At 53.6% G+C, this 57,671-nt stretch carries 35 protein-coding genes (2 of these 35 only partly in view); 16 read left to right on the forward strand and 19 right to left on the reverse strand.

Features of this window, described 5'->3' with window-relative positions; translation table 11 throughout:
• A protein-coding gene (locus tag GSQ94_RS01645; RefSeq protein WP_158941561.1) for an AsmA family protein crosses the window boundary here: on the forward strand, positions 1 to 158 show its 3' end. 1,534 nt of this gene lie to the left of the window's left edge; only the last 158 of its 1,692 coding nucleotides appear in the window; the start codon falls outside the window, past its left edge; it ends in the stop codon at positions 156 to 158.
• 88 nt (positions 159 to 246) lie between these two features.
• Here the strand turns inward: GSQ94_RS01645 and GSQ94_RS01650 are convergent, their stop codons facing one another.
• Positions 247 to 2,106: a M1 family aminopeptidase gene (locus GSQ94_RS01650; RefSeq protein ID WP_158941562.1), complete on the reverse strand. Its 1,860-nt coding sequence runs from the start codon at positions 2,104 to 2,106 to the stop codon at positions 247 to 249.
• Positions 2,107 to 2,171: 65 nt separating this feature from the next.
• Positions 2,172 to 2,960 (reverse strand): 23S rRNA (guanosine(2251)-2'-O)-methyltransferase RlmB, encoded by a 789-nt coding sequence (gene rlmB, locus GSQ94_RS01655; RefSeq protein WP_158941563.1) that lies wholly within the window; start codon positions 2,958 to 2,960, stop codon positions 2,172 to 2,174.
• A 177-nt stretch (positions 2,961 to 3,137) separates the two neighbouring features.
• Here rlmB and GSQ94_RS01660 point away from each other — a divergent pair, with 177 nt between their 5' ends.
• Genes GSQ94_RS01660 through GSQ94_RS01675 form a run of 4 tightly spaced genes read left to right on the forward strand, consistent with a single transcriptional unit; the run spans position 3,138 to position 5,492 of the window.
• Positions 3,138 to 3,770, forward strand: coding sequence for an RNA polymerase sigma factor (locus tag GSQ94_RS01660; protein ID WP_158941564.1), 633 nt, complete (start codon positions 3,138 to 3,140; stop codon positions 3,768 to 3,770).
• The gene (locus GSQ94_RS01665) at positions 3,767 to 4,150 is read left to right on the forward strand and encodes a hypothetical protein (RefSeq protein WP_216842982.1); all 384 of its coding nucleotides are present in this window, start codon (positions 3,767 to 3,769) and stop codon (positions 4,148 to 4,150) included. The genes GSQ94_RS01660 and GSQ94_RS01665 overlap by 4 nt, the downstream gene beginning before the upstream one ends.
• Positions 4,147 to 4,695, forward strand: coding sequence for a zinc ribbon domain-containing protein (locus GSQ94_RS01670; RefSeq protein ID WP_158941565.1), 549 nt, complete (start codon positions 4,147 to 4,149; stop codon positions 4,693 to 4,695). The genes GSQ94_RS01665 and GSQ94_RS01670 overlap by 4 nt, the downstream gene beginning before the upstream one ends.
• An 8-nt stretch (positions 4,696 to 4,703) precedes the next feature.
• Positions 4,704 to 5,492, forward strand: a complete 789-nt coding sequence (locus GSQ94_RS01675; protein ID WP_158941566.1) for a LytTR family DNA-binding domain-containing protein — start codon at positions 4,704 to 4,706, stop codon at positions 5,490 to 5,492.
• 95 nt (positions 5,493 to 5,587) lie between these two features.
• Here the strand turns inward: GSQ94_RS01675 and GSQ94_RS01680 are convergent, their stop codons facing one another.
• The 3 genes from GSQ94_RS01680 to GSQ94_RS01695 form a co-directional block, all read right to left on the reverse strand.
• A complete protein-coding gene (locus GSQ94_RS01680; RefSeq protein WP_158941567.1) occupies positions 5,588 to 6,256 on the reverse strand; it encodes a BON domain-containing protein in 669 nt (222 codons plus the stop codon).
• 107 nt (positions 6,257 to 6,363) lie between these two features.
• The gene (locus GSQ94_RS01685) at positions 6,364 to 6,966 is read right to left on the reverse strand and encodes a hypothetical protein (RefSeq protein WP_158941568.1); all 603 of its coding nucleotides are present in this window, start codon (positions 6,964 to 6,966) and stop codon (positions 6,364 to 6,366) included.
• Between the two features lie 592 nt (positions 6,967 to 7,558).
• The gene (locus GSQ94_RS01695) at positions 7,559 to 8,050 is read right to left on the reverse strand and encodes a hypothetical protein (RefSeq protein ID WP_158941570.1); all 492 of its coding nucleotides are present in this window, start codon (positions 8,048 to 8,050) and stop codon (positions 7,559 to 7,561) included.
• A gap of 99 nt (positions 8,051 to 8,149) precedes the next feature.
• Between GSQ94_RS01695 and GSQ94_RS01700 the strand changes: the two genes are divergently transcribed.
• The 3 genes from GSQ94_RS01700 to GSQ94_RS01710 all read left to right on the forward strand — a co-directional run bounded on the left by GSQ94_RS01700 (position 8,150) and on the right by GSQ94_RS01710 (position 16,505).
• A complete protein-coding gene (locus GSQ94_RS01700; protein ID WP_216842983.1) occupies positions 8,150 to 8,500 on the forward strand; it encodes an Mpo1-like protein in 351 nt (116 codons plus the stop codon).
• A gap of 974 nt (positions 8,501 to 9,474) precedes the next feature.
• Positions 9,475 to 15,936 carry an Ig-like domain repeat protein gene (locus GSQ94_RS01705; protein WP_158941571.1) on the forward strand — a complete coding sequence of 2,154 codons (6,462 nt, stop codon included), beginning with the start codon at positions 9,475 to 9,477 and terminating at the stop codon, positions 15,934 to 15,936.
• A 44-nt stretch (positions 15,937 to 15,980) separates the two neighbouring features.
• On the forward strand, positions 15,981 to 16,505 hold the full coding sequence (locus tag GSQ94_RS01710; RefSeq protein WP_158941572.1) for a hypothetical protein: 525 nt from the start codon (positions 15,981 to 15,983) through the stop codon (positions 16,503 to 16,505).
• Between the two features lie 76 nt (positions 16,506 to 16,581).
• Here GSQ94_RS01710 and GSQ94_RS01715 read toward each other — a convergent pair whose 3' ends face one another.
• The 8 genes from GSQ94_RS01715 to GSQ94_RS01750 form a co-directional block, all read right to left on the reverse strand.
• Entirely contained in the window at positions 16,582 to 17,697 is a 1,116-nt protein-coding gene (locus tag GSQ94_RS01715; protein ID WP_158941573.1) for a glycoside hydrolase family 130 protein, read from the reverse strand.
• A gap of 628 nt (positions 17,698 to 18,325) precedes the next feature.
• Positions 18,326 to 18,952, reverse strand: a complete 627-nt coding sequence (locus GSQ94_RS01720) for a response regulator transcription factor (protein WP_158941574.1) — start codon at positions 18,950 to 18,952, stop codon at positions 18,326 to 18,328.
• Positions 18,945 to 21,893, reverse strand: a complete 2,949-nt coding sequence (locus GSQ94_RS01725) for a two-component regulator propeller domain-containing protein (protein ID WP_158941575.1) — start codon at positions 21,891 to 21,893, stop codon at positions 18,945 to 18,947. Before GSQ94_RS01725 ends, GSQ94_RS01720 begins: the two co-directional genes overlap by 8 nt.
• An 81-nt stretch (positions 21,894 to 21,974) precedes the next feature.
• Positions 21,975 to 22,289 (reverse strand): cytochrome c, encoded by a 315-nt coding sequence (locus tag GSQ94_RS21755; RefSeq protein WP_371417417.1) that lies wholly within the window; start codon positions 22,287 to 22,289, stop codon positions 21,975 to 21,977.
• Between the two features lie 180 nt (positions 22,290 to 22,469).
• Positions 22,470 to 24,188, reverse strand: coding sequence for a CRTAC1 family protein (locus GSQ94_RS01735; protein WP_158941647.1), 1,719 nt, complete (start codon positions 24,186 to 24,188; stop codon positions 22,470 to 22,472).
• Between the two features lie 380 nt (positions 24,189 to 24,568).
• Positions 24,569 to 26,290: a CRTAC1 family protein gene (locus GSQ94_RS01740; protein WP_158941577.1), complete on the reverse strand. Its 1,722-nt coding sequence runs from the start codon at positions 26,288 to 26,290 to the stop codon at positions 24,569 to 24,571.
• Complete coding sequence (locus GSQ94_RS01745; RefSeq protein ID WP_158941578.1) at positions 26,287 to 28,176, reverse strand: CRTAC1 family protein; 1,890 nt, start codon at positions 28,174 to 28,176, stop codon at positions 26,287 to 26,289. The genes GSQ94_RS01740 and GSQ94_RS01745 overlap by 4 nt, the downstream gene beginning before the upstream one ends.
• A gap of 169 nt (positions 28,177 to 28,345) precedes the next feature.
• On the reverse strand, positions 28,346 to 29,863 hold the full coding sequence (locus tag GSQ94_RS01750; protein ID WP_216842984.1) for a tetratricopeptide repeat protein: 1,518 nt from the start codon (positions 29,861 to 29,863) through the stop codon (positions 28,346 to 28,348).
• A gap of 983 nt (positions 29,864 to 30,846) precedes the next feature.
• Here GSQ94_RS01750 and GSQ94_RS01755 point away from each other — a divergent pair.
• Positions 30,847 to 33,366 carry an amylo-alpha-1,6-glucosidase gene (locus tag GSQ94_RS01755; RefSeq protein WP_158941580.1) on the forward strand — a complete coding sequence of 840 codons (2,520 nt, stop codon included), beginning with the start codon at positions 30,847 to 30,849 and terminating at the stop codon, positions 33,364 to 33,366.
• Between the two features lie 242 nt (positions 33,367 to 33,608).
• On the opposite strand, the gene GSQ94_RS01760 is transcribed toward GSQ94_RS01755, so the two are convergent.
• From GSQ94_RS01760 to GSQ94_RS01775, 4 genes are all read right to left on the reverse strand, one after another.
• A complete protein-coding gene (locus GSQ94_RS01760; protein ID WP_158941581.1) occupies positions 33,609 to 34,553 on the reverse strand; it encodes an aldo/keto reductase in 945 nt (314 codons plus the stop codon).
• A 161-nt stretch (positions 34,554 to 34,714) separates the two neighbouring features.
• The gene (locus GSQ94_RS01765) at positions 34,715 to 36,511 is read right to left on the reverse strand and encodes an alpha-amylase family glycosyl hydrolase (RefSeq protein WP_254063532.1); all 1,797 of its coding nucleotides are present in this window, start codon (positions 36,509 to 36,511) and stop codon (positions 34,715 to 34,717) included.
• A 26-nt stretch (positions 36,512 to 36,537) separates the two neighbouring features.
• On the reverse strand, positions 36,538 to 38,370 hold the full coding sequence (locus GSQ94_RS01770; RefSeq protein WP_254063533.1) for an alpha-glucosidase: 1,833 nt from the start codon (positions 38,368 to 38,370) through the stop codon (positions 36,538 to 36,540).
• A 145-nt stretch (positions 38,371 to 38,515) separates the two neighbouring features.
• Positions 38,516 to 39,721 (reverse strand): substrate-binding domain-containing protein, encoded by a 1,206-nt coding sequence (locus GSQ94_RS01775; RefSeq protein WP_158941583.1) that lies wholly within the window; start codon positions 39,719 to 39,721, stop codon positions 38,516 to 38,518.
• A 510-nt stretch (positions 39,722 to 40,231) separates the two neighbouring features.
• Here GSQ94_RS01775 and GSQ94_RS01780 point away from each other — a divergent pair.
• The 7 genes from GSQ94_RS01780 (at position 40,232) to GSQ94_RS01810 (ending at position 53,784) form a co-directional block, all read left to right on the forward strand.
• A complete protein-coding gene (locus tag GSQ94_RS01780) occupies positions 40,232 to 43,951 on the forward strand; it encodes a TonB-dependent receptor (RefSeq protein ID WP_158941584.1) in 3,720 nt (1,239 codons plus the stop codon).
• 74 nt (positions 43,952 to 44,025) lie between these two features.
• Positions 44,026 to 45,129 (forward strand): tetratricopeptide repeat protein, encoded by a 1,104-nt coding sequence (locus GSQ94_RS01785; RefSeq protein WP_158941585.1) that lies wholly within the window; start codon positions 44,026 to 44,028, stop codon positions 45,127 to 45,129.
• 309 nt (positions 45,130 to 45,438) lie between these two features.
• The gene (locus GSQ94_RS01790) at positions 45,439 to 46,959 is read left to right on the forward strand and encodes a M48 family metallopeptidase (protein ID WP_216842985.1); all 1,521 of its coding nucleotides are present in this window, start codon (positions 45,439 to 45,441) and stop codon (positions 46,957 to 46,959) included.
• 66 nt (positions 46,960 to 47,025) lie between these two features.
• Entirely contained in the window at positions 47,026 to 47,625 is a 600-nt protein-coding gene (locus GSQ94_RS01795; protein ID WP_158941587.1) for a redoxin domain-containing protein, read from the forward strand.
• Positions 47,622 to 49,835, forward strand: a complete 2,214-nt coding sequence (locus GSQ94_RS01800; RefSeq protein ID WP_158941588.1) for a lipopolysaccharide assembly protein LapB — start codon at positions 47,622 to 47,624, stop codon at positions 49,833 to 49,835. The genes GSQ94_RS01795 and GSQ94_RS01800 overlap by 4 nt, the downstream gene beginning before the upstream one ends.
• Positions 49,836 to 50,032: 197 nt before the next feature.
• Entirely contained in the window at positions 50,033 to 51,709 is a 1,677-nt protein-coding gene (locus tag GSQ94_RS01805; protein WP_158941589.1) for a tetratricopeptide repeat protein, read from the forward strand.
• A gap of 179 nt (positions 51,710 to 51,888) precedes the next feature.
• Positions 51,889 to 53,784 carry a CRTAC1 family protein gene (locus GSQ94_RS01810; protein WP_254063534.1) on the forward strand — a complete coding sequence of 632 codons (1,896 nt, stop codon included), beginning with the start codon at positions 51,889 to 51,891 and terminating at the stop codon, positions 53,782 to 53,784.
• Between the two features lie 75 nt (positions 53,785 to 53,859).
• On the opposite strand, the gene GSQ94_RS01815 is transcribed toward GSQ94_RS01810, so the two are convergent.
• Positions 53,860 to 56,565 (reverse strand): sugar-binding domain-containing protein, encoded by a 2,706-nt coding sequence (locus GSQ94_RS01815; protein ID WP_158941590.1) that lies wholly within the window; start codon positions 56,563 to 56,565, stop codon positions 53,860 to 53,862.
• A gap of 254 nt (positions 56,566 to 56,819) precedes the next feature.
• A protein-coding gene (locus GSQ94_RS01820; RefSeq protein WP_158941591.1) for a LacI family DNA-binding transcriptional regulator crosses the window boundary here: on the reverse strand, positions 56,820 to 57,671 show its 3' portion. It continues 228 nt past the right edge of the window; the window shows 852 of its 1,080 coding nt (coding positions 229–1,080); the start codon falls outside the window, past its right edge; it ends in the stop codon at positions 56,820 to 56,822.

Consider the following 57,671-nt stretch of genomic DNA (forward strand, 5'->3'; position numbering starts at 1 on the left):
CGCTCCCCCAACTAGGCGACGGCCTCGCTGAGGTGCTACCCACCAATCGCGCCTCCGGCCCCTACCGTATCGACCTGACTTCTACGCGCCCCTGGGGCCAGCCTCAAATCTGGACCGATACCTCGGCTCATCTTTCAATCGCACATACGCATCGCTAACAGGCACAATAGACCAGCTTGAAGCACACTCCGCACTTGAAGCACCTGCGCCAATCTGACGGAAAGTACTCCTGAGCAGAAGCCAGTTCTAATGTGCCTGGATTTGTCGTGTATGAACCGACGCCGCAATCTCTGGCACACTTCCGTCATTCACTAGCACCTCATCCGGCGTACCCTCAAATACGATCCGAGTGGAAGCGCTTGAACGCCCTGCGATCCGCAGCCGCTGCGTCGCTGTCAGCGTGCCGGATCGCACGGTCACTGGTACTTCAGCTGCAGCATCTCCATCGTTTTTCACCTCTACAGACACCAGGAACCCGTGGCCCTTGTCGCCTATCTTTTCGAGAGCTCTCGGAGTTACATTGGCGATACTAAGGTCGGGCAATCCCCGGTCGCGATATATCCAGTCGTCGAAGAACCACGCCAAATCTCGCTTCGAACTCTTCTCCAGAACTCGCTGGAACTCCTTCGGGTCGCTGTCCAGTTTGTCACTTCGGTAAGCCTGCAGAGCACGCTTCAACGCATCATCGCCTACAAGCGATCGCAGCATCCACAGCACAGCCGCAGCCTTGGTCCGGTAGTAAACATCGTCACTCGCAAGGATCAAGCTCTGGCCAGAATCGGCCGTTACTGCTGCGCTCGAGGGATTGGCAGTCGGAGCAGGCTCTACCAAGGCCAGCGTGTTCGCGTCTTTTTGCAGGTACTGTATGGCGACCTCGCGCCCCTGCCCCTGCTCGATCCAAAGCAGAGAAAGAAACTGCGCCATCCCCTCATCCAGCCACACATGTGACGAGCTGAACCATGCGTGGCTTAGCGAGTGCACCAGCGAAGGGGCCAAAACATCAGGCGTCGCGGCACGCATCGGTACGACCAGCAAAGCATCATCCTCAAAGGGCTGACCCTCATGGTCGAGGATGTTGAGCACTCTCAATGGGCCGGCACCCAGCCACTCCGTTAGCAACGGTTGTACCTTCATTGACGCCGCGTCATAACCCGGCAGAGCGTCGTAGTGGTCGGTCACCGCGGAGATCAGGCTATTGTCAGTCACGGTGCCTGCCCGGTCGGTGATAAAAAGACTTGGCACGCAGAACCCCAGGAGGCGTTCGGAGAATTCAGCCGTAGCCACGCCGGGAGACTCAGCCACAGGCAGATTCTGGTTCTCACTCACCTTCACCAATTGCTCGCGACGTCCGCAAAAGAACACAGCATCCGGTGCATCGCCAACATACTCCACTGTCAGTCGCAGGTGAACTGTTGCAGAAGCCTGCCGCAGCTTGGTAAGCCCTACAGTCTGGAAGAGTTTCGCTCCATCACCCAGAAATACCGGTGCGGACGCCGTCGGATACCAAAGAACATCTCCGAATCCGCGCAGTGCCGTCCGTTCGGCGCTGATCTCATCCCAGTCTGCGTGAGCTGCCTGGTCGAGAGGAGCGCCTATCCGCTCCAACCGTTCAGCCGATTGAACCACTTCTCCAGAGTAGAAACCGGTCAACTCGAAAGTCGTGCCCGGCTGTATCGGCTGAGGTAAAGAAACTACGGCCTCCGTCGCCTTCCCGGTGTGATCCGCGTCCGTATCGATTACATGTTGGGTAAAAGTCAACGGTCCGACCCGACCCGCGCTCTGCTGGGAAAAACTCTCCCAGGTCAGCGCGGAAGATATTTGAAACGCAAGCCTCGTCAGAGGCTGCTTCCCGGTGTTTGTCACCCTAAATCTGGCATGTACTGCTAACTTCGACTGCGCCGGCGTGAGATGAACGTCGAGGTCATACGAGGTGAAAGTGAGAGAGTTGCGTTCTTCGTTGCTCACCTCGGCTATCACCTCATTCACCGGCGGCGTCGGTTTTTTTTCTATCTCTGGAGAATCCTGGTTTCGATTGAACAGAACCTTGCCATGGGGGGCAGCAGGATCGCTTGCAGGGGGAGCCTCTTGAGCCTTAGCGTAAGTCAACCCAATTCCAAACATAGTCGCCAGAACTACCCAACGGCCTCCGGCCGATACAACAGCAAAACTCTTCAAGATCCCAGTCCCTTACGTTCCTTCACAGGTTTTTTTGCAGCCGCCGGGGCTACAAGTTGACGCCGTTGCCGCATCGCCTCGTACATTACAATCGCTCCTGCAACCGACACATTGAGCGACGAAACCTGCCCTGCCATCGGGATCCGCAGCAGATGATCGCAGGTCTTCTTGACCAGATCGTGTAGCCCGGCACCTTCGCGTCCGAGCACCAGAACGCAATCACCCTTGAAGTCATACTCGGTGTAGTCTGGCGTTCCGCGCTCGTCGAGTCCAAGAACCCAGACGTGTCTCTGCTTCATCTGCTCCAAAGCACGAACCAGGTTCGTAACACGGGCGATCCGCACATGTTCGGAAGCTCCCGCCGAGGTTTTGGCGACTGTCGCAGTCACGGGGGCAGAACGCCGCTCAGGCAGAATGACTCCATCGACACCCGCGCCATCTGCTGTTCGCAACAGTGCCCCCAGATTGTGCGGATCCTCGACGCCGTCGAGAGCGAGGAAGAACCGGTGTTTCCCCTCTTCCTTTGTGGCCAAGAGATCTTCAATTCCCAGGAATTTACGCTCCCGAACAACCGCCAACACGCCCTGATGAGCATCCGTCCGAGCCAGCCGGGTAAGCTGGTCCCGCGACTCCATCGACACTCGAACTCCAGCTGTTCGGCAGAGTTCGACCAGCCGTTCCAGACGCTCATCCCGGCGCTCCCGGGCGACACTGACATGATCGAGCTGCCGCCCCCCGGATCGGATCGCCTCCTCCACGGGATGCACCCCATATAGAACTTCCATCTCTCAAGTCTACCGCCCGGATTCACCGGTCCGACCAAAAGAAGAGAGAAGTTTTAGAATGGAGAGAGTAAAGGTCGGTTTCGCAGAACTCTGGCACCCTGGAAGGGGATTACTCTTTTTATGGACCGTACTGGCAAAAAGCGAGTCTTCTTGGACCGAAAGATCGTCTCAAGAGATATGCCGATTGCTTCCATCTCGCTGGCAGTTTCTGCTGCTCAGGCATCAAGCGAAAACGCGGCGATCGCCCAGGGCTTGAAGAAGCAGAGCGCGGAGCTTCTGGATGAGCTGATTGAGCTTTATCAGCACCGGCTTCTGAGATATCTACTTTTTCTTACCGGAAAACGCGAGGTTGCGGAAGACCTCTTCCAGGAGACGTGGATGCGTGTCCTGCTCCGAGGAGCTCAGTACAACGGGAAAGCGCGCTTCGACACGTGGCTCTTTACTATTGCGAGAAATCTGGTGATTGACCTCTCTCGAAAGCGCGTGATGGCGAGTCTGGACGAGATGAGTGAGGGAAAAGAGGATGATCGCCCCTTTGAGGTTGCGATCTCCGGGCCCTCACCATTGGAGCAATTTCAATCTCGAGAGAACTGTGCTGAGGTCAGCGAGGTCTTGCTGAAGCTGGAACCTAATTACAGAGAGGTCCTGGTTCTTCGTTTCTATGAAGAACTCTCATTGGATGAGATCGCCACGTTGACGCGGGCGCCTTTATCTACAGTGAAGTCAAGGTTATACCGCGGATTGGCTGCGTTGAAGCCGGAGATGGAGCAGCTTCGCTCCTCTCGCCCCCTTCCGGAGGTCCGGGCATGAGGGATGCTCACGATAAGCCGTTTTTGCTGGATGCTTCTGGATCGTTCCCACGTGAAGAATTGAGAGATCTTAATGTGGGCGCTCGTGCCTCTGTGGTCAATCGAACTCATCGTGTGGTGCGGGAGCGAGCTAAGACGTTGGCTGCCCGGCGTAGCCGCATTCGAAGCATTTCAATTCCTGTTGCCGTTTGTTCCTCTCTTTTCGTCATTATCTGCACGGCGGTCTGGAGTGCTCTGGATGCTTACGACGTAACTCCGAATGGCGTTCCAGATGCAAGCAATCAGTTCTTGGTTCTCTGTCTGTGGTTTTTTCCGGTGTCGATGGCTTTGCTCGCTTTGGTGCTGTTTCGCCGTGCTAGTAAGCGTGAGGTAGCTGGATGATGAGATTTTGGACTCAGGGACCGGATCGGTCGCAGGTTTCGGTGGTGGCGGGAGAGGATGAGTTGAGCATGATTCCGACCTGGTCGGTTCTGCTTGCGATCCTGGTGTTTGGAGCAGTGCAGTACCTGTTTCATGGCGTGCTACCGCACCACAAACATGAGCTGCTACCGATGCGGTTGTTGATGGGTTACTCGTGGGGAACGGCGTTTGCGAGCTATGTTCTGTTGGTGGGATATGTAAGCCGCGACGTGCGTCGGCGGCGAATGCCGGCCGGATTGTGGATGCTCATTGTGGTAGTACTACCAGGTGGAATTGGGGCAGTCGTGTACTTCCTGCTACGTCAGCCCATGCTGATGCCTTGTCCACATTGCAGTACAGAGATCACCTCCAGCGTGCACTTCTGCCCACAATGTCAATTTCAACTTGCTCCTGTGTGTGGACGATGCTTTCGCGGAGTCCAGATTACGGATGTGTACTGCACGCAATGTGGACATGATCTTGCCGAGGACCATGCGCCAGCTCGCCTGCGCGTATATAGTGACTAGTTGCGAGCATGTCACTGACAGCCCTTATCATCGACGACGAGCCATTGGCCCGGCAAGAGCTTCAATACCTCTTGGAGCGTACGGGGGGGGTCGAGGTTCTGGCGCAAGGTACTAATGGGATTGAGGCCGTGGAGCTGATACGGACGCATAAGCCTGATCTTGTATTCCTGGACGTACAGATGCCGGGACTGGATGGTTTTGGCGTCCTGAAGAAGTTGCTGGACCGCAAGGTTCCGATGCCACAGGTGGTTTTTGCTACTGCGTTCAATCAGTATGCGGTCCGAGCCTTCGAGGTGAATGCAATTGATTACCTGCTCAAGCCTTTTGATCGGAAGCGGGTGATGCAAACGATTGAAAAGGCCCAGGCCCGGTTAGTGACTCCCGCGGAGTCGGCAAGTGATGCCAAACTGGATGCGCTGCTACGGCTGGTAGAAGAGCAGACGCAGGTTCCGAAGGCGAGCTCGGGCAAGGTAATCGTTCGGGCGCAGAGCCGATTATTGCTGGTGGATCAGCGCGAGATCTGCTTCGCTTCGATCGAAGAGGGCACAATCAGTGTTGTCACGCGGACGGTTGAGGGCCACTCGAACTGCCGTACGCTGGAAGAGCTGATGGATCAGCTAGATCCTGAAACATTCTGGCGGGCGCATCGATCCTATGTGGTGAATATTCAACATATACGGGAAGTCGTGCCATGGTTCAAATCCAGCTATCAGCTGCGGATGGATGACGCTCAGAAGACCGAGATCCCTGTGAGCCGCGCCCAGACCAAACGTCTGAGAGAGCTGTTTAATCTGTGAATCCGCTCACTTATCTGTAAGCCTATTATTTGAAATGATTTAGGGACGTGGGTTTGGGGGCCGGCGTGGGTGGCCAGCCGGCCCCTAGAGTAAAACTACTTTTCTTTTGGTTTTGACGCGGAGCCTTGGACGATTAGATCGTTATCGACGCTGAAGGCCCCGGGAGCTGTGTTTGCCTGCACTCCCGCAATCGAGGAGTCCATCTGATTGAGAACGACACCGTAGAGGGTCACATTCCCGTTCTTTACGATGATATGTATAGCGTGATACCCAATCGGTGGTGTGTTGGTGATGCCACCTGCTGCGAGTGCGATGCCAGCGCCAGGTCCGATGGCACGACCAAGGGAGCCTTGGTTGGCGTTGTATTTCCTTAATGTCGGTTGAGTGTAGATGCGGTTGTAGACAGAGGCGCGAACACGATCATCTGCGGGGGAGTAGGGAAGAACCTCGATCTGATTGTCGACGGATTCGATTCCCTGGATACCTTTAATCGCGTTTTCGGCGTCACTCTTCAGAGTAGGGCGAGAGGCATAACCCTTGAGGACGAGAGTTTTGCCGTGGATGCCGAAGGTGATCCAGTCGAAGACTCCATAGGTGGAGAGGTTGCGGAGCTTTTTCTGAACCTCTTGTACGATGCGAAGCGTATCTTCCTGTGACCAGGTCGGGCCGGCGGCGGCGTCTTGAGCGATAAGGGCCGGCGCAGAAAGAGTGAAGACGAGCGATGCAGCCAGGGCCGGTAATACTCGACGAAACAAGCGAGACATAGTTCTCTCCGGTTGCTAGATTTTGGCTTCCGGCAGAAAGATACGCTATGAAAGGAGTTGAGTCCAGAGTTTGATGCTGATTATCCGTTCTGTGCCACGTTAGGCGACTACCAATCGTGCCAACGCCTGTGATTGAAGTCGATCGTGTAAACGGCTCCCAAGGTGGTTGACTTCGGATTGATGCTGCCTGATGGAACGGCAGGTGTGTCCCAGTGCTGATGTTGAAAATCGACTTTTACAGCCAAATTGCGTCCGAGACGGTAGTCCAATCCAACCCCGGGTGAGAGAACGAGGGTATTTGAGGTGATGTAACGAATGTCTCCGAAAGCATAGCCGCCTTCGAGATAGTCGATTGCGCCACGACCTATCAAGAAGTTCGCGTAAGGGCGGAGACGACCCAGCGAATACCCGATCTTTGGGCCGAGGAGGAAGCTCTTCTGGCTGCTGATGGTTCCTTCCTGCGCAGGATATGATCCGCGGATTTCGAAAGCTGGTCTGGCGAATCGGTACGTGAGGAGGGCTACGTCAACTCCTGCGGTGACGTCAAGATTTTCCCCTCTCTCTAGATCGGTAAAGGTGGCTGTCCCGCCGGTGAAGGCCAGGAGTTGCAGTGATTGTGTTGCAGTAGGAGTTGTTTGTGCGATCGCGTGATCGATTAGGCAGACTGCCATGAGTAGGGTCAATATTGTCATCATTTGTTTAGCCTTCATTCCGAACGCCTGACTCTTCTTCTGCGAAGAAACCGCGAGAGCGTGTCTTCTCGGCAGTATTGGCTGCGCGGAAAGAAGCAATTCCTCGATTAAGCACAAAGCTTTGATCTCACGAGTCAGCACGGTAAATAGCGTTCAAGACGCTTGCTCTCAAGAGAGTTATCGGCGTGTTTGCGACAATACTTATCGCTCTCTATCAAAGAGCCAGGCTGGACGACCCGATACGCACGATGCTTCTGCGTACTGACGCATGGCAGTAGGGTTGATGGGGAACGCCAAGGGACAATGATGTGAAATACTTTGGCTGATGAAACTCTGGGTAGGACGACTGCTTCGACTCTTGGTGATACTGACGGGGGCGGCTGGAGCGTTATGGCTTGTGGATTGGGCGGCGATTAGCGTTCGCGTATCGCATGGTACGGCTTACCGGGTGGTGCAGGTTAATCAGTTTCTAGCTACTCCATTGAAGGGGAATAAGGTGGAGTATGACTTCATGGGTATGGTGCCAGTCTCCTGTAGTCGGTCTATTTTCCCGCAGGAGGGGAACTCCGCGTGCTGGTGGCTCGAGCGTCATAGTACCCAATGGGAGTAATTAGACTTCAAAGAGCAAGTGAACGATTTTTCTGGCAAGCTCCTCGGGCTGGTAAAAACGTTTGGGGCTGCCTCCGAATGATTCTTGAACGAAAAGAGTGTCGTCGTCCGTGACTTGAAAGGTGAAGTGATGTGGCTTGCGGTCAGTAGTCGTACCGGTGGCGATTCCAAGCCCTTTAGCATAATCGAGAACGATACTAGAGTTCTGGTGAGTGATATGCGCGTCGAACCACGGAAAACGGCTGCGGACGAGTGTGACTTCAGCAGGGCCTTTGGTTTGAATGGTGGTGTCGGATGCAGTCACGTCACCTTGAAGTTGACGCTTGATTTCGTTGATGTCTTCTTCCAGGCACAGCACGAAGCTAGTGAAAAACGGCTTGCCCTGAGCAGCGATTACTCCAGCCTGATGCTGAGATCTGCCATACTCTTCTGCGGCTTCGTGAGATTTTTGCTTGATGTCCTGTGCGAGATTGGCGATCCACTCCTTAGCCATGCTAGTGACTGCTCCTTTATCTGTTTCGCCTGAAAGGCCTGCCAAGTTTCGTTATTGATTAGATGGCGAAGGCGTGCGAAAGGCAGTCTGATGGGTGTTGTGACAATTTTGGTTGCCGCGACGAAGATGCGAGAGTATGGTTTCGCCATGGTCGGCGGACGAAGTTGGGAGAGTTGGATAGCGGAGTACTCGGAGAGCCATCAGCATCCGCTGAACCGACTGACTCATACCTTTGGGATACCGATTATTATGCTGTCGTTGCCGCTGCTGGTAGCGGCGATTGTGTGGCATAAGCTGTTGTGGGTGGCGGTGGCACTCTTTTGTTTCGGGTGGCTGCTGCAGTTCATAGGCCATGCGATCGAAGGCAAGCCGCCGGAGTTCTTTAAAGACTGGCGTTTCTTGCTGGTGGGGTCTCGCTGGTGGGTTGCGAAGATGCGAGGGAAGCTTTAGGCACTTTGTGTAATCCATCGGAGCGCCGTGTGGGGTGGATGAGGTGGAACCTCGATCATCAAAGTCTTAGGTGCAACTGCGACTGAAATGTTTCCCCCTTGTCTCAAACGCCTATATTTAGCTGTAGATGGCTGATCTTCTCTATGTGGGTTTCAATACTGATTTCGGGCTTGTCTAATCACTTATTTGGGCAACAGGACGGATCGAATGCTCCCTCGTCTCTTCTCAGCACAGAGGACCAACCTTTTTGCAAGAAAGTACGAGGTAATTGTTTGACGTTCGTAGGCGCCGGTCGCCTAATACCTACAACTTCTGTTGAACAGTCTGTAGAAACCCTTGCGCGATGGTTTGGCCTTTCCGACAGACAGGCAAACAAGTGTTTCCAAACTTCGTTACCTTTGGTTCAATCTCATACCTCACGAGCTAAGGGGTTTTGGCTTCAAGCACAGACAAAGCAGTGACTAAAGCAAACGACTACTCATAGTTCATAGTGCATTGCTTGTACTGTCGTCGATGTAAGCCGGGGAAGCGGATTTTCTATGCTTGTTATCGATGCTTTCCATTCCAACAAAATGCAGGGTCTGATGAAGGCGGCGAACCTCTGTCGCAGAACCCGTGCAACTTAAGGGTAATGTCCCGCTCAATAAAACTTACCTAAAGTCATGGTTACCAACGGGTCACCTTCCCGTGTGTGATCTCTGGCGTCTCTCCCGATTCTGAGCTACGTCGCGACTTCCATCTCCTTTGTTGAGCCTCTGAGGTGAACCATGCTCGCACTTGTTCGATTTGCTAAGCTTTTCTGCCTGAACCTTGAACTAGCATTATTAACCGGCTTTCGCCGCGGCCTTCATGAGTCATCTGAGCGATGGTCTCAAGTGCGACTCCGTAGTCTATTTGCTCTCATGATATGTGCTCTTGCGACGTATGCTTATGCATCGCCAGTAACGTTGCCGGGTGTTACGGCTGTGGGAGGTGTGTCTGCTGTCCAGACGGTATCTGTCGTTGTTACGGTTGGCGGTCAGTTGGGCAAGATAAGCGCCCTTACGGGCGGGGTCGCGAATCTGGATTTTGCTCTGTCGGGTACCGGCACCTGCTTGACCGGAGGTGCGCTTGTTGTAGGTCAGATCTGCAGCTTTCCGGTAACGTTCAGTCCGAAGTATCCCGGTCAACACATTGGAGCGGTTGTTTTGTTTGACGCTTCAGGAATGCCGCTCGGAAATACGTGGCTTGTAGCGACGGCAAGTGGTCCGCTTGCGTTGTTTGTTCCTGGAATTATCAATACGGTTGCTGGAGACGAATCATGGATCTATCGCGGAGACGGGCTGCCTGCTACCGCTTCGCCGATCTTTCTGCCGTTTGGTGTCGCAGTAGATCCGGCTGGGAATCTATTTATCGCGGATTCCAGCAATAATCGAATTCGACGGGTCGATGCCGCTTCGCAACTAATGTCTACCTTTGCCGGGAATGGTAACGCTGGAAATAGTGGCGACGGCGGACTCGCTACCCTAGCTTCGCTCAGTCTGCCGACCTCGGTTGCTCTTGACGGTGCGGGCAATCTGTACTTCGCCGATAGTAATAACCACGCGATTCGCATGGTTACTGCTGTTACGGGGATCATAACTACAGTTGCAGGCGTGCTTGGATCACAGGGTTATTCGGGTGACGGAGGCAGTGCGATCCATGCTCATCTGGACACGCCCGATTCCGTTGCTATCGATCCGGTGAATGGTTATCTCTACATTGCGGATAGTGGAAACAACGTGATCCGTCGCGTCAATCTTGCTACTGGGATTATCTCGGCTTTTGCAGGCAATCATACGGCAGCCTATACAGGAGATGGTGGGCCGGCTATCAACGCGAGTCTCAATGGACCCTGGAGTGCGACCGTGGGTCCTGATGGACAGATTTATATAGCCGATCAGAATAATCACTGCGTTCGGAAGGTTGCGCTCAACGGCACGATAAGTACGATTGCGGGCAGCGGAGCTTCTGGTTTTTCTGGCGATGGTGGACCGGCGAGCGGCGCAGTATTGGACAGCCCAGCGGCAACGACGATCGACACAGCAGGAAATATTTATATTGCTGACTCGGGTAATAACCGGGTTCGCAAAGTGAATGCAGCGACCGGAGAGATTGATACGGTTGTCGGCAGTGACCTGGAATCCTTCAGTGGCGATGGCGGGGCTGCAAATGGAGCGGGCATGTACGGGCCCTATGGAATGGCTCTTGATGGATCAGGGAATCTTTATGTCAGTGATGTGTTTCACAATCGAATACGTCTGGTACAAAGCATCAATGCAGTGTTGAATTTTCCAACTATCCGTGTTCAGCGCGTTTCAGGTACGCAGGATGAAGAGCTCGAGAATGATGGCAATGCGCAGCTCAATATCTCTGCTCTGAACTCTGGTGTAAACACGCAACTGGATCCTGTGGCCACCACCTGTTCTACTAGCGTGCCGATGGCCTCCGCTCTTAATTGCATTATCGGGGCGCAGTTTGCGCCAACGATCATTGGCAACACTGTAACGGGGGTCATCACCGTTACATCGGATTCGCCGAACAGTCCGCAGACACTTACCCTGAGTGGCAAAGTGCTGACTCTGGATCCGTCCACGATAACTCTCAACACCAGTGGATCTCCTTCCGCGACAGGTTCCCTTGTTACGTTCACTGTCGCAGTGACGAGCACCGGAGTGACACCGACCGGCATCGTCACTTTTCTTGATGGATCCGTGACGATTGGGACAGCTACCCTAAACAGCGCCGGCGTAGCACTTTTCCCGACGCAGTCACTGGCGAGCGGGACGCACGTCATTACAGCCAGCTATGCGGGCGACTCGAACACGGCGCCGGGAACTTCTTCCGCTGTAACGCAGATTGTGAAGGACGGTACCTCGGTCTCTTTGTCTTCAAGTCCGAATCCTTCTACCCCGCTGGCCAGCGTGACCTTCTCTGCGCTCGTTGTTGGAACATCGGGAATTCCCACCGGAAGCGTCTCGTTTCTGGATGGAGGAGTCCGCCTTGGAACCGTCAACTTAGATGCCACAGGTGCAGCTAGTTTCAGTACGTCGGCTCTTATTGTGGGAACACACCACATAACAGCGAGTTACAGCGGAGACGCCAATTCCATTGCAAGTACATCGTCGCAACTCAACCAGACCGTTGTTGCGTCCATAACTACGACAACGCTGATTACAAGCAACTCGGACATACCTTTCGGAACGTCCATTACGTTTACGGCGAACGTGGTCGGGACCGGTTCCGTAACGCCCACGGGAACCATCTCGTTTCTGGATGGCACCACGACTCTTGGAACACTGACATTGGATAGTCATGGGTCAGCAGCTCTTGTCATCTCATCTTTGTCGGTCGGGCCACACTCAATTCACGCAGCATATCAAGGCGACGCGAACAACGGTGCCAGCACCTCTCCCGCGGTACAGCAGACTATTGAACTAATTCCAACGACGACGTCAGTTGCATCAAATGCGAGCAATGCTCCGGCAGGGTCAAGCATTCAATTGACTGCAACCATTGTGCCTGCGTCCTCGGTTCCTTCAAGCCCCATCACTGGAACTGTAACGTTTATGGATGGAGCAACCACACTCGGTGCCGGAACGGTGAGTGGTGGTTCCGTTACGATCACTCTTAGCTCACTCGCAGTGGGACAGCACACTATTCTCGCGATCTACGGAGGATCCGCAATCTACGCGGGTAGCATATCTTCTACTATCACGCAGAAGGTGCAGCAAGCGGTTACTTCAGGGACGCTGATAGCTTCCGCTAACCCTTCTATTGCCGGAAAGAGTGACACACTCACTGTTTCGATCATGAGCAACGGAGGAGTACCGACCGGCATCGTGACCTTTATGGATGGCACAACGGTTCTCGGTACAGCGGCGCTAAATCCTCAAGGGGTTGCAAGCTTCACAGTGCCTTCTTTCTCTACTGGAACTCACACGATCACTGCCGTGTACGGTGGGGATAATAACAATCTAGGAACCACGCCGACCTTAACTTTGATGGTTCAACAAGCTACCACGGGTATAGTACTTGCTACTTCGGGAAGCCCATCTACGGCCGGATTGCCGATCACTCTAAGCGCAACGGTTACTGGCAATGGGTCTGCCCCCACAGGCTCAGTCACCTTTTATGATGGTTCGGTTGCTCTCGGTTCGAGCCCAATCAATGCAGCCGGGCTTGGTACGCTCTCGGTTTCATCTCTGACGGTAGGATCACATTCGTTGACTGGCGCTTACTCCGGAGATGCTTATAATGGCGCGAGTGTTTCACCATCCATCACACAGGTTGTTGTGAAGGCAACGACAACCATCTCTCTGACTGCCAGCGCTTCGACCACGCCAGTTGGGGCTCCTGTCCAGTTCACCGCTACGGTGACCGGAACTTCAGGAGCGTTGACCGGCACGGTTCAGTTTATGGATGGATCGACAGTAATCGGCAGTCCTTCTCTAGCTAATGGAACAGCGGTCTTCAGTACATCGAGTCTCATCGTTGGAGAACACATCATCACTGCCGTTTACCTTGGCGATACCGATGATAGAACTAGTACGTCGGCCGGTCTGACGCATATTGTTTCCCCGGTCACCACGATTGCTCTCGCAACGAGCCAGAATCCTATCAGTGCCGGAGCCAATGTGACATTCACTGCGGCAGTTGGCGGATCAAACCCCGTGCCAACCGGAATAGTCACCTTCCACGATGGCGCTTCAACTTTGGCAGCGGTAACTCTTAATGCAGCCGGAGTTGCCGTCTTCAACACAACCAGCTTGGCTATTGGTACCCACTTGATTACAGCTTCATATGGTGGAGATTCTAATAATAACGCGGCGCTCTCTTCGACTGTAAGCCAGTCGGTGCAACGCGCAACGACCCAAACTGCAATGGCAGTCAGCGCTGTTACTTCAATCCTCAACTCTGCCGAAACATTGACGGTTACCGTCACTGGATCAGGAGGTATTCCGGGTGGATTAGTTACGTTCCTCGATGGGACATCTGTTCTCGGTACCGCAAGCCTCAGTGCCAACGGCTCCGCCAGTCTTACCGTTTCGAGTCTTTCTCTTGGGCAGCATACTTTATCGGCCAGCTACGCCGGGGATACCAACGACAATCCATCTTCGTCGCTGGCTCAAACCATCACAGTCAACAAAAGTGCGCCAAGCCTGACGTTGGTCTCCAGCAGCAATCCCTCGGTTGCGGGACTCCAGGTTGTCTTCACCTCCAACCTTAGCGGTACGACTGTTGCTCCGACTGGCAACATCTCCTTCACTGATGGCACAACAGTCCTTGGATCTTCGCCAATTGCAGCGAATGGAATCGCTACTTTCGCTACGTCGACGCTTTCTGTTGGCCAGCACACAATCGTAGCGACCTATATCGGAGACGCCAATAATGGCGCTGCAACTTCGGTCGGAGTTCCACAGGTGATTCAGCAGTCCACGAGTGCCGTCACACTCAGCTCCAATAAAAATCCTGCACTCCTTGGAGAGGTCGTAACGTTTGCTATGACAGTAAGCGGGACGGGCTCCCAACCTACCGGTACAGTGGTGCTTCGTGATGGGGCAAATAGTATCGGTACCGTTGGGATCGATGTGAACGGTCTGGCTACTATCTCGCTCTCCAGCTTATCGATTGGAGCACACACGCTTATTGCGACCTATAACGGAGACTCAAGTCATCCTGGCAGCGTATCGGTGACGGTTTTGGAAACAGTCTTGCAGCAAACAGCCACGTCTCTTGCCTCCAGCGCCAATCCATCGTTATCGGGAACTTCGTTGACCTTTACGGCAGTCGTATCAGGCATCGGAGGTTCTCCTGTAACTGGAACAGTTGCATTTAGGGATGGAAGCAGCGTGATTGGCACGAGTATCGTGGGAACGGCGGGCGTATCGACGTACACCACAAATGCATTGAGCGCCGGACAACATTCAATTGTTGCTACTTATAGCGGGGACAGCGTCAGCCAAATCAGCAGTAGTTCTGTTTTGGTGCAGACGGTGCAAAATAGCAATACAACAACTGTTCTCAGTACGTCGGGTACACCCTCCGTCGCTGGCACCCCGTTGACTCTTACCGCTCAAGTAACAGGCAAGGGAACAGCTCCATCTGGGCCTGTGAACTTCGAGGACGGAACGACAATCATTGGAACAGCATCAGTTGGGGTCAATGGTATCGCGACTCTCACAACATCTTCACTCTCAGCTGGGCAGCATATTCTCCTCGCAATTTATCAAGGGGATGGCAATACGCTTACTAGTACTTCCAACCCTGTTTTGCAAAATATTGAACAGCGCACCACTGTAACACTCACTGCGATCAGCAGTTTGGGCACAGTCACCGGTACAAGCACAGGGCCCTCTCTTGTCGGGAGTCCGATCACGTTTACGGCTGTAGTGACAGGCCGCAACGCTACGAGCCTGCCGACAGGGTCGGTTTCGTTATCTGACGGCTCTTCAGCCTTGGCTACTTCCAGTGTGAATAGTGCCGGTATCGCAACGTTCACTGTCTCGACTCTGGTTCTCGGGTCGCATACCCTGACCGCTAGCTACGGAGGCGATACCCAAAACTTTCCTGGAACTTCAGCTGCACTGACTGAGGTTATACAGCTTCATGCTTCGACGAATACGTTAACTATTGGTTCGGGCACTGTCATAGAAAACAAACCATTTACTCTCGTGGCGACATTGCAAGGAGATGCGGCGGTCCCCCCGTCGGGCACGGTGGTCTTCAGTACTGGAGGTACCACGCTTGGCAGCGCAACGCTAAATGCATCCGGCATTGCTACTCTTACAACAAGTTTGGCGTTAGGCACTTATAGTCCAATCGCTACCTATCAAGGAGACAACTTGTATTCGGGTTCTGTGTCGAATGTGACCTCTCTGACAGTAATTCGGGCGACCAACTTCACCATTGCTTTGAATCCGCCAACGATGCAGATGAAGACTACACAGCACAACACAGTTCAACTTACGCTCACTTCGATTCAGAACTTTACCGACTTGCTATCTCTTGGATGTGTCGGTCTGCCACGAGCAGCTACATGCACTTTTGCCTCAGATCAGGTATCACTCGACGCGAACGGCCACCAAACAATTAGTCTGACGATCGATACGGGATCTCCACTGACCGCAGGAAGCATCGCAAAAACTGATGAGCCATCGGCCAGTAGAGTCGTACTTTCCTTTTTGCCAGGAGGACTCATTCTCGCCTTGTCGCTGTTGCGATCGCGGCGAGCGAATCGTCTGCTTAGCGGTCTTTTGCTAGCTATGCTCTTCACTGGAGCTATGGTGATTACGGGTTGCGGCGGACTCGATGTCCACGGCACGCCCGCTGGTACCTACACCTTCAACGTGACCGCTATCGGAAGCAAGACAGCGGCAACCCAGTCTGCTCCGATGACCTTGACGGTGAGTCAGTGATGATTCAACTTAATGGCTCACGGTCTCATTGGAGATTGGCTCGAGTGTTTGTTACTGTGTTGCTTTTCACCGCCGGGGCAACTCTAATTAAAGCTCAGGCAATAGCAACCGCTACGGGGCCCGGGCCGAGGTGGTTGGTCGGCGGGACCTACTCTTTTTTTGCAGCTGACTACGGCAAACGCGATCTTGGAGGCGGGTCTGGTTTCGTGGACTACACTCGTTCGGAGAAAGTCAGCTATGAAGCAGAGGTTCGTTTTCTTACTATTAACGAGGAAGTTGGCACGCATCAATCAACTTACCTCATCGGAGGAAAATTTCCTTATCGCAAACGCTGGGCGACCGCATACGGTAAAGTTCTTATCGGAGACGGTCGTTTTCACTTTCCTTACGATTACGCGGATGGAAGTTATTTTGTGCTCGCCCCTGGCGGGGGGGTCGATCTGGCGCTAGGAAGAAGCCGTTACAGTGTTCGATTGATTGATTTTGAATATCAATGGTGGCTTAATTTTCCGTTTGGAACGTTGCGGCCATATGGAGCAAGCACTGGCTTCGCAGTTCACTTTCATTAGACATCGTGTGTTGATAAGCCGCTTGTCAAGGCAGGAAAATTTGCATTGCTTGTACTTGACTTACGAAATTGAAGAGTCATTTATTCGATGCCGGAGCAGTGACCACAGCTACGAGTGAGTCAGCACAGCCGTAGTAGAGAAACCATTCATTATGAAAGTAAACTAGACCCTCGGCAAAGGTTGTCCCGGCGGGGTATTGTCCAGTTTTTTCATAGCTCTTAGTCGGTTTCAGAACAGGATGCTCGGTCTGTTTGATAAGTCGGGCGGGATCATGACTATCGAAAAGAGCTTCTCCGGCTGCGTAAGCGTTAGGCCCCATATCTGGATCACCGCCGGTTGCAGCATTCTTCCCGTTATAGAGAACAACAATTCCGGCGGAGGTGAGTATCGGTGGAGGACCTGTTTCTGGAAATGTGCTATCGAAATGCTGCGGGCGCGGGCGCAGTACTTCAATGAGATCTGCTTGTTTATTTTCTAGTGGACTCCAATGAATGAGGTCTTTTGAAGTCGCAAGATGAATAGCTCCTTCGCCCCAATACATCCAGTATTTGCCTTTGATTTTGACAGCGATGAGGCGGCTATTGTTTAACTGTGTCACAATTCCTGCCGACTTATATTTGAGCTGAATATACTTACCGTCCGATGCACTTGCGAATGCAGGGCCAAATTTTTTCCAGTGAATCAGATCGGATGAGGTCGCAATTCCCACAGAATAAGTGTTGCGGTTCCATTGAGTGTAGGTCAAAACATAAACTCCCGTACTTGTTTCGACTATGCGTGGATCTTCGACACCTCCCGGCCATTCACGAGATTGTTGATTGTCTTTTGCGGGATAGAAAACAGGCTGGTCACGTCTTATGAAATGAATACCGTCATCGCTCTCAGCTAAGCCGAGCCGCGAAGTATGTTCGCCTATCTGCATGGTGCCAGAGGCATCTTCTGCACGGTACAGTACGTAAATTTTTCCGTCTCTGACGATAGCGGCGGGATTGAAGGTATGGAGAGTCTCCCAGTGAACTGGGGCCTCAAGAACGGGATCAAAGAAAAATGTGCTGGGGTCAGGAGTGATGACAGGATTTCCGTTTGCTGGACGACTGAAGGGCCCCATCTCCCATGGCACTGCACTTTGTCCAGAGAGAGGACTCGCGATGAACCATGTCCCAACTAACACCAACAAGTCGATTATCTTCATAACTACAAAGTATAGGCCAGTAGAGTTTGAGCTTTTGAAGCGCCGGTTCACACGCTAAATATGGAGTTAGGCGAATCGTCACAACGTTCAGACCGTTATCTAGATGCCTGTTTTATGGTGTATGGAACTGAAAAGCGGCCAATCTGCAGGATAGAGTTACTCGAAGGAGGCCATATGCGAAAAGATTCAACGCGTGAACCGTTTGCTAAGTGATGAGCCACAGTGATCCCACGTGGGTCCCCGCTTAAGGCGTCATAAAATTTGACAAGAAGTGTATCTTCACTTCGCTGCCAGCCGATGACATAGTTACCGATCGGTAAGGTTACGTCTCCAAAGGTTATGGGGGACTGCACTAAAAGGTAGTGAGAATACTTACCATCGGCCGAATAGCCAGCTGTGATCAGAACAACTCCGGCGATAATATTCCCATGTGAGTCAGTGATGCCCGATGCAGTACGCATCTCCGTTTCGATTCGTTCTTTTTCTACCGACGCACGAGCTGGCAAAGCGTTCTGCAACTCCGCGGGAGTAGCGACGCGCCAGGAAGACTGCGGTTGAGCCAAGATAAAAGGCGATAGCAAAAAGTTCAGAAACAAAACTAAGAGAGACGATCGCATTGGATATGATCTCATTTGAGGTGAACTATGCCGCGCTGAAGAGCGACAGTTGCGGCATGAGTGCGATCGCTGACACCGAGTTTGCCGAGCAGGCTATTGATATGAGACTTGACGGTCGCTTCGGTGATATGAAGATCGAAGGCTATGTCCTTATTTGCACGGCCTGCCACTATGCGTTCCAGAACTCTCAGCTCACGGTTAGTCAGGGCCTGCGTGCTCATGCGTTCAGCCAGTTTTTCTGCGATGGCTGGCGAGATCAAGGTTTTTCCGCTATGCACAGCCTGAATGGTCGAGATGAGTTCTTCGACGGTCATGCCCTTAAGAAGATAGGCTTTCGCGCCAGCTTGGAGAGAACGGAAGATGTCTTCGTCTCCGTCGAATGTGGTAAGCACAATAAATCTTGCGCTTGGGTCGTCGGTACGAATCTTCAGGATAGAATCAACCCCCCCGAGATTCGGAAGCTGCAAATCCATCAGCGTGACATCCGGCCGCAAGTTTCGATAAAGTTCGACAGCCTGGAGACCGTCGCTGGCTTCTCCCACAACCTCTATGCCGGGCATGATATTGAGTAATGCGACGAGGCCCTGACGAACGACGTGATGGTCATCTACTATAAGAATGCGAATCCGTTCAGCCATTAGATGTGGCCCCTTTTTCTTCAGCGATCGGTACTTCCAACATAACTTTGGTCCCAGTTCCGGAGACGCCTTCTACTATAAGTTGGGCGTGAATCTGAGCTGCTCGCTCGCGCATACCTTGAAGGCCGAAGTGTCCATTCTTCGAAACGGCTTTCTCAACCAAATTGAAACCGCAGCCGTCGTCAGAGATGACTAATATCAATCGTTTTGGATCGTAACGAAGATCTATCAATACTTGGGTGGCGCTCGCGTGGCGCGAAACATTTTCCAGGGATTCCTGTGCTATACGAAAAACCTCATCTTCTAATGAGCGTACCAAAGGCCGATACGAGCCGGTGATGTTGAGGTGGGCATTCAGCCCTTTTTTATTCCACTGTTCGACGAGGCTTGTGAAACGTGTAGGTAAACTCTCTTGCGTAACTACAGCTCGAAGATTCCAGATGCTTCGACGCGCTTCTGCAAGTCCCTCGCGTACATAAACTCGAGTTCGGTCGATCTGCTGACTGGCGGCGGAGATCTTGGATTGAGCGAGAAGTTGACCGGCAATTTCGAGTTGAACCGAGACGCCAACGAAGCTTTGGGCCAATGTATCGTGGATTTCCCTAGCCATGCGGTTTCGCTCGGCCAGGACCGCCTGAAACCGTGATTGAAGACCTCGAACACGGATGCGGTACAAGAAAAACGTGAGGGCCGCGACTGCAACGAGGATCAAAAGTAGAAACCAAAAGCGGCGGTAGAACGGAGGTTGTACGTAGAAAGAAATCTGCGCTCCTATCTCATTCCATACACCATCGTTATTTGCTGCTTGCACGCGAAATCGATATCGGCGCGGCGGCAGGTTAGTGTAGTAAGCAATACGGCGTGAACCCACTTCGTTCCATTCCTTATCAAAGCCCTCAAGAATGTAACGGTAGTGAACTTTAGCTGGAGCTGTGTAGCTAAGGCCGGCGTATTCAACTACAAAGTTGATGTGACCTGATGTAACGTTTTGTTCTGCGCGTGTTATCGGTAGGTCGACCCCATCTGTGGTGAATCTTTCGATGACGACTGGTGGAGGAACAGCGTTTTTTACCGAATGTTTGGGATCTGTGATAGCAACACCCCTTCTGGTTGCAAACCAGAGTAGTCCGTCTTTTGCCCTATAAGCAGATGGATGGCCAACTGCGATAGATTCTTCGGTAGGCATGCCATCAGCGCGTCCATAGGTCACTGGATGGGGATTACAGGTAGAAGAGGAGCCGCATTTGATAAGCAGAGAAGCAGAAACTTTAGTGATACCGCGGTCGGAGCTAAGCCAAAGATTGCCAAGGTCGTCTTCGATGATCGAGTCTATAGTTTGCGGTAAATCCTTTCGATGTAAAGAGGTGAAGCCGATTCCCGATAAGACGTTGAGGCCCTCTCCTTTTGTTCCAATCCATAACATTCCGTTCGGACCTTCCGCAAGAGAAGTAATGGTATCGCCGGAGAGTCCACTGATTTTTGTAAATGTCGCTATTTCGCTGTTTTGAATGCGCGAAAGGCCATTGAGCGTACCGATCCACAAAGTGTGAGAGTTGGAGGCATGGGACAGAAGAAGGGCACCAACAAGATCGCTTCCGAGACCGTCGGCCCGTGTAAGGGTGACGAACCGACCGTTCTGCCAGTGCGCAAGGCCACGACGTGTTCCAACCCAGAGAGAGCCGTCATCATCCATGAGAATCGATCGGATCAAGTCGTCGGGTAGTCCGTCAGCAGAGGTGTAGTTCTGAACCTTTGTACCGTGGATGTGATTTAAGCCGTCAGGGGTCCCTACCCAAACGCTGCCGTCCGCTCCTGCCGCTAATGACAGAATGGTTTCACTAAGAAGACCGGTTTGAGTAGAAAAGTGGTGAACGATACCAGCGTGCCAGCTATCGAGTCCATTGCTACTAGTCCCGACCCATATTGAACCATCGGTTGTCTGTGTGATCGCTGTGATTGCATGATCAGAGATCCGCTCGATAGTGCGAAAATTTTGCTGACGCAAGATGTTAAGGCCGCCTGTTTCTGTTCCTACCCAAAGGTTTCCCTCCTTGTCCTGCATGAGAGAAAGAATACTGCTGCCACCAAGGGCTGAGATGGCTCGCGGGCTCTTCGTACCGTCGAGTACGAAGAGCCCTTTGTCAGTACCTATCCATAATTCTCCTTGTGAACCGGCGAGTACAGATTGGATGTGTGAGTTCGGAAGTTTACTATCTCGAAGCAGGGGGGAGCTCTGACCATTTTGCAACAGGAGGAGGCTCTTCTTAGTCTGGTACCAGAGACTGTGGTCGGGCATAAGACCGATGCCTATGATCTTCGTCTCTTCAGAGGCGTGCAAAAGCGATTGGGGAATGACGCGGCTATTTTGGTATTGAAAGATACTGGAACCGGATGCGATTCGAACGATGCCGTCGTCAGCACGGACCATCGCGGAGGGGATGGCTGAGGATGGAAATAATAAGGGGGAGGACTGCTTGCCGTCGAAGCGACTGATGCCATTGGTTGTAAGCACTAAAAGAAAACCGTCGTCTGATATAGCAAGGTTAGTTATGCGACCAGAGGGCAATCCATCCCCTGCAAAATAACGGCGGAATCTTCCCCCGATGTATTGAATGAGACCATCGGCAGTTCCGATCCAAAGAGCTCCAGAATGATCTTGAGCAAAACAGCAGGTGTCATCACTTGTAAATGCAGGCGTGTTCTCTAGATTGAATATCTTGAAGTCAATACCATTGAAGCGAGCTATACCACCCTCGGTTGCAATCCAGATGTAACCGTCGGAGGCTTGAAAGATCTGATGGACACTGTTTTGAGGAAGACCGTTTTCCGTTGACCAGGATTGATGGCCTAGGTTCTCTTCCTGACAGGGAGACGGAGTTCCAAGCAAAATCCACAGAGTGGCAAAGCTCGATACGAAATGGAGATACTGACGTAGATTCATGCGGAGGTTCAATGCATGCGAAGAGTGAGAACATCATTGCTTCAGTCTGAATAATAATCACTGACCTAAGAACATGTACTGCTATTTCGGCTTGTCATGACAGGAGCGGAGATAGTAGACAAGGTCGTCCACTTCAGATTTTTTCAGAATCTTGGCGAAAGATGGCATCTCGCTCCCTCCTTGAAGTATTTGGCCGCGAATCTTTGAGGATTTCAATGTGAGTCCTACTCCGGATAGATCTGGCCCCTTTGTACCGCCTTGTCCCCGAATAGTGTGGCAATGCTGACATCCGTTATCTACGAAGATTGCTGCTCCGCGTTGTTCGGCTGCAGATGACGCAAACGCTGGAACGCAAGCCATTGCTATTAGTGTTAGCACGATACCAAGCGAATTCATTGAGGAGAAGTTTCTATTAGGGCAATGGCATTCGAGGTTGGCCTCGTGAATGTGTTTCAAGATACCATCTCCAATGGACTTAGTTGTTTGCGAAAATCTTGAATTGCTTTGAAAACTAGATGCACGCGACCGGTCATCGACGATCAATCGATGATTATGATTCGAGCTACGGATTTCGAGCTATATCCTTCCCCCTTTACCTTCCGTCAGTGTAAGGATCTGGTCTACTTTTGTGACTGTAAATTTTTCTTTTGCCCCGCTGGGCCAGTGAACTTCAATCGATTCGATAGTGGAGGCTTCGCCTAAACCGAAGTGAACACGCGGGTCATGCGTGGAGGCAAAGCTCCCCCCAGAGATCACGTCGCCGCGCTGTGTCTTACCACCTGCGCGGAGATAGACCGTTGAGCCGGTAGCATCTCTAGGGCTCTTTGGTCCGCCCACTAATTTGAGTTCTATCCAGTGATGATTATCCGTTGAAACATTGCGGAGCAATCCGGGATGACCGTCTAAGGCATTGATGACCACATCCAGTTTGCCGTCATTAAAAAGGTCTCCGATAGCCAAGCCCCGGCCAACGTAAAGAGTCGCCAACGCGGTATCTTCGACTGCAGGCTCAAGGTCAAACTTTTTCCCTGCAACATTTCGGAATAGCAACGGGCGTTGCGCCCAGGTAGTGCCCCACGTTGTATGGTCGACCTCTGGATAAACGTGGCCATTGGCTATGATCAGATCTTTCCAGCCGTCATTGTCGAAATCTAGAAAGGCTGTTCCCCAACCGAGAAATGGAATTGTAGGCTCTGCGATGCCCAATTGGTAGCTAACATCGGTGAAGTTTGCATCTCCATCATTCCGATAGAGCGGGTTGTAGTCGTCGGAAAAAGTGGTGTTGTAAAGATCGAGGAGGCCATTGTTCTTATAGTCTCCAAACGCGATTCCCATCGATGCGGTTTCGCGGCCATTTTCATTAAGAGCATATCCAGAGGCGTAGCTGGCATCCTCGAATGTTCCATTACCCTTGTTGAGGTAAAGATAGTTTGGCGTTGAATCGTTTGCGACAAGAAGATCTGGTTTCCCGTCGTTATTGACATCAACGAAGGCAGAAGCTAGTCCGTAGTAACCATTCTTGTCAGAGACCCCCGCTTTTTCGCTAACATCAGTAAAGGTGCCGTCGCCGTTGTTATGAAATAGATGGTCTGGTTCGCCCTTGAGACCTCGCGGACCGCACATAACTCTTTCGCCGCGAAACTGGCAAAAGTTAGTAGAGACACCTTTGCTGTCGGCCCCTGGCTCATTTGTGATGTCATAGTGGACGTACCCAGGAACGAAGAGATCAAGTCGGCCATCGCCATCGTAGTCTCCCCAGGTAGCTCCGGTTGACCAGTTTCCAAGAGTCACTCCGGCTTTCTCCGCAACATCAGTAAAAGTTCCGTCATGGTTGTTGTGATACAGCCGATTTTTGCCGAAGTTTGAGACGAAGATGTCCGGCCACCCATCATTGTCATAGTCAGCCACAGCCGCTCCGATGCCCCAGCGGTCGTTGGTAACGTGAGCTTTCTCTGCAACATCGGTGAAGGTGCCGTCGTGGTTATTGTGAAACAGGGCGGCATGAGGTGGCGTTTTCTTACCACTCATGGCGTCATAGGTTGAGCCGTTGACGAGATAAATGTCCAGCCAGCCATCGTTGTCGTAATCGATGAGTCCTACCCCTGAGCCGTTTGTTTCGATGATGAATTTTTTTTCAGGAGTTCCCATAGTGTGAGTCCAAGAGGTCAGGCCGGCTTTCTTGGCGATGTCTAGAAAGAAGGCCGGTCCGTTCTTAACGAAACCGCCAGCGGTAATGGCTCTTTTCTCTTCATCTAGAACTGCGGCATGAGCACCACCAGTGTTTGTTCCTCCCATGCCTGTTTCCTGGCTGCTCTGGGAGGTGGGGACGACCTGTGAACCTTTGAATCGGGAGGTCAGCACGCTGGATTGCGCGAAGGATTCCTTTCCGTGCAAAGAAATTGTCGTACAGAGAGCAAGAATGATGAAAGGTAAACTCTCATGCAAACGATGATGAATAGTCACAAGCATCTATTTATGTTCCCCAGCTTCCATTGATCAGGTACAACAAATCCTAACCCTATCCATAGATTTGATCGATAGGTGCAGGAGATACCCTGCTTCCCCTATAAAGTAAATTTCTAAACTAACAGCATGGTAGCAATTGGCAGGCTAGTACCTGTCTTGCTCCGATGCTGTTGGAAATAATCCGTACAAGCGTGAAACTCAGCGGCTAGTCAATTGTGTCCTGTTCCCTCGGTGAACTCTATAATGCGATCGATTTGAGCAGGGGGATCGAAGAGTTCCGTCTGACCATTCGGCCAACGTATCTGGATGCTTGTAACGTGCGTCTCCTGGCCAAGACCGAAGTGCAGACGAAGATCACTGGAAGAGTTATAGCTTGAGCCGCCGCGGACCTCATCAACCCAGAGGCGTTTTGCCGATTTCAAGATGACGCGAGCGCCGATCGCATCGTGGTTGGAGGAAGTGCCGGTGAGATGCAGACCAACCCAGTGATTTTGATTTTTTGCAAAATTTACAAGGAGCATCGGCCTATCACTTAGATTGTTGACAACTGCTTCGAGACGACCGTCGTTGAAGAGATCCGCGATCGCCAGACCGCGACTGGAGCGTGGATCGACGAGACCAGGTCCGGAGGTTTTGCTGACATCGCGAAATTTTCCGTTGCCGAGATTGTTGTAAAGAAACCGGGGCTCGCGGTAGGAGGAGCCAAGTTTGGCCGAATCAACCTCTGGGTAGACGTGGCCGTTTACAACGAGAAGATCGGGCCACCCATCATTATCAACATCAGCAAACATGGCTCCCCAGCCGAGAGCATCAGCATTAATTCCCAGCCCTGCGGCGAAGGTCGTGTCCGTATAAGTGCCGTCACCATTGTTATGGTAAAGGGTGGCAGTATCATCCGAAAAGTTGGTCTTGAAAAGGTCGAGTCTGCCATCACCATCGTAGTCTGCAGCAGTAGAACCCATCCCGGCTTGTTCCCGGCCATCTTCGTTGAAGGCTACACCCGCTTCTGCGGCTGTATCTTTAAAAGTTCCGTCATGATTGTTCCGATAAAGTATCGCTGGGGTTGAGTCGCAGGCGACGTAGAGATCGGGCCAGCCGTCGTCGTCGTAGTCCAGCGTAGTAATGGAGAAGCAGTAGTGTCCTTGTGTTCGCTCGAATCCGCTGGGCTTGCTGACGTCTTCAAATCTTCCTCCACCGAGGTTGTGGTACAGAATGTTTGGCGCGCTCTCAAGGCCTCGTGGGCCACACATAACGGGAACCCCCTTCCAAATACAGCCTGATGTCTGACCGGGAGTCGGTGTACGAGTTAGGTCAAAGTGAACATAATTTGCAACAGCAAGGTCCAACTTGCCGTCACGGTCGTAATCAACGAAGGCGCAACCGGTGCCCCACTCTTTACCGGTCCCTACAACACCCGCTTGGTCTGCCACTTCCTTGAAAGTACCGTTGCGCTGGTTGTGAAAGAGGCGATTCTTGCCATAACCAGTGACATAAATATCATCGAATCCATCGTTGTCGTAATCCCCGACGCAGGCACCCTGACCCCATCCGGTGGAGACCAGACCTGCTTTCGCCGTGACATCGGTGAAAGTGCCATCGTGGTTGTTATGAAAGAGGTGATTCGTTGGTTTAGCTTGACCAGTTACTGCGGTCGTGCCCGGAAGGTTGGTGCCGTTGACGAGGAATATATCAGGCCATCCGTCGCGATCATAGTCGAGAATTGCGACGCCCGAGCCTGTGGCTTCGATGATGTAGCGTTTGGCCTCGATACTTCCGTTGACGTCGCGAATTGTGATTCCAGCTTTTTTAGCGACATCGGCGAACCACGCGGGAGGAGGATGATCGCTCGTTGCAGGATAAGGCTGTTGGCCGAAAGACGCCCCTGCAAAAAGTAAGGTGTTGAATATCAGGAGTAGAAGGAAAGACTTCATGGTTTTGCAGCCGACGATGGACTTCCCACTGTGTTTCTGGGTGATGATGGCCCCATCGCTACGATCTTCAGAATTTTTCCACCTTCTTGAATGACATAAAGATGATTTGCTGCAAGGTCTGTTAGACGATCCGTTGCGCCAGACGGCCACTTGATCTCAACAGAATCTGCCTTTACTGAATGGTCGAGACCAAAGTGGATGCGGAGATCGTTCTGTGAATAGTAGCTGCCACCGCTGCGGACCTCGTCAATCTGGATAAAAGGTTTAGTGTCTTGGGATGACCCCGTTATGACGCTGATCTTTGCGCCTATACCGGAACGATTGGATTTCGTGCCGACCGTGCGAATCTTGATCCAATTCCTACCGGTCGTGGATTCGCATCGAAGCAGTTGTGGAAGGCTATTGATGCAGTTGACGACTACATCAAGCACGCCGTCGTTATCATAGTCACCGAAGGCGCAACCACGACCTGCAGCGGGTGCTGTGATGCCGGGACCGCCACGATCAGTCACTTCTTCAAACTGCCCGTTACGCAGGTTGCGATAGAGATATTTGTGCTGCGCGTAAGGCGCGTCAACGTCGGTTCCGTCAACTTCCGGATAGACGTGGCCGTTGCATATGAAGATGTCAGGCCAACCATCGTTATCCATATCGAAGAAGCCGACTCCCCAGCCAAGATAACGGGTATTAACGCCTAATCCAGACATGTAGGTATGGTCGTCGAAGTTTCCATCGCCGAGGTTTACGTAAAGCGAATCAGTGTCGCCTGCGAAGTTTGTCTTGACGATATCGAACCGGCCATCGCGATTGAAATCGCCAATAGACACGCCCATCCCCGCTTGCGGCTTGCCGTCCGGAGAGTAGGCAATACCAGCCTCAATCGCCATATCTCTGAAGGTGCCGTCTTTCTGGTTCTGGTAGAAAGTGGCCGCAGTAGAGTCATTAGCAACATAGATATCAGGCCATCCATCACCGTCGATATCCGAGACAGCTACTGACAGCCCGTAGGTGCCGACCGTCTCCCACATACCTGCTTTTTGGGAGACATCAGTAAACGTGCCATCACCATTGTTGTGATACAGAATGTTCTTCCCACCTTGCAGTCCAGGAGGACCACATGCAACCTGGATACCTTTGTAGCTGCAACCTGCAGCCTCCGGCAGTGGAGCTGTCTTGATATCGAAGTCGATGTAGTTGGCCACAAACAGATCGAGGTGACCATCGCGGTCGTAGTCGAGGAAAGCACAACCGGAATTCCATCGCTTCTTTGATTGAAGCAGACCGGATTTTTCCGTAACGTCGGTGAAGGTGCCGTTGCCGTTGTTACGATAGAGAGCGTTTTGTCCGTAGTAGCTGACGAATAGATCGTCCCAGCCATCGTTGTTATAGTCACCGACACAGCAGCCCTGACCCCATCCCGCGCGGCCGAGTCCAGACTTGAGAGTTACATCCGTGAAGGTGCCATCGCGATTGTTCTTGAAGAGACGCGAAATAGGCTCCTGGCCTTTTGGGAAACCCTCAAGCCGGCTGCCGTTAACGAGGAAGATGTCTATCCAATCATCGTGATCGTAGTCGTAAAAGGCTACGCCACAGCCCGTTGTCTCAAGCAGGTATCGATTCTTGTGTTCGCCCCCGTAGAGTGTCTTTGCATTCAAACCCGCCTGCCGGGCCACATCAACAAAACTGACGCCGAGGGGAGTACCCGCAACCGGGGAGGGAAGTCTTTTTGATGCCGGATGAGGCACTGCGTCATAGGTGGGGCGTGATCCCATCTGTTGAACTGGTGGGGGATTCTGAGGGCTCGCCAGAGCTAGAACGTCATCGAGCGTAAGCACCAGAGCCGTTGTAGAAAGCGAGGTCAGGAAGCTTCGGCGAGACCAACTCAAAAGAACACTCCTTCAGACTACAGCCGGCACCGGCAATTAGAGCTCTCTTCGACGTGGTTATTGTAATTACAAATTTCAGTATGCAGTAAAAGCGTCTCTCTAGGAGAGATCAAATCTCTTAGGCGGTCATCCCTCCACAGTTGTAAATAGTTTCATATTGGATGGCCGACTATTGGTGAGCGGTGGAATGATCAGCTGGAACAGCGTTATTGAGAAGTTTATTGGCCTTCTGACGTTCTATGGCAGCATCTGCGCTTAGTCCCTGCTTCTCCAGAGCATCCGCCAATGCGGAATGTGCCTCTCCATAGTTTGGATCGGCCTCGACAGCGGACTGTAGCTGAGCAACCGCTTTCGGAATCTGACCTTGTTTAAGAAGAGCCTTACCGCTATCGAGCGCAAAGTTAGCACGCTGGCGGCTGACTGCGATGCGGCTGAGGGATGCAGCTTTTTTGCGTTCGGCTGCTGCGCCCTCCGTGTCTCCCTGCTGGCTGAGAATTGCGGCAAGACTAATATGTGGACTGGGTTGATTGGGTAACAAGTCGATCGCACGTCGTAGAGCGGCGACCGCTTTTTGCGGATCGTTAGTATCTTTATAAACGTTTCCAAGGAGGGCCCAGGCGTCTCCGTTGTCAGGGCGCAGCGCTAGTGCCTTCTCCAATTCAACTTGAGAGTCCGCAAAACGCCCTAGTTGAAGGTAAAGAACGCCTAGAGTGTAGGGAGGGTCGGGCAACTTTGGATCTAGGTATTCTGCACGCTCGAATTCAGTCATCGCTTCGGTCGGATTGTCCTTCAGCTTCAACGCTAATCCAAGATCGTAATGAAGATGAGAGTTGTCAGGTTCGACGAGCAGACCCGCGCGAAACTGTTCGATGGCGTGATTGAGATCGCTTTGCTGAAGGTAGGCGACTCCTAAGTTCTGGCGCAAAGTAGCACTGTGCCCATCCAGTGTAAGGGCACGAAGGTAGAAGGTAATTGCACCCTTTGCGTCGCCCGTCTGTACAAAGGCCAGCCCTAAGTTAGTGAGAGCGGAAGAGTCTTGAGGACGAGACGCTACTACTTGTTCAAACAAAGGTAAAGCCTCTCGAGGATTGTCATTTGCCTGCAAAGTAAGGGCTAATTCGTATTTTGCATCCGTGGATGCAGGGGAAATCGTCATCGCATGGCGCAACACAACGAGCGACATGTCTCCTTGATCGTTTGCGCGAAGGGCGCGGCCAAGCTGTAACAAATAATCAACGTTTTCTCGAGCGAGGTCATTCGCTTTGGTGAATTCGGTGACGGCACTCGCAGGGTCGCCCTGGTTCAACAAGACTGAACCCATATGATAATGCGCAACGGCTAGCGAGGGATCGATCGAAAGGGCATGTTGGAATTCAATTGCGGCTTCACTATAGTGCTGCTGGTGTGCAAGCAGTGTCCCTAGGCTATCGTGCAGGGTTGCGTTATCAGGGGCGCCGGTGAGAGCCGTCTCCAACTGCTTTTGTGCAATGGCAGGTTCTCCGGTTGCAGTAAGAGCTACGGCGTAAGCAATGGAAGCTGGCGCTGTGAAAACTTGAGACGGGGTACTTTTTTCCTTGTCGAACTGCTGAAACATCTCAACCGATTTGGCATACTCTTGGAGTTGGGAGTAGACAATCCCAAGATTGAGGATTGCTTCAGGATCTTGAGGAGTAAGTTTATGGGCCAACTCGAGCTGATCGGCAGCAGACGCAAGTTCGCCCTCCGCTAGCAGTACGGTACCGAACGCGCTATGGCCAGCAGCAACCTCGGGAGCTATTTGCACAAGCTTTGCAAACTGCCTATGTGCGGAGGGTAAGTCGTTGTTCAGATAGGCCGCAGACCCAGCCCGGAATGTTTCCTCCGCCTCTTTCAGCCTATCGGCTGAGGCCTTCGACGATGAGGCAGCTTGGGACTGTGCCATACGAGTCGTGATCGCCAAGAGGCAAAACAGCAGAAGCGAGCGTGTTTGAAAGAGTTGCATTTGAGCCCGATTGTAATCATGGATGGACTAGGGACGTGGTGCTTGTCACCGGTATGGACTGCGTGAACTCTACATAGTCACGGCCAACGTAGAGGCGGTACGCGGTCCCACTAGGGGCCGCCAGGACTTGCAGAGGTGTCGGTCGGCGGAGAGAGGGATCTTTGGACGAGTGTGCAGAGAAGAGGTCGTGACCTCCGATATCCATAACGACGAATGTACCGCCAGACACAAATCCGCAGCCGTAGGCGCCAGGTTCGAGCCGGTGTCCTTGCATATTGATTGGAGTTTCAGTGATGAGATAGGCCTGATATTTTTCCTGCACTGAACTTGAGTATCCAGCGGTATCCACCAAGGTGACGAGAAAAAGCGCGTCCTTTGCAAACTGTACGCCACCTGAGTTTCTGGACTGAATTGGCGCGCTTTGGCCGCGGAAAAAGACTGTTCCAGGAAGGAAAGTTGCCGCTTCTGACGCAGTCAAAAGCTTTGACCGGGTGACTGTCGCTAGATCATTCCGTGGCACAGCGAACACTACCGGAGCCACACTGGAGGCAAAAACCCCGACAGCAATTAGCAGCAGGAAGCGCAATGATTTACATAACATGATCGACCTCTTATCAGTCGCATCCTACTTTGTTCTAAGAGAACACTGCAACATGTAGACTGGTGATCTTTTGGAGAGGACGACCCTTATGAGGACTGCTTTGTCTTTGGCTTTAATGCTGGGCGGGATCGCAAACGCACAGACGGGCAGTTTGCGACCGGTTGATGCGTTCCCAATTAGAGAAGATGGCATCACGATTCGACGCCATGTTGAAGCAGGAAAGCCATTCACGGTTGCAGGAACGCGTGGCGCCATGCCGGGACAGCAGGAGGGTACCTTAGAAGCTTGGGTGTTGCCGGTAAAGCTGTTGAGCCACCTCTCCATTCGAGCCGACGTAGAAGGGTACTCTGTGCCAATCGATCTGAACGCGGATGCTGCTGAGATCGAGGTTTCTCCTGATCACACGACCATCACGTATTCACACATCGCGTTCACGGTAAGGCAGATCATGTTTGCACCAGACGATACGGAGGATGGTACCGGTGCGGTGGTGCTATTTCAGATCGATTCGACGCGGCCAATGGATCTGACCTTCAGTTTTACGCCGGAGATGAGGCCGATGTGGCCACAGCGTAGCCAGGGGGTGCCGTCGGCGGAGTGGGTGAAGCAGCAGGAAGGTGGGTTCTATGTACTTCATACCGACTTCCCCAACCTGGCGGGAGCTGTGGCGATACCGACTGCACAGCCGGGGATTCTGGCTCCGTACCAGGAGAAGCCAAAGTTCTATCCGCTGGAACTGAAGTTGCACTACGGCCCTAAGCGGGATACGAATCGCTACTTTCCCCTCTTGATGGCGATGGGTAGCACGCTTGAGACTGCAACCAATGCAACGCTCCAAGGGAAGCTGGAGCGGCTGAATGCGGAGTTGCCGCAGATCTATGCGAAGCACGCGGAGCGATACCGGCAGATGAAGGATCGTGTCACTGCGATTCGCACTCCGGATGTTGGGTTGAGCGAGGACTTCGATTGGGCCGCGATGTCGATTGAGCAGTTGAGGGCGAAGGCGCAACCCAGTGGGGAGATTGGCTTGGTTGCTGGATATTACTCGTCGGGCGATTCAGCGCGGCCTGGATTTGGCTGGTACTTTGGGCGCGACAGCTTGTACACGCTCTATGCGGTGAATGGGTTTGGCGACTTCGGACTGAGTCGCGCAGAGCTTGAGTTCCTGATGAAAAGGCAGCGTGATGACGGCAAGATCATGCACGAATATCCGCAGACTGCTGCCTCTTTTGAATGGAAGGATTTCTCTTACGCTTATGCGGCTGCGGATTCAACGCCACTGTTTTTGACCGCGATGCTGGACTACGTTCGGAGCAGTGGTGATGTTGATTTCCTCCGGAGGCATCGAGAGATCGTTGAAAAAGCCTGGCACTTTGAGACGACTCATGACACCGATGGCGATGGGATTTACGACAACTCCCAGGGCACCGGCTGGGTGGAGAGTTGGCCAAGTGGGATGCCGCATCAGGAGATTTACCTTGCGCTGCTGGATCAGCAGGCTTCGGTTGCGATGTTGAAGCTGGCTGGGTTGCTGGAGGATAAAGCTACGGCTGATGCAGCCAGCGTCCGTGCTGCGGACTTGGCGAAGAAGATTGAGGCTGAGTATTACGATTCGTCTCGTCAGGAGTATACCTTCAGCCGGAATACCGATGGGACGCTCGATCGTACGGCTACGGTTTATCCGGCGATTGCGTGGTGGAATGGTGGTGACGGGCTGGCTCATTCGGCCGCCAGCTTTCGGCGGTGGGCCTCGCATGATTTTTCTACCGACTGGGGGCTTCGCGATGTTGCGGAGAGCGATCCTTTTTATGATCCGATCAGTTATCACCAAGGGTCGGTCTGGCCTTTGTTTACGGGGTGGGCGTCGGTGGCGGAGTATCGTGCGGGACATCCGCTAGCTGGGTATGCGCACTTGATGCAGAACGCGGATCTGACTACGGCGCAGGATCTTGGTGCGGTGACGGAGCTGCTTTCAGGTGCCTTCTTCCAGCCTTTCGGGAGGAGTACAAGTCATCAGCTGTGGTCTTCGGCGATGGTGATTACCCCGGCGTTGTGGGGGCTGTTTGGTATCGATGTGGATGGGCTCTCCAGTTCCATCACACTTGATCCGCATCTACCTGCGGATTGGGATCATGCTGCGGTGGACAGGCTTCATGTTGGGGCTTCGGTTTGCTCGCTGGAGTACCAACGTGAGGGGCGTGGCCTTGTCGTAAGGGTTAAGACTCTTTCGGGGCCTGTCGTCCGGTTGGCGAGTGGGGTCAAAGGTGCGCTAAGTATGGGTGATGGATCGTCGATTGTTTTTGCGTTGCCGCCGGTCGAGGTTGCGGTACCGCATGGGTTGCCGCTACCGGGCGCTCGAACTGCGCAGATGAAGGTGTTGGGCGAGACCGTCGATGGGCACTCGTTGAAGCTGGAGCTGGAGGCTGAGGCTGGTTCGGTTGTTGAGCTTACGGTTCGCCGGAACGTGGCGAGGCTTAATCTTCATGTTGATGGCGGGACGATCTCCGCTGCGACCAGTGGCCGTGAAGGTAGCGGCCTGGATCAGTTGATGGTGAAGTTCGCGGAGGGAATGGGCTATCAGGGCCAGGTTGTCACCCTTCGCTGGTAGGGGTGCCCCCGCGGTTTAGGTGGTTTTGGGGCTTGACAGGTTTTTAGGTTGGTTGAGGAGTCAGAGGCCGATTGGCCGCGATTTCACCTGATTCTAGAGGCCTCCCTAGGACAAATGCGCAGCACGGCCAGGCAAGTTCCATTGCGGGTCGTGTTTGCATCACCGATTGCTGACGCGTGCCGGTACACGTTCAGCGCTTCCCGTATTTCCTCTTGTGTCGAATACTCCGATTGCTGTTCGGCTTATGTTGATCGAACTCGCGGAATAAAGCCCGGGACACCGGTAGTTGTTACATCGTTAAGCCTCTGTCTCGTCTGAATTCGATTGATCTCATCAAACGCGTCTTGCGGGAGTGGGGAGATGTTGAAGTTCTCTTTCGCGCGAGCCTCGGTCCTGGTCTTGACGAGCGTAGCGGTGCCACGCTGTACCGCCCAAGCCAGCAGAACTTGTGCCGGCGTCTGTCCAACTCGTGAGGCGATTGCCGTAATGACCGGATCTTCGAGTGGTCCCGCGTTCATTCCGTGACCCAATGGAGCACCAACCAAAAACGCAACGCCTTTTTCCTTGCAGAACTTGATGTATTCCGTTTCTGGAAGATACGGATGCGACTCGACCTGGACAACGGCTGGTTTGATTCTCGCCGCTTCGTAGAGAGGTAGCAGACCGTCCATAGTGATGTCGGACAATCCGATGGCCCGGCACCTACCCTGGTCCACAAGATTCTCCATCGCCCTCCAGGTTTCGAGCAAAGTCACGCCATCGTCGTAAAGGATATTGCCATTTTGATCTCGCGGGTCCTGATCGTCGCCAGGTTGAAATGCAAATGGAGTATGAATGAGGTAGAGATCCAGATAGTTGAGCCTGAGTTTGTCCAGACTTGCATCGAAGGCCGGCTTCACGCGCTCTGGCCTGTGATTGGTGTTCCACAGTTTTGTGGTAACGAAGATGTCCTCGCGCGATATTCCTTCGGCGGCGAGTCCTGCCTGCAACGCGTCGCCTACCTCACGCTCGTTCCGGTATCGTTCCGCACAATCGATGTGTCGAAATCCGGCTTCAAGCGCGTATCTGGTGGCGTTCGTTGTCGCGGGTGTATCTGGAATCAGGGTGCCAAAGCCAAGCACCGGCATCTGGCCGCCTCCGTAGCTGAGCGGCATTCTCATCGTACGAAAATCAGAAGGCTCATTCATGGGACACCTCTGCGTCATTTTGCGTATTGAATCATTGACCAGATTTGAAAATTAGATGTAGAGACATCAGAAATAGACACCAACAAAATTACCTGTTGCACGCATTAAGACAAGCAGCCGCCGTAGATGCGCTCGTCTATCCACATCGCGAGACAAGACGGTTACTGGACCTCGGCGACCCAGGTGGCGTAGGGGGCGAGGGTGATTGGTTTGGCGAGAGGGGCGTGGGTGAGGGCGGGGTCGTTGGTTTCGAGTGTTTTAGTTGTGCCCTTGTTGAGGCCTAGTGCGGTGTAGTCGTACTTTAGGGTCTGGGGCTTATTGGAGAAGTTGAGGGCTACGAGGACTGAGGGTTTGCCTGCTGGGCCTTTGCGAAGGTAGGAGACTACATTTTCGTTTGGGTTGAGCATCTGCATGCTGCCTTCGTAGAGGGCAGGGTTGACGCGGCGGAGCTCGATGAGGCGCTTGTACCAGTTGAGCATCGATTCGCGGTCGGGAGACTCGACGGCGACGTTGACAGTCTTGTAGTCGGACGCAACGGGAAGCCAGGTGGTGTTGGAGGTGCTGAAGCCTGCGTTCTTCGACGTGTCCCACTGCATGGGGGTGCGTTCGCCGTCGCGGCCTTTTTGCTTTGGCCAGCCGGTGATGCCTTCGGGGTCTCTGACGTCTTCGATGCGCGTGGGGGTTGTGGTGACCATGCCGATCTCATCGCCGTAGTACATCTGCGGCGTGGTGCGCGAAGTCAGTAGCAGGGCAGCCATCATGCGGGCGATACGTGCCTTCATAGCCGGGTCATCGACAACGATGCTGTAGCGGTCCCAGATGCGGTCCTGATCATGGTTGCCGAAGAAGAAGTAAGGCTGACCGTGGGCCGGATTGTTTTCGACTTCGTCAAGGAGCTTGCGAAACTTGGGAGCGTTGAGCTCGTTGACGTCGGCTACCTGAAAGTCCATCGGGAGCTGGACCTCGTCGTTGTTCGCGCCGTACATCTTGGCAAGCTCGAAGATGTTGGGCTCGTCGGCTTCGCTGATGAGGACGGGGTTGCCGGGGTACTCGTCGACGACTTTGCGCATCTCGCGCAGCATGTCGTGAACCTCGGGCAGGTTGTCGGTGTATTTGTGGATGATGTTGGGGTCGCCGAAGGCGTTGAGGCCGGGTTGAATGGGGTCGTCGTGGAGGTTGGGGTCTTCGAAGAGGCGTGAGACTGCATCAATGCGGAAGCCGTTGACGCCTTTGTTCATCCAGAAGCGGAGGACGTCCATCATGGCCTTCACGACTTCAGGGTTGCGCCAGTTGAGGTCGGGTTGCTGAACGTAGAAGTGATGGTAGTAGAACTGCTTCGTTGTGGCGTCCCACTCCCACGCGGAGTGACCGAACCAGCTCTGCCAGTTGTTTGGCGGGATGGGCTTGCCGTCGGCGGTGTAGCCCCTGGGGTCGTGCCAGATGTACCAGTCGCGCTTGGGATTGTCGCGGGAGGAGCGTGACGCTTTGAACCACGCGCTCTGGTCGGAGGTGTGGTTGGGGACGTAGTCCATGATGACGCGGATGTTGCGACGCTTAGCCTCCGCGGTCATGTGCTCGAAGTCGGCCATGGTGCCGTACTGGGGATCGATGGCTGTGTAGTCGGCGATGTCGTAGCCGAAGTCGATCTGGGGCGAAGGATACATGGGCGTGATCCAGATGGCATCGACGCCGAGTTGCTTGATGTAGTCGAGGCGCGAGGTGATGCCTTTGATGTCGCCGATGCCGTCGCCGTCGGTGTCCTGAAAGCTGCGTGGGTAGATCTCATAGATGACGCCGTGCTTCCACCAAGGATCGGTGGCGGTGTTCTTCTGATCGGCTGCAGGCGGAACCTGGGTTGCAGTCTGCGCGAACGCGCTCGGCAAGAAGCTACCGAGCGCGAGGGCTGCGCAGAGGACGTGGTTCGTCAGGGCTGAGGTGAGAAACCGCTTTTCGTTCACGAGCGTCCTCTTCTTTACGACTGTTGTTATTTGATGGACCCGATCCATGACGCGTACGGCGGCAGGGTTATCTTTTGCAGGCTGGTTGTTTCTTGAAGCGAAGGCGCGTCGGTGAGAAGCGTGGTGACTGTGCTGCCGGAGACGTTCGCCTGCTTGGGCTCGAGTGAGACTGTCTGGGGCTGCGCAGTGAAGTTCATGGCGACGACGACGGCGGGATTGCCGGCGACTCCCTCGCGAACGTAGGAGAGAACGGAGGGGTTGGTGTCGTCGATCATGACCTGCTTTCCATCGCGGAGGGTGGGGTCATTTCTGCGCATCGCGATGAGCTTCTTGTGCCAGTTGAGGAGGGAGTTGGGGTCGGCTTCTTCTGTCTTGACGTTGACCGTCTTGTAGTCGGGTGCGACAGGGAGCCACGTCTTGGCAGCGTCGCTGAAACCGGCATCCTTCGAGCTGTCCCACTGCATGGGAGTGCGTTCGCCGTCGCGGCCTTTTTCCTTGGGCCAGCCGGTGATGCCGATGGGATCTTTGACGTCTTCGCGGCGAGTGGGCGTGGTGGTGACCATGCCGAGCTCTTCCCCTTCCCACATGAGAGCGGTGGAGCGGGTGGTGAAGAGAATGGTGGCGAGGATGCGAGCGATCTGCTGGTTGTGAACGCCGTCTCCGTAACGATCCCAGGAGCGGACGTTGTCGTGGTTGTCGAAGACAAAGAGAGGCTGCGAGCCGTAGAGCTGAGTCTCGGCTTCGTTGATGAACTTGCGAAAGCTCGAAGCGTCGAGCTTGTCGTGGTCGCCGTGGAATCCGAGGAGCATGTCCATCGGGAGCTGCAACTCGTCGTGCTTCTCGCCGCCGTACCACTCATTGAGCGCGGCGGTGTTGGGGAGATAGGTTTCACCGATGAGGACACGATTGCCGGGATACTTCTCTACCATGGCACGCATGCGACGCATGACGTCGTGGACATCGGGGAGATTGCTGGTGTAGATGTCCTTGAGGTTGGGATCACCCTGAGCGTTGATGCCGCCTGCATCGGGCTCGTCGCGGAGCTGGGTGTCTTCGAAGAGAGTGGGGATGGCATCGAGGCGGAAGCCTGCTACGCCGCGGTCGAGCCAGAAGCGCATGGCGTCGAAGCATGCTTTCTCGACGGCGGGGTTGCGCCAGTTGAGGTCAGGCTGCTGCTTGTAAAACTTGTGATAGTAGAACTGATGGACGGCCGGCACCCACTCCCATGCGGAGCCACCGAAGCCTGAGATCCAGTTGTTGGGCGGGACACGGCCTTCATGCTCGAAGCGTTTTTGATAAGCAGTGACGTTGGGACCGTTTGCGGGAAGGCCGTCGTTCCAGACGTACCAGTCATGCTTGGGGTTGGTGCGGGAGCTGGCGGAGTCGATGAACCACTGGTGTTTGTCTGAGGTGTGATTGAGGACCATGTCGAGGAGGACTCGGATGTTGCGTTGTTTACCCTCCGCGATGAGGTGGTCCATGTCGGCGACAGTACCATACTTGGGATCGACGTTTTCGTAGTCGGAGATGTCGTAGCCGAAGTCAACTTGAGGCGAGGGGTACATGGGCGCGATCCAGATGGCGTCGACGCCGAGGTTCTGGAGGTAGTCAAGGCGCCTAGTGATGCCGTTGAGATCGCCGATGCCGTCGCCGTTGGAGTCCTGATAGCTGCGCGGGTAGATCTCGTAGACGACAGCGTGCTTCCACCAGGGCCCATCGTTTTGGTGCGCGGATTCAGCCGTCTGGCCTAGAGCGTTGCCTGAGAGACATGCGGTGCTGAGAGCCACAAAAGCGAGGGCGGTAAGGTGACGCAGCCAGCCCGAAGAGGATGTGTGGTGATGCTGGTTCTTAGTGGTCAAAAGATGCCTCCAGAAGTCGCAACACTATAGGATTCGCTACGCGGGTGCAAGTGATCGCTAGGGCATTCTACTCGCGGAGCGAGGAACGCTAATATGCTAAGCGAATGGAGGCAGGCGCAGAGAGAAGAAGACTAATCTGCACGCCCTAGCTGAACTTCTGGCCGGGAAGGGGATGGATCCCGCACGAGCGGCGCAGGACGGTCTTTGTCTGAAGCAGGATATCGCGCGCGGGCAGGTCAGGTTTCTCCAGCCGCTGGAGCATCGTTGCCATGGCGATAGCGCCAATGTCGGCGCAGTTTTGATGCTGTGTGGTGAGGGGAACAGGCAAGAGGCCAGCGTACTTCACATCATCGATTCCGACGATACGAATCTCGTCTGGCACGCGAATTCCTCGAGTGGCTAGCCCCTGCATGATCCTGGCCGCGGTGATGTCATTCGCGCAAACGATCGCGTCTGGGTGACAGCCTTTCAGCACCGTCTGGAGGAAATGAGGGTCTTCCGGATCGCCGAGATAGACCAGATCCTGTTGCTGGTGAAGTCCGCGTGCGAAGAGAGCCTCGCGGTAGCCCGCGATTCTTCCGTGTACGGTAGAGGCCGAAAGACGTCGCGCAATAAAGGCGATGCGCCTGGCACCATGTGAGAGAAGATGCTGCGTGATAAGGAAGCCGGCACTACGGTTGTCGATGCCGACGAGATCATACTTTGAACGCAGCGGGTAGGGCGCATAGCATCTATCGAGCAGAACCACTGGAATGCCTGCACGATCGAGCGCCGATGCGATGCGCCTGTTGACGATGTCCTTTTCGGCGGTGAACTCTAATGGTGAGAAGAAGACTCCCGAGACTTTTTGTGCGATGTACTTGTGGCAGAGATGCTCTGCCTCCTTCTCCTGTTGCGACAACTCCCCCATCGAATGACCCCACAACAGAGAGTGAGGTTTTGAGAGAGGGGATCGCATCATGCCATTGCAGATGGGCTCAAAGATTTCAGTTCTGCCCAGATCCGGAATCAACAGACCGAAGACACGATCGGTAGTTGCGATAGGAGCGAGCACGTGAGTGCCCGAGCCGGGATGTCGCGATACAAGGCCCTGCAACTGGAGTTCATGAATCGCTTTCGACACCGTGATTCGAGAGGTGTTGTATTGCTTTCCGAGTTCGCCTTCGCTCGGAAGACGATCTCCCCGGCGAAGGGTGCCTGCTTTGATGGCGGCATGAAGATCCTCGTAGATCTCGCGGTACTTGGGAGTCTTCCTGGAAGGAAGCGCTTTTTCTTCTAGGGTGGAGTGAGTTTTCGACTTGGCCACGCTGGTTGTGTGAGCCTCGCTCCCAAGCGTCTTTTTTCTCCCCATAAAAGTCCTCCAACAACGGTAGCTCGTCAAAATCTATCTGAATGTATAGACAAAGTCGCCCTGCATGCGGATGAGAACTCTGTTCATCAACGACTATGTGGTCAACCTATTGATTGGCTTTTGACTCCAACCTTGTTCTTCAAAATACCTTCCTTTACCAACGTAAGCCGCACATAGAAATAAGCTTATCTTTTTCCTTGCTTTTTGAGAGAGTGTCAAAAAAAGGATGAGGTCTGACCACTTCTACATCTTTGCTTTATGCCGTTACCTCTTGAGGTGTCATTTCTCTAACTATCTGAAAACTCACACATGAAATTTATTGACATGCCCGCGAGCTCGCGAGTATTTTCCGTGGTGATTCGAAAGCCAATTGTTTCAGGTCCGTAGAGCAGGCGATCTTGCACCCGTTATTCAGAGTTATGCAGCGCTTTTTTTCAGAGATGTTCGGCAGCGCAATAGATGATTGCCAACAAATAGAAGTACAGTGCAGCACTTTTTGGAGGTTTTGTTATGAAATTGATGATGCGTGCAACCGTCGGGATGGCATTTGCTGTATGTCTTCTGGCATCTTCGCCAATCGCCCATGCCCAGGCAGTCTACGGCTCCATCTTTGGAACTGTCGTGGATACCACAGGCGCAGCTGTACCTGGTGCAACTGTCACCATCACCGATTCGGCGAAGGGAACGACGGTTACCGCGACGTCCAACGGAAGCGGCGAATTCACGGTGGAACATCTCATTCCTGACCTTTACGATGTGGCTGTAGCTGCACAGGGTTTTAAGGGATTTCAGCAGAAGGGCATTCAGCTTTTTGCCGACACTTCGACCAAAGTAGTTGCCTCTATGACTGTTGGAGGCTCTGACCAGACAGTTGAAGTTGATGCCGACCAGGTGCCTCAGTTGAAGACGGACCGTGCCGATGTGTCGACGATCTTCGGTGCGAAAGATATTGGGGACCTGCCGGTAGGTGGCCGTAACTTCACCAACCTCCAGTTGCTTCTGCCGGGTGCCCAGTTGCTTGGCTGGAGCCACGCTCCCGATGAAAACCCACAGGGGAGTGCCCAGATTCAAGTCGATGGACAGGCCTTCGGCGGCGTCGCTTTCATGCTGGACGGCACGGACAACCAGGATCCAATTCTTGGCATTATCGTTGTGAATCCGAACCTGGATTCGCTTTCGGAGACCAAGATCACGACGCAAAACTTCGACGCAGAGTTCGGTAAGGCTGTGTCGTCAGTAGTGACTGCGCAAACAAAGTCCGGTTCGAACAAGTTCCATGGTTCGGCCTTTGACTATCGCACCAGCACCGCAAACCTAGCGCAAGATCCATACACGCAGTTCCCGGCTGAAGGAACAACTGCTGGAAGCGCTATTGCCCCGGGTCTGAAGAATCTATTTGGCGGTTCAATTGGCGGACCTATCCTTAAGGACAGGGTCTTCTTCTTCGGCGACTACCAAGGCGCGCGACAGAGAGTTGGCACAACTTCTTCGACCATCGTTCCAACCTCTTTGGTCACTTCTTCCTGCTTGAGCGGAAATGGATGTAACTTCAGCGAGTTTATCAACCCCGGGCTAGGTCTGAACTATCCCGTCTATCACGTTGTCAATGGCGCCACGGTGCAGTATCCGGGCAACGTCGTTCCTCAGGCGGATCTCTCCGCTCCGGCGCTGAATTACATCAAGGCAATCGCCCAGTACGCTCCTAACAAGATTGGGGCCAGCGGGCTGCTTGATACTTATGTTCAAGGCGGAACCGGCATCTTCAATAGCGATCAATGGGATGTTCGCTTAGATGGACAGGTTACACAGAAGGCACACGCGTTTGTTCGATTCAGCCGATTTACCGATACGTTAACTGGAACTCTACTGCTTGGCGCGGCCGGTGGTCCTGGATTTGGACTCGGTGGCTATGGCGGAAACTCCGCGGGTGCAAATGACAGCGTGGCATCCGGCATGGATATAGCTATTAACTCAACCTTGGTGACAGACTTCCGGCTGGGATACTACCGCTACAACATCAACGATCAGAAGTTCGATGCCGGAACTTCGGCGGCTACGTCTCTTGGCTTCGGTGGACTGAATACCGCGGATCCAATCACAAGTGGCCTGCCGGGTTTCCAAATCAATACGTTCACAGGCAGCACTCAGACTGAGTGGGGTGCCGGTCTTAACATCAATCGCTGCAACTGCCCTCTCATTGAGAAAGAGGATCAGTATCAGATTGTGAACAACTGGACTAAGACGATAAGGAATCACGCTGTAAAATTCGGTGTTGATCTGCGGTATGCGCGCAATCTTCGCGTGCCCAGCGACGTGGACAGGACTGGACTCTTCAACTTTAACGGAAATGCCACTGCGCCGTCTGATGGTTCTACTCCAGGTCTTGGCATTGCCTCGTTCGTGAAGGGCGATGTAAACACGTTCAATCGCTATGTCAGTACTTCGACGAATGCGAAAGAATTCCAGAAGCGCACCTTCTACTATGCTCAAGATACGTGGCGGGCGACTCCCAAACTTACGCTCAACCTTGGAGTGCGGTACGAACTGTACTTCCCTGAGGCAGTGAACGGCGTAGGCAACGGCGCGTTGCTGGATCTCACCTCTGGTTATCTTCACGTGGCGGGAGTCGGCAGTGTCCCAACGAACATGGGCTGGGCCGCCGGAAAAAATACCTGGAATCCTCGAATCGGGATAGCGTACCAAGCAACGGATAAGACTGTCGTTCGTGCCGGGTATGGTCGAAGCTTCGATCTCGGCGTATTTGGTTCAATCTTTGGGCACGTGGTTACGCAGAACCTTCCTGTTCTTGCTAATCAAGCGATCACCGCATCAGGTTCGAATGCTGCGAGCTATGCCAAACCTTTTGATCTTGCGACTGGCCCGGTGCCAAATCAGACGGTGACGGTGCCTTCTAATGGCCTGTTGCCGAATCCGGGTTCGTTGGTAAGCACAAAAGCTCGCCCCAACCCTCTTAAGCTTCCTACACTTGATGCGTGGAACATGAGCGTTCAGCAGTCTCTTTCACCTACTCTGTCAGTGACGATGGCTTACGTGGGCAATAAGGGAACTAACACTCTGAGCGCAGGCGACGGCAACAATACCAATCCGAATGAGCCGGGAATTTTCCTTCCTGCTGCGTATAGTGTTACTGGATTTCCGCTCCACTACGATCCTGCCGGTGGTAACTGCTGGCCGGCTGGAGCAAACTGCACTGCGGCGGGCGTGAATGGCAACGTTCTGATTCCTGCAAGCGGCGCAGTTTCGACACAGAAGTTCCTGGAACGCTACTACGGCGGAGCTCTCCCGGCTTGTCAAGATCCAAACTACTCACAGCCTACAGGCGAAGGGCTTGCTCCGGGCGCGTGCGGATGGAATCAGCCGATTGGATACTACGGAGATAATCAGAATACGCACTTCAATGCCTTACAGGTTACGGTAGCCAAGCAGATCTCTCATGGACTCTCCTTCACAGGAAATTACGCATGGCAGCGCGGGTTCAATTACAACAATAGTTACGCCACATGGTTGAAGCAGGCTGCTTATGGCCGTGACGATTCGATTCGCGAACAACAATTCGTAATCTATGGACTCTATGAATTGCCAGTGGGCCGTAATAAACTTTTACTGCCCAATTCGTCGCGCCTCGTGGATGAAATCATTGGCGGCTGGCAGTTGAGCCCGGTGCTCAACATATCCAGCGGCTTGCCCTATAGTCTCTCAATGTCCAACTGCGCCTCCTCTGTAGGCGGAGCCGGTATCGGAGATAACAGCGGCCACCCAACAGCAGCCCCTTGTTATCCCAATGGAAATCCGGGAAGCTTCCATCCTCAACAAGGCGCTTTCAATCCAGTGACTCACTCAAGGCCTTATTTCTCGGCTCTTCCAGCACTATGCCCGTCTACGGGTTCATCGTCTTCCGGCTTCACGTGCCCAGGGCTCGATCAGATCGGAAATACCGGTCGTAACAGCAACTTCGGACCGCATTTCTTCAATACAGATTTGGCGATACAGAAGACCTTCCCGATCAAGGAGAGCATCTCTGCGCTGTTCCGAATGGATGCTTTCAACGTCTTCAACTACATCAGTTCGGGCACTCCAAATGGCAACTCTAACAATCTCGCTATCGATAGCAATGCCGCGATCACGAATGGTATTGGAGGGAATGGTATAGGGCCGGTTGGAGCCTCCAGCCCTCGTCAGCTGTCGTTTACGGCGAGGATAACGTTCTAAAAAGAAGTCTCTTTCAGAGAGAGGAGCTGCGGCTCCTCTCTTTTTATTTGAGTTACACTCGGTCCAGATCTTCTATGCGCAGTCTGTTCAAAATAGTCGTCCTTGGCTGTCTTCCCCTTTCTGTCGCTCTCTTCCGGCCACTTGCACTCGCACAAACTCAGACGCAAAGTACTCCATCGGGTCAATCTTCAAGCGAGTCGGTCTCTTCTCCTGACCCAGCCTCTGTCGACTCGTCGCCGACCCTGACGCAGCTTCGGGCTATGGTCGATCGCGGACATGCTACGGACGCTCTGAAACAGCTCGACGTGCTGGCGAAACAGCAGCCTGTGGCTGCGGGTGTCAATCGGGTGCGCGGTCTTGCGCTTTATTCAGAAGGCGATTTTACGGATGCGAATATTGCATTCGAGAGCGCGTTGAAGCAAGACCCTCACGATGAAGAGTCGGCGCAGTTGAGGGGGCTTACGCTGTTTCGTTTAGGCCGCCCCGCAGATGCTATTCCTCTCCTTGAATCCGCCTCCAGTTGGACCTCGCAGACGAAGATCGATCCTAATTATGTGCTTGCTCTTTGCTATCTCGACACGAACCGGTACGACAATGCGCGTCAGGCGTTCGCGACGCAGTACGGCTTCGCTCCTGATTCGGCGCCGGCTTATCTTCTGACAGCACGTATGCTCCTCCGTCGGGATTATCTGCCGGTGGCACAGCAGTTCGCCGCAAAGGCCCTCGAGCTGGACCCGCAGCTACCTCTTGCACATGCTTTGCTTGGTGAGGTTGCTCTTGCCGGCGAGCATCTGGATTCGGCAATTGCAGAGTTTGAGAAGGAGCGACTTCGCAACCCGCTTGATGGCAGCATCTATGACAGGTTGGGAGACGCTTACAGCCGCGCGGGAGACTATACGAAGGCACAGCAATCCCTTCAGCGTGCGTTGCTTCTGGAGCCGAACTCGACCGGCCCTTATATTCTGTTAGGCAAGGTTTTGATAAAGCGGCAAGATCCTGCAAGCGCGTTGATGTACTTGGAACGGGCCGAAAAGATGGACTCAAATAATTACATCACTCATAGTCTGTTGGGGCAGGCTTACCGTTCTCTGGGCAGGGTGGATGAAGCTAGCCGGGAGACTGAGATCTCACACAAGATACAAGCTGCGAGCGAACCCAAACTCGAAACGCTTCATTAAGGACAAAGGTGATACGTGTCAGGGAAGAGGCCAATGCGAACTCCATGGCGGCACGGGCCTCCCTGCCTCGATAGAGCTCAATCCTTGCAGGCACGAGTAGCCTTCGGTAGCTTTCGATGGAGTCCAGGCCGTTCGTTCACCGTATTATCGGTCGCAGCGGCGCTGCTTTTTGGTAACCTGCTACATTCTGAGGTCAACGCATCTCATGCTTCTCCTTTGCAGGCTGATGTCTCCGCGCCCTTGCGAAATCCTGACACAGCCTGTGCAGGCTGCCATAAAGAGATCTACGATAAATATGAGAAGACACCGATGGCGCGGGCCAGCGGGACAGCCATGGAAGGGTTCCTGCAAGGTGGTTTTCTGCATAGCGCCTCCGGCATCCGCTATGAGGTGTTCTCGCGAGATGGGGAGGTCTGGATGTCGTATGACCGGGATGATGCGCCCGAGAGATCGAACGATCAGACCGTGCTTGACGGGGAGAAAGAGCTTCTCTACTTTATCGGCTCCGGGCATCGTGGCCGCACTTATCTTTATCAAGAGGGAGGAGAGTGGTTTGAGACTCCCATCAACTTTTACGGTAAGCGACAGTTGTGGGACATGGCTCCAAACTACGGCCTAACCAAGACCATGCCTGTTGCTCTGCCTATCGATTCCAACTGCCTGCACTGTCATGCGTCAGCTGTGCAAACAGCTCTTCCAGAGGCGCGCAATCGATATGATGGCCCTCCGTTTCGGCAAGGCGGCATCGGATGCTCCGCCTGTCATGGCGATGCCTCGAAGCATCTTGAAGAGCAGGGACATGGCCCCATTGTGAACCCCGCGAAGCTGACCCCAGTTCGGAGAGACAGCACTTGTCTGCAATGCCACCTCGAAGGCAATGTTGCGGTATATCGCGCGGGTAAATCGCTCGCTGAATTTCGCGTGGGGGATGATCTCGCGGACTATGTGGTTTACTCCGTAAAAGCGAGCGCGAAGACGGGTGGCGGCCGCGCCAGCAGTCAGTACGAAGCGCTCCTGCGCAGCGCGTGCAAGGCTGCCAGCGGAGACAAGCTTACGTGCACGACCTGTCATGACCCGCATAGTTCTCCGAGCGCGGAAGAGCGCGTCAACTATTACCGTAGCCGGTGTCTGGTTTGTCATACCGGCTCCAGAATAGCCACGGAGCACCATCCTGAACAGAAAGACTGCGCCGTCTGTCATATGCCAACCCGGGTTGCCGTAGACATCTCCCATGAGCAAGAGACGGATCACGATATTCAGCGTCGACCTCACCCAGATGTGTCCATTGCGCGATTCCTGGATACCGCAGAGGCCGATGATCTGCTGCCGGTTGGAAAGGTGGCCGCCAGCGATAGAGAGATGGGATTGGCGTACGCGCAGCTCGCAGAAGGTGGAAACCAGAGAGACGCCGAGAAGGCTTTACGCCTTCTACTGAAAGCAGAAAAAAGCGGAGCGAGTGACGCCGAGCTTCATACGAAGCTTGGATTTATCGAACAGATGGCCGGCGACAAGAGCGACGCTCGCAAAGAGTACGGGGAATCCCTGATGCAGGATCCCTATGACGCTACTGCATTGGGAAATCTGGCTGTTTTGGATGCCGTCTCCGGCCACACCGCCGATGCGGTCAGTCTCTTGCAGAGAGCGGTCGATGCTGATCCCAGTCAGATAACAGCTGGCTTGAATCTCGCGTTCATTGAGTGCAGAGTCGGGAATAAAGAGAAGGCACGGCAAATACTAATGAGCGCGGCTCGATTTGACCCGGATGATCCAAATCTTCGCAAGTTTCTCTCTTCTGGGACCTATGCCGGAGAACGATGTAACCTCCGCTGAGAAGCCGAGACTCTCGACCTAAAGTGCTTGCCTGGACTGGACGAAATGCTGTTTACTCGGAGAACGATGCGACGCCTTCTATCCCTGCTCTTTACTTTTGTGACCGTGCTTCTCTTGGCAGAAGTTTGTCCGGCGCAGGGAGAGCGAGCGGTATACGGATACAACCTCAACGGCGAACCTGTGACAAGTCTCGCTTCATCAGGAGTCGCAGCTGTTGTTCTTTTTTTTGCGGCGACAGATTGTCCCCTCTCTAACCGCTACCTTCCAGAGATAAGGCGTATCGAACAAAAGTTTTATTCCAGGCACATAGTGGTCTGGATTGTTTATCCGAACTTTGGAGAGACCTCCGTCGGAGTGAAGCAGCATGAAGCTGCCTACGGAGTTGAAGACCACGTCCTGCTCGATCCGAATCATCAGCTCGTTGCTCTCGCTCACGCCAAGGTGACGCCTGAGTCCGCAGTTCTTATTCCCGAAACTGCTGACGCCAAAATGTTTCGCACCGTTTATCACGGTCGAGTGGATGATCGCTACCTTCGGCTTGGACTGGAGAAGCCCATAGCTGCACAACATGATCTGGAGCGTGCGATCGAAGCAGCCCTTCAAAAGCGTGCAGTAGAACAGCCTGGCGGCCCGGCAGTGGGATGCGGAATCATAGGCCGCCCATGAACCGTTTCAGGAAGGCGCATCTTTTCGTAGCGCTGCTCAATATAGGGGCTGCGCTGGCGCTTTCCATCAGCCTGCCTCGCATGCGGGTTCAAGCCGCTGCCGCCCCGATCACGTTTAGCCGACAGGTAGCGCCCATCCTTTATAAGCAGTGCAGCGGCTGTCATCATCCTGGTGGCTCTGGGCCATTCAGTCTGCTCTCTTACGCTGACGCCAAGCGATGGGGAAAGCAGATTCAGACTGTTACTCAAAGCCGTTACATGCCGCCGTGGCTGCCTGAACCGGGGTTTGGCAACTTTGCCGACAGTCGCCGGCTCTCTTCAGAAGATCTTGAACTCCTAAAACTATGGGTGGAAGGTGGGATGCCTGAGGGAGATCCCGGAGAGGCGCCCAAAGCACCCATCTTCTCAGGGGAGTGGCAGCTTGGACCTCCCGATCTGATCTTGAAGGTGACCTCTCCCATGCAGGTTCCTGCATCGGGGCCTGATCTCTTTCGCAACTTCATCTTGCCGGTGCCAATCGCAGAGACGAAGTACGTTCGTGCCATGGAAATCAGGCCGGGAGCTGCACAGGTCGTGCATCACGCCAACATGTTGATCGATCGTACGGCCTCGTTTCGTCGTCAACATCCAGACGATTGGAAGGAAGGAATCCCCGGTATGGAGCTTGCTGTCGATTCCGGTGACTCCTTCGATCCGGATAGTCATTTTCTTTTCTGGAAGCCTGACTCTCCTGCTCTGGTTGAACCGAACGGCATGCCTTGGCGAGTCGATCCGGGCAACGATCTCATTTTGAATATGCACTTGAAGCCCACGGGCAAGGTAGAGACAATACAAGCGACAGTAGGTCTCTATTTCTCTGATAAACCTGCAACGGCCCACCCCATGCTCCTGCAACTAGAGCATGACAGGGCGATCAATATACCTGCTGGAGACGCCGCGTTCGTCATTGAAGATCAGTTGAAGCTCCCTCTGGATGTCGACGTCCTTGGCGTGTATCCGCATGCCCACTATCTAGGGAAGAGATTCGAAGGCTACGCTACGCTTCCAAATGGAGAGAAGAAGTGGCTTGTCCTTATTCGTGACTGGGATATCGATCGCCAATCTGTCTATCGATTTCAATCGCCTGTATTTCTTCCGAAAAACTCTGTCTTACATATGCGTTACACCTACGACAACTCAAGCGGAAATGTTCGCAATCCCAACAGCCCACCCATCCCGGTTAAGGCAGGCAACAGGTCTGTCGATGAGATGGGCCATCTTTGGATTCAGGTTCTACCTCGTCCTCTTCCGAAAGCAGGCGGAGATCCTCGCATGCTCCTTGAGCGGGCCTGGATGCAGAACAATCTTCGGAAAGACCCAGACGATCACGTTGCGCTTTATAACCTGGCTTCGATGGAGATGGCCTCTGGCGACTATGAGTCGGCAGCGACTCTGTACCGTCATATCCTTACGCGTACCCCGGAGGATGTCCGCGCTTTGATCGCTCTGGGAGCCGCGCTTGAAAAGACGCGGGATTGGCAACAGGCGCAAGAGAAGTACGAAAAAGCGTTGGCTGTAGATCCTCAAAACGTCGATGGTCTCTTCGATCTTGCACATCTTGAGTCCGAACATGGTAGTTACGCGGAAGCTGAACGGAACTATCGCCGTCTACTGGCTGTGAATCCGAAGGATGCGTCTGCTCACAATGAGTTCGGAAAAGTCCTCCTCGCAACCAACCGGGATGCAGAGGCAACGCAGGAGTTCGAGGCTGCGATTGCGATTGCGCCGGAAGACTTAGACGCACTTTACAATCTTGCCGGCATAGAAGCAGACAAAGGTGAGTTGCCTAGAGCAGCGAATCTATTAGAGCAAGCGCTGAAGTTGCGGGATGATGCAGATGCCCGCCAGTTGCTGGGGAGCGTTTATGCGCAATCGGGGAAGCTGGCAGACGCTCTGGACCAGTTCAAAGCGGTCCAGACATTCCGTCCTCATGAGGCCGTGCCGCATCGGCAACTTGCCCAAATCTATGCGCAGATGGGGCAGTTGCGCGATGCGATCAATGAACAAAATATTGCAATCAGCCTGGAACCTAAAAATGCGGACGACTGGAATAATCTAGGCGTGCTGCACGCCCGCAATGGTGACGCAGTGATGGCTCGCAAAGACTTCGACCGCGCTCTGACGTTGGATCCTCAGCATGTAGCCGCACGGGCAAATCGCGCGCGTCTCTAATCTGCTGTTACGATTCGCCTAACAACGATGCTGGATTTGCTTTGCGTGGAAGACAGAAGAACGCCAAGGAGATACGATCAGATCGTTACACTCTCATGAACAGATCTTCGCAAAACGGGATGGTTGGCGGGAGAGCGATATTGATTGTCTGGATGGGTCTCTCGAGCCTCACGGCCGCACAGGAGCCTTCGACAGCTTTGAGAAAAGCAGATGCTGCGTATCGTGCAGGCCAGGCCGCGTTGGCGCGAAAAGATTTGACGGAAGCACAAGCTGATTTTGAACAGGTTACTCGGCTGGCTCCACAGGCTGAGCAAGGACATAGCGCCCTCGGCGCCGTTCTTGTAAATAACGGGCACATGCACGAAGGTATCCGTGAGCTTGAGAAGGCGCTCGCGATAAAAGCGACCGATAGCACGGCACAGATGAATCTCGCGATGGCATACCAGCAAACGGGCGCATCAGAAAAGGCAATCCCGCTATTCGCTAAACTCGAAGCAGAGGCGCGCTCGCAAAAGCATGTTCTCCCCTCGTATGTCTTGGCGGGATACGCCCGCTCTCTCGCAGCAAATCAAAAGATTGAGTTAGCTATCGCGAAGATGAAAGCGGCGCTTGCAAACGACTCTCAAAACGCGGAACTCCATGATGAGCTTGGATCATTGTATGCACAACAAAAAGAATGGTCGCGAGCACAAGAGGAGTTCGCTACGGCGATTAGCCTGAACCCGAATATGGCAACCGCTCATCTACATCTGGGTTTGGTCGTTCGAGGACAAGGGGGCGAGAACTGGATGTCTGAGTTAGAGCGCGCGTCAGAACTCGCGCCTGAGGATGCGCAAGTTGCGATGGAACTGGGCAACGCGCTGGCAGCAGAGGGCAAAGACGATCAGGCAATTGCCGTCTTTCGACATGTGTTGGAGAAGAATCTAAACTCCATCGCGGTGTCCTACCAGCTTGCTCTTGCTTTGCAACGGTCTAACAACGTGCAGGAAGCGATTGCTCTTCTTGAAAAAGTGATAGCTGCCGAGCCGAAGAATGCTGAAGCTCTCACAAATCTCGGGATGGCTCTATGCCAGGCGCAACAGGCCAAGGCTGCGGTTCCAATTCTGCAGCGCGCCACGTCGCTTGAGCCGGAAAGTGTCACCGCTCATCAGAATCTTGCCGCTGCTTATGTGCAGTTGAGCCAGTTCAGTGATGCCGCGACAGAACTCCATCAGGCGCTCAAGCTCTCTCCAGATGCGCCTCAATTGCACTATAACCTCGGCCTTGCTCTTAAGATGCAGGATGACGCTGCCGGAGCTATTCCAGAGTTGGAGACAGCTCAAAGACTTGATCCTTCCGCAGCCGAAGCTCCATATCTTCTCGGCATCTTGTACATGCAAAACGGGCGGTATGAGGAGGCAGCGCGTGAGATGAATCTCTCGTTGAAGATTCATCCTGAAAATGGAGAGGGGTGGGCGACGTTGGGAAGCATCTATGACAAGTTGAACAAGCTCCCCGAAGCTACCACTGCGCTACGCGAGGCTATCAGGCAACTTCCCGGTCAGCCTGATCCACATCTGACGCTAGCGGCCGTGCTGGTTAAGCAAAACCAATCCGGAGAAGCAGGGACAGAGCGCAAAAATGCTGCCGAACTCATGCGAAAGAACATGAACCGGCAGCGTGCCGAGGTCGCTACAAACTCCGGGAACTCCGCGTTGCATAACGGGGATGTAGAAGGAGCCGTCGCGCAGTTTCATGATGCATTGAGCTACGACGCAAGCTACTCGAAGGCCCATCTTGGGCTTGCAGATGCGCTTGACAGACAAGGTAAAACTACGGATGCTGCCGTGGAGCGACAAAAAGCCGAAGCCGCAAAGATAGCGGATGCCCCTTAGCCTAGTTGTGAGCGTTCCGGACTTAATCCGTTCAAGCGACAGCCAGTGTACAGTCCATTCTGGTGTTCGCTATAATTCGGCGCACTGAGAAAGACGCGACTTGTGGAGCCGTGCTTTCCCTCTAATCATCCATACAACTATCAAACTGCTACACGCTATCTGGGCTGGATGAGGCAACCTTGAAAAGAATATCCGCTGACTTAGATCGTCGCAAATTCATTCAATCGCTTAGTCGAACTGCCCTGGTGCTGCCTTTTGCGGACGTTCTAGCGCTGGCCTCACCATCGCAACAGCAGACCGCTCCATCGCCAAAAGGTATTGGCCCGCAGGAACGCAGCTACGATGCAAAACCTGCTGCTCCGCCTCCCGGGGAGAAGTCACCGATCGAAGATACTCCGCTCGGCGTAAGCTTCCACGACGTTGCAAAGGAAGCGGGTCTAAACACTAAGACCTTCTACGGCGCTGAGGGCGCGAATAAATATCTGCTGGAAACTACGGGCTGTGGACTGGCCTTCTATGACTACGACAACGATGGCTGGCTCGACCTCTTCCTGGTCAACGGATGGCGGCTGGACGGCTTTCCCAAAGGACAAGAGCCGCGTTGTCATCTCTTCAAGAACAATCGCGACGGAACTTTCACCGACGTAACCAATGGCTCTGGTCTTGAACACAAGACAGGTTGGGGACAGGCCTGCTGTGTAGGCGACTATAACAACGATGGAAATGACGATCTGTTCGTAACCTACTACGGACAGAACGCACTCTACCGCAATAACGGGAACGGGACTTTTACTGATGTAACGCAGCAGGCAGGTCTTGTTCAGCCAGGGCCAAAGATCCGCTGGAATACTGGATGCACATTCGTCGACTACAACCGCGACGGACATCTCGACCTCTTCGTCGCTAACTACGTTGACTTTGATTTGAAGACCGCACCTTTGCCCGAAGACGGACCATGCACTTACAAAGGGATGCTTGTGGCGTGCGGGCCACCAGGTCTGCCGGGCGGTAGAAATATTCTCTATCAAAATAATGGCGATGGAACTTTCACCGATGTGAGTGAGAAGTCGGGCATGTGGACGGCGGTAGGAACCTACGGACTCAGTGTCGCTGCTTCGGATCTGGACAATGACGGTTGGCCCGACATCTACGTTGCCAACGACTCTGCACCCGCCACGCTCTATCTCAACCAGAAAGATGGCACCTTTCGCGATGTGGCGATCGAGGCTGGCGCGGCCTTATCGGCAGAAGCAAAGCCCCAGGCAGGCATGGGAGTATCGATCGGGGACTATAACCATAGCGGCTATCTCGACATTGTGAAGACCAACTTCGCAGGCGATACCGACTCTCTCTACACCAACATGGGAGATGCGACGTTTGAAGATCATACGTATCCTAGTGGACTGGGCGAGAACACTCGCCTGCTTGGATGGGGCGTAGGTTTCTTTGATATGGACAATGATGGATGGCTGGACATTCTCATGTCGAACGGTCATGTCTATCCTGAAGTCGACAAATCCAAAGCTGACCTTAAGTACGCGCAGCATAAATATCTCTATCGCAACCTTCACAACGGGCGCTTTCAGGACGTCACTAACAAAGGTGGCCCGGGAATACTGGAAGATGTACCTGCTCGCGGCTGTGCCTTTGGCGACTATGACAACGACGGAGATCTAGATATCGTCGTCAATTGCATCAATGCCACGCCACAGCTCCTGCGCTGCGACACAACGCTGAATAGGAGTTGGATCAAGATAAAACTTGTTGGGGTAAAGTCGAACCGTTCCGGGATAGGTAGCCGGGTCATTGTGACTGCTACGACCACGCTGGACTCTTCGAAACCCTCAAGACAGATTGATGAGCTGCGTAGCGGAGGAAGTTATTTTTCTCAGAATGATATGCGCATGCACTTCGGGTTGGATCAGGCAAAGAAGGTAGACCTGCTAGAGATTCGATGGCTAAGTGGACAAGTAGACCGGCTGAAAGATCTCGAAGTCAACCAGCTATATGTCATTCAAGAGGGTGGAAAGATCTTGAAGAGTGGTCTGCTGAAGCCAGCAAAGAAACTTAGCTAGGTCATGCTATCGACGAGAAGCCCCTTCTGATCATGTGCGGCTCGGTTGGCACGTTCGTTCATCGTCGTTCGGACCTCATCGGGCTGATCTTGCAAGGACGGTAACCGCCGGTGTATTCCATCCCTCGATCTTCACCTTCCATCCTGCAGCACTCTTCGCCTCCGAACCTTCAAGAGAGTCCGCTGGTATCGAAGCCGTCAGTTCGCGCTCTTCACCGGGCATCAGTTCTATGTAGTTATCGGACCAGGTAACTCGCGAAACCTTCGCTCCGTGATTATCCTCAACCTGAGCCTCGACCTGAAAAGCAAGTCCCTTCGATGAATTCGAAAGATGCAGATGAACCAAATTCCCTTCTATCTGAGCGGTCGCGGTTAGAGGTGCAGCACGAAGAGTGGAGAGAGCCGTCATGTCTTCGTACGTCTTGGCCGGCGTGTGGGTGTAGTCGGTCTTAGCCCAGTCGAACTCAGTCAGCTTTCCGGGAACCCAGTAGAAGTTCCTGCTGACGATCGCACCCTTCGCATCTTTTAACTCAAGCTGAACGAAGTAGACGCCGGAGGCTGGCTGAAATATCTCTTGCGGGATATCCATTGCTTTGACTGTGCCGTCAGAACCAACATCGACAGCACGCGACTGAGCGAAGATCTCTTTCAAGTCGAGGTTGTAGACATGCGCAACGGCGGTAAGTCCTGGCGACGGGGTGTAGACGCTATTGACGACGTATACGCTGTGGTCGTCGTAGGAGTACTGCACATGCAGCAGCTCGCATGCCTTCTTCGTTCCATAGTAGCCGCCACCCGCATCCAGATAGTAGTCGTACAGATGCCAGATGGTCGAAGGCCACGCATTATTCAGCATCCACTGAATCACGCCCGTCGAACTATATTTGTTGCGGCCATAGGCTTCGAACATCGCTCGTTCTCCATCGAAGGCCATGGACTGCGCGATCTGGTTGTACTTCTCGCCTGTCTTCGTTTCGCCATAGGTTGCAGTCATGGCATCGTTGAAGACGTGAAGATTCTGAAATCCCTCACCTCCAGCGTGATATCCCCACACCGCATCCTGTGGCCACTGGTGATCGGCTGGGAGCATCTTTCGTAGACTTTGCGGCGAAGGAATCGCCGGCCCGGGGCTCGTCTCGGTGTTGAACCCGTATGCTCCGCCATGATGCGAATCGACAAGCCAATACGATGGCGCGACAAAATCGTAGGGGCCTGACATCTTCACCCCGCTCGGACCGCTCACGCTCGTAGCCGTTGCCGTTGCCGAAGAGAGAATCGCGTTTGGCCAAAAGGTCTGAGCGAGCACCTTGAGATAAGCAGTCTCCACATTGGCGGGAGGCGGGTTGTCACTGCCGTTCAGCCACGCAATCATGCTCGGATGGCTGCGGATCCTCAACATCTGAGACTGCAGGGAAGCAGTAGCAACATTCAGCGTATCCGGCGTCCACTTATCCCAGTGCTCCCAATGATCGCAGCAGCACCACCCCGCCATCACCATCATCCCTTGCTCATCGGCGAGACGAAAGAACTCGTCCGTCTCCATCTTGCCCTCAAGCCTGATGGTGTTCAGATGCATGTCATGCACCATGCGAAACTCTTCCGCCAGCCGCTCCGGCTGTTGGCGTAGTAGCATATCCTGCGACCACCCTGCGCCGCGTATCAGAATAGGGCGCTGGTTGACGTGAAAGAGACGGTACCCTTTGTCTGTCAAATCCGAGGTGACCTCACGTATTCCAAACCGGGTGCTCTGCTCATCGGAGACAACTCCGTCCAGAACGAATCGCAGCGTGAGTGTCTCCAGCGGATGCGCGCCCAGATCAGCAGGCCACCAGACTCGAGGGTTCCCGATACGAAGTTGTGAAAAGTTCTCCGGCGCAAAGGTGACCGTTTTCGTCTCACCCGCATCCAGAGACACAGCCTGTGAGATGGCGATACCCGCAACCGTTCCCTCGAGGCGCCCCTTCGCCGGATGATCCATCGTATTTCGAAGCTCGGTGCGAACGGTGATCTCCGCAGTCTTCAGGGACACATCGGTGAAATGGGTCGTTGCCATGGGAGATCGCACGACAACCGGGCCGCTCGTTATCAGCGAGACAGGTCCCCAGAGGCCCATGTCTTTATCCGGTGGACACGGATTCCAGTCAACCCAGTTAATTCCCAGATCGGTCGGAGTCGGAGCAAACGTCTCGACGGCAAGTACGTTTTCGTGGCCCGGCTTCAGTGCCTTTGTAACGTCGAACTCATAGGTGCGGTAAGCGCCCTGCACCTGACTCGAATCTGCGATCTTCAGCCCATTGAGCCAGATGTCGGCTCGGTAGTTGATGCCGCCGAATCGCATCCAGAAAGTCTTTCCTCGCTCTGAGAGAGAGACATTAAATGTCTTCCGGTACCACCAGCCGCAGCGATAAGGACTATCGGCGGCCATCTCTATGTTGGAAAAGTTGTCTCCCGCAGGATAAGTAGTTCCTGGAACAGAACGAAGGTTCGTGCCGACAAAGATGTCCTTGAACTCACCTGCTGCGACTTGTACCGCAAGCACCGTTGCTGGAATGGTTGCGCTGTACCAACCCTCTGTCTGTACGTTGGGCGAAGAGAGTTTTGCTCCGTCGCCATGAATCTTGCAATCCGACTGAACGGACCACCCCGTCTTCAACAGCACAGGAGAAGATGTTGAATCAGCTGCGGCAAGCAGCGGCGTCTGCAAATTCATGAGCCACAAAAACACCATCAGAAAATTACCGCGGATGGCTAGGCATGTCGTTGATCTCTTCTGCAGCATCATTGTCTTTCGTAGCCTCCAGCAGTCTTTCCAACATCTGTCTCTGTCGATCTTGCAATATTCGTAGCCAGTACAGCCATCAAAGAAGAATTTGAGAAGTCAGTCAAAGCTGATTTTAGACGCGGAGTACATGGAATATTGAAACGTTTGAATATCCGAGTAGGAGTAGATAAAAGGATTTCCTGTGGAATGTCAACAAAAACCTCCCCTGCTTTGAGGACTTGTAAGCGTTTTGAGATCGAGTCGCGCAAACTGGGTTATCGACGTCGTCTTCCAGTAGACTCACGCATCATGACTGTAGGAACCAGGAGCGTATGGCCATCATTCGCAGGGGAATGCGTCTCCTCGCCGAGCGCATCGATCCCGCGCAGTACGCGTTCGGCAGCGATCTGGCCCATCGCTTCCATCGGCTGTCGTACCGTCGTCAGCGCCGGACTGAACAGTGCGGCATGTGGCACGTCGTCAAAGCCGATAACGGAACACTGCTCGGGTACCGCGAGCCCGTGCTCCCGCAACGCTCGCACCACTCCAAATGCGGTGAGGTCATCGAAAGCTGCGATTGCCGAAAACGTTTTGCCCGTCGCAATCAACTCCCCGGTAAGTCGATAACCCTCGTGAAATCCCGAGAGAGGGTCCGATGCATTCGGTAGATCGGCAACGAGCTTTGACTCAATCTTCAGACCCACCTCTTTCGCAAATCGCATCATGCCGTCGAAACGCTGGCTGCTATCCTCCAGCTTCACTGGCCCGCGCACAAAGGCAATCTTGCGATGACCCAGTTGATAAAGGTGTTGTAGCGCCGCATATCCGCCTGCCTCGTTATCAACCATCACCGAGCTCATGGAGCCGATCGGAATGGCTCGTCCAACCATCACCATTGGAATACGCTCTCGTTCGAGTTCCCCAAGCATCTCGATATCGACGAAAAGCCAATTGGCAACGATGATGAGTGCTTCCAACCTGCGCTCCAGCATCATCTCAAGATAACGCTCAAACTGCTTCGGCTCGTTGTGCGCGTCCATGATGATGGGCAGGTAGCCGGTCGGTTGCAGTGTCTTGTGAATACCTTTGAGAATGAGCGTGCAGAATGGATCTGAGATATCGAAGAC

This window comes from Granulicella sp. S190, assembly GCF_009766095.1.
In the GTDB taxonomy this organism is placed as follows: domain Bacteria; phylum Acidobacteriota; class Terriglobia; order Terriglobales; family Acidobacteriaceae; genus Edaphobacter.

What these genes read in the sequence shown, in the direction of transcription:
- GSQ94_RS21755 (WP_371417417.1), bottom strand. Translation starts at nt 22,289, where the DNA reads ATGAATTCGCTTGGTATCGTGCTAACACTAATAGCAATGGCTTGCGTT.
- GSQ94_RS01660 (WP_158941564.1), top strand. Translation starts at nt 3,138, where the DNA reads ATGCCGATTGCTTCCATCTCGCTGGCAGTTTCTGCTGCTCAGGCATCA.
- GSQ94_RS01695 (WP_158941570.1), bottom strand. Translation starts at nt 8,050, where the DNA reads ATGGCTAAGGAGTGGATCGCCAATCTCGCACAGGACATCAAGCAAAAA.
- GSQ94_RS01790 (WP_216842985.1), top strand. Translation starts at nt 45,439, where the DNA reads ATGGCGCGGGCCAGCGGGACAGCCATGGAAGGGTTCCTGCAAGGTGGT.
- GSQ94_RS01720 (WP_158941574.1), bottom strand. Translation starts at nt 18,952, where the DNA reads ATGGCTGAACGGATTCGCATTCTTATAGTAGATGACCATCACGTCGTT.
- GSQ94_RS01775 (WP_158941583.1), bottom strand. Translation starts at nt 39,721, where the DNA reads ATGGGGAGAAAAAAGACGCTTGGGAGCGAGGCTCACACAACCAGCGTG.
- GSQ94_RS01735 (WP_158941647.1), bottom strand. Translation starts at nt 24,188, where the DNA reads ATGGGAGGAACAAACACTGGTGGTGCTCATGCCGCAGTTCTAGATGAA.
- GSQ94_RS01755 (WP_158941580.1), top strand. Translation starts at nt 30,847, where the DNA reads ATGAGGACTGCTTTGTCTTTGGCTTTAATGCTGGGCGGGATCGCAAAC.
- GSQ94_RS01780 (WP_158941584.1), top strand. Translation starts at nt 40,232, where the DNA reads ATGAAATTGATGATGCGTGCAACCGTCGGGATGGCATTTGCTGTATGT.
- GSQ94_RS01685 (WP_158941568.1), bottom strand. Translation starts at nt 6,966, where the DNA reads ATGAAGGCTAAACAAATGATGACAATATTGACCCTACTCATGGCAGTC.
- GSQ94_RS01815 (WP_158941590.1), bottom strand. Translation starts at nt 56,565, where the DNA reads ATGATGCTGCAGAAGAGATCAACGACATGCCTAGCCATCCGCGGTAAT.
- rlmB (WP_158941563.1), bottom strand. Translation starts at nt 2,960, where the DNA reads ATGGAAGTTCTATATGGGGTGCATCCCGTGGAGGAGGCGATCCGATCC.
- GSQ94_RS01725 (WP_158941575.1), bottom strand. Translation starts at nt 21,893, where the DNA reads ATGAATCTACGTCAGTATCTCCATTTCGTATCGAGCTTTGCCACTCTG.
- GSQ94_RS01665 (WP_216842982.1), top strand. Translation starts at nt 3,767, where the DNA reads ATGAGGGATGCTCACGATAAGCCGTTTTTGCTGGATGCTTCTGGATCG.
- GSQ94_RS01675 (WP_158941566.1), top strand. Translation starts at nt 4,704, where the DNA reads ATGTCACTGACAGCCCTTATCATCGACGACGAGCCATTGGCCCGGCAA.
- GSQ94_RS01680 (WP_158941567.1), bottom strand. Translation starts at nt 6,256, where the DNA reads ATGTCTCGCTTGTTTCGTCGAGTATTACCGGCCCTGGCTGCATCGCTC.
- GSQ94_RS01760 (WP_158941581.1), bottom strand. Translation starts at nt 34,553, where the DNA reads ATGAATGAGCCTTCTGATTTTCGTACGATGAGAATGCCGCTCAGCTAC.
- GSQ94_RS01800 (WP_158941588.1), top strand. Translation starts at nt 47,622, where the DNA reads ATGAACCGTTTCAGGAAGGCGCATCTTTTCGTAGCGCTGCTCAATATA.
- GSQ94_RS01785 (WP_158941585.1), top strand. Translation starts at nt 44,026, where the DNA reads ATGCGCAGTCTGTTCAAAATAGTCGTCCTTGGCTGTCTTCCCCTTTCT.
- GSQ94_RS01715 (WP_158941573.1), bottom strand. Translation starts at nt 17,697, where the DNA reads ATGAAGATAATCGACTTGTTGGTGTTAGTTGGGACATGGTTCATCGCG.
- GSQ94_RS01670 (WP_158941565.1), top strand. Translation starts at nt 4,147, where the DNA reads ATGATGAGATTTTGGACTCAGGGACCGGATCGGTCGCAGGTTTCGGTG.
- GSQ94_RS01795 (WP_158941587.1), top strand. Translation starts at nt 47,026, where the DNA reads ATGCGACGCCTTCTATCCCTGCTCTTTACTTTTGTGACCGTGCTTCTC.
- GSQ94_RS01740 (WP_158941577.1), bottom strand. Translation starts at nt 26,290, where the DNA reads ATGAAGTCTTTCCTTCTACTCCTGATATTCAACACCTTACTTTTTGCA.